This is a genomic window from Actinoplanes sp. NPDC026670 (genome assembly GCF_040638175.1).
Taxonomy (GTDB): Bacteria; Actinomycetota; Actinomycetes; order Mycobacteriales; family Micromonosporaceae; genus Actinoplanes.
The window spans coordinates 1-56158 of record NZ_JBEZXU010000005.1; the positions used below are offsets into that span (position 1 = coordinate 1).

Consider the following 56158-nt stretch of genomic DNA (forward strand, 5'->3'; position numbering starts at 1 on the left):
GGTCGCCCTCTCAGGCCGGCTACCCGTCGTCGCCTTGGTAGGCCATTACCCCACCAACAAGCTGATAGGCCGCGAGTCCATCCCAGACCGAAAAAACTTTCCACACCCACACCATGCGGCAGAGTGTCGTATTCGGTATTAGCCCCCGTTTCCGAGGGTTATCCCAAAGTCCAGGGCAGGTTACTCACGTGTTACTCACCCGTTCGCCGCTCGAGTACCCCGAAGGGCCTTTCCGCTCGACTTGCATGTGTTAAGCACGCCGCCAGCGTTCGTCCTGAGCCAGGATCAAACTCTCCAACAAAATCTGTTGAAAAACTCATCCCGGCAACAAAAATGTTGCCAAAGGAATCTCCCGCTTATCGCCTAAACGACAAGCCGGGGTATTGCCATAATTGGCACTGGCTTATCAAGCACCCTGTTGAGTTCTCAAAGAACAACCGCACACCTTGAAACCGATCCGCATCCGCGGCCCGCTTCCCCGGGGCACTCGCTCCACTTTACTAGTCCTTCTCGGTGTTGTCAACCGGTTTCTCCCGGTTGGACCCGATCTGCCCTAGTACCTCCATACTCAGGCGCACGGCTAGGCCGTGATCCGAAGTTCGAAGGTTTTCCGTCAGGACGGCCGGCCGGGCCCCAAAGTTCAGGTCCCGCTCGCTCGCCCGTCTCCCTGGCGGCTCCCAAAACATTACCCGCTGGTTTCTGGGGCTCCAAATCGGGGGTCACCCTTAGTCGTTTCCGCAGGTCAAAGCCATGCAATGCAGCCAAGGAAGTCATCCGCCAGGGATGAAGACAGGACGAGAGACTGCGGGGAGGCAGGCACCTCCCATCCCCAATGCCGCGCGGTTAAGACCCGGCAGGCGGTTGGATGCACTCCGGCCAGGCCGACCCCGATGAGGGCGGACGAGGCGTTCGATCTGGACGGAGTGCCTGCCGCAAGATTCAGTTGCGGCGCCCGCCCGGCGTTCAGGCGGTGCCCGCCCGGCGTTCAGAGAGCCTTGAGCGCGTCGCCGATGCCGCGGTGGAACGTCGGGTACGCCCAGATCTGGCTAAGCAGAGTCGTGATCGGCACCTCGGCGTGGACGGCGACAGCGAGCGCCCCGATCATCTCGCCGCCGGCCGGCCCGGCGGTGGTGGCGCCGACCAGGACACCCCGGTCCATGTCGGCGACGACCTTGATGAAACCCTCGTTGCCGGGTCCGTGCACGAAGCCTCGCGAGGTGTAGCTCAGCGGGACGTGGCCAACTTTGACGTTCGCGAGCTGCTCAGAGGCTTGTGCGAAGGTGAGACCGACCGCGCCGATCTCCGGGTCGATGAAGGTGACGCGGGGCCGGGCGCGATAGTCGGCGCCGGGTCCGCCCTGGCCGAGGATGTCGCGGACGGCGATGTCGGCCTCGTACATGGCCATGTGGGTGAAGGCGCCGTTGCCTGTCACGTCGCCGACCGCCCACACGCCCTCGCCGGCGCGCATCCGGTCGTCGGTGGTGAGGAAGCGGGCCGACGGGTCGAGGCCGACGGTCTCCAGGCCGAGGTCACCGAGGCGTGCGGCGCGGCCGGTGGCGACGAGGAGTTTCTCGCCGGAGACGGTGCTGCCGTCGGAGAGCTCGACGGTGAAGCCGCCGTCGTGGGAGACCTTCGTGGCGCGAACCCCGGTACGGATGGTGGCCCCGATCACCGAGGCGGCCACCTCGGACGACTCGGGCTCCTCCATGGCGAGGATCCGGCCGGACCCCTCGATGATCGTGACCTGGACCCCGAACCGGACGAAGACCTGGGCGAACTCGCAGCCGATCGCGCCGCCCCCGAGGATCACGAGCGACTCCGGCAGGGTGGTGGTCTCGACGGCTTCGCGGTTGGTCCAGTACGGGGTGCCGGCGAGCCCGTCGATCGGCGGGATGACGGCGACCGTGCCGGTGGCGACGACCAGGGCGCGCGAGGCGGCGTACTCCTGTTCGCCGACCCGGACGCGGCCCGGACCGGTGATGGTGGCCCGGCCCCGCACGAAGGTCCCGCCCTTGCCGGTGAACCTGTCGACGGCGACCTTGTCGTTCCAGTCGTCGGTGGCCTGTTCGCGGACACGGCGGGCGACGGGCGCCCAGTCGGGTTCGACGGTGGCGGTGCCGGCGAGGCCGGGGATGCGGCGGGCCTCGGCGAGCGCGGATCCGGCGCGGACCATCATCTTGGTCGGGATGCAGCCCCAGTACGGGCATTCGCCGCCGACCAGGTTGTGTTCCACCCCGATCACGTCGAGCCCGGCTGCGGCGAGTCGTCCGGCGGCTTCCTCGCCGCCCACGCCGAGTCCGATGACCACCACGTCCACGTTCCGCACGTCGCCCATGGGTCTCAGCTAACCACCGATGGGTTTCCTCATGTGGGCGGCGCGGTGGCCGATTCAGAACCTTCGCGGAAGCGGGTCACACCGAAGAAGCGGAACGGGTCACACCGAGGAAGTGGCGGCCATGAGGGGGCGATGGCGGGCGTTGGCTGGCGCTCACCATTCTCATGGCCGCCAATCGGTGTTTAAAGACCCGCCGGAAGAAGGTTTGACGGACGCAACCGCCGGCGGGTCCCGTTATCGCAGCCAGACCGCTTCGTCCCGGTGTGATTCGAGTGGGCCGGGATAGCCGAGGCCACGGAATTCCGACTCGGGGAGACGCCACGGCTGGTGCACGGCGGCGCCGTCGATCCCCTTCAGTTCAGGTACGTAACGACGAACGTACACGCCTTCGGGGTCGAATCGGAGTGCCTGGCGGATCGGGTTGAAGCGTCGGTAGGGCCTGGTGTCGTTTCCGGTGCCGGCGGTCCACTGCCAGTTTCCCGAGTTGTTCGGCACGTCTCCGTCGAGGAGCCAGCGGAAGAACCAGGCGGCACCGGGCCGCCAGTCGATGCCCAGGTGTTTGGTGAGGAAGGCCGCGGTGATCAGCCGGGCCCGGTTGTGCATCCAGCCTTCTTCGCGCAGCTGGCGCATGCCGGCGTCGACGATCGGCACTCCGGTGAGCCCGTCTTGCCAATGTTGGAGGGCGTCGTCGTCGTAGCGCCAGTCGCGGTCGGCGGCCGGACGCATCGCCTTGGTGGAGAGCTGCGGGAAGGTCCAGGTGACCTGGTAGTAGAAGTCGCGCCAGCAGAGCTGGCGGACGAAGGCGTCGGCGCCACGGTCGCGGGCCGCTTCGGCGAGGGCGAGTGGGGAGAGACAACCCCAGCGGAGGTACGGGCTGAGTCGACTCGTGCCGTCGCCGGGTAGATCGTCGTGCGCTTCCGCGTACCCATCGATGTCTTGCCGCATCCACGTGGTGAGCCGGCGCCGCGCCGCGGTCTCGCCACCCTCGCAGGCGTGCGGTGATTCGCCGGCCGGCAGGCCGGGCAGGCGGCCGACGGTGACGCCGTCGGGGAGGGTGAGCCGTTTCGGTGTCGCCGCCTGACTCCGCCAGGTGGCCGCTGACCAGGAGCGGAAGTAGGGCGTGAAGACCTTGTAGGACTCTCCGCCGCCGCCCGGGCGGACCGCGCCGGGGTCGACGACGGTGACGCCGGAGTGCAGTCGCAGGTCGATCCGGTGGCGTTCGCACTCGTCGTGGAGGCGTTGTTCGCGGCGGCGGGCGTACCCGCTGACGTCGGCGGCCAGGTTGATCGTCTCGGCGCCGGTGTCCCGGGCGACACGGATCGTCTCGGCGATCGGGTCGCCCTCTCGGACGATCAGGTCGCCGCCTTTCCCACGGAGCTGTTCGCGCAGGTCGGCGAGGCTCTGGTGGAGGAAACGGGTGCGGTTCGGCGACAGGCCGGCGAGTTTCGGGTCGAGCACGTAGAGGGGGACGGTCCGGTCAGCGGCGGCCGCGGCGGCGAGGGCCGGATTGTCGTGTACGCGCAGGTCCCGGGTGAGCAGGACCACTGCGGTGCCCATCACGCCGCCAGCTGGACCGGCGTGCCGGGCCGGGTGAGGAGGCTGCGCACGGCGACTGCGGCCCGGCGGCGGTTGGGGACTGTGGCGCGGCGGCCGAAGACGTCGTAGTCGACCGCCTCGATCTCGTCGAGGATGCCGCCGTAGAGCTGGAAGGCGGTGCGCATGCAGGCCTGCGAGGCGGGTTCGAGCATCGGGATGCCCGGCGCGGCCAGCGCGTAATGCTCGCGGGCTCGGGCGACCTCGGCTTTGATCAGCGCTTTCACGGCGGGGGTGGCGATGCCCTCCTGGAGGGTCCGGCGGGTCACGCCGTACTCGGTCAGGTGGTCCTCGGGCAGGTAGACACGGCCGCGTTCGAGGTCTTCGGCGACGTCTCGGATGAAGTTGGTGAGCTGGAAGGCGAAGCCGAGCTGGCGGGCCGGTTCGCGGGCGGCGGCCGGGTCGGAGGAGCCGAGGATGGGCAGCATCATGGTGCCGATGACCGCGGCCGAGCCCTCCATGTAGTCGAGCAGGTCGTCGTAGGTGCGGTAGCCCGTGACGGTGATGTCCATCGTCATGCTGCGCAGGAACTTCTCGAAGTCTTCGAGGTCCAGGTCGAAGACCGCGATGGTGTGCAGGACGGCCGGCAGGAGCGGGTCGTCGGTGGGTTCGCCGCGGAGGCCGTCGAGGAAGCGGGTCGACCACTCGGTGAGCAGGGCGGCTCGCTCGGCGGAGGGCCTGGACTCGGTCCGGTCGACGATTTCGTCCGCATATCGGGTGAATCCATAGAGGGCGTGCACATGCCGCCGCTTCCACGCCGGTAGCAACCGGGTCGCCAGGTAGTACGTCCGCCCGTGCTCACGGTGCAGTTCACGGCAGCGCTCGTAGGCAGCTGCCAGATCGGTTTCCACTCCGGGACCTCCGGCTAAATCGACGCACGAATCGACGCAACTTCAGAAGTTAGGGTACGGTACTGAGCGTGGCCAATCACACCCTCGAGGGAAACCGTCTCGAAGCGATCCCTCGCCAGCCGGTCTCGCACCGAGCGCTGATCGGCGCCGTCGAGGGCACGCTGGCCGACTTCCTCGCCTGCCAGATCGCCTCCCTCGACACCGTCGACCCGGCCCTGGGTGGATTCGCCAGGACAACCCGTGACCTGGTCATGGCCGGAGGCAAACGGATCAGGCCGACCTTCGCGTATTGGGGCTGGCGCGGCGTCGTCGGTTCCGCCGAACCGGTGGAGGGCGTTTTACCCGCTCTCGGCGCTCTTGAACTCATGCACACGTTCGCGCTGGTCCACGACGACCTGATGGACCGGTCCGCCACCCGGCGCGGCCGGCCCACCGCTCACCGGCTGTTCGCCGGCCAGCACGGCGACCGGTTCGGTGACTCGGCCGCGATCCTGGTCGGCGACCTGTGCCTGGTCTGGGCCGACCAGCTGCTCGCCCGGACGGCGCTGCCCCCCGCCACCCTCTTCGACGTGCGGACCCGCTACGACCGGATGCGGGTCGAAGCGGTCGCCGGGCAGTATCTCGACGTGCTCGGCGAGACCGATCCGGCGGCCTGGTCGGTCGACCGGGCACTGCTCGTCGCGCGGCACAAGACGGCCAGCTACACGGTGCAGTGGCCGCTCGGCTTCGGTCTGGCTCTCGCCGCCGGCGGTGATCCCGCGCTCGAGGAGGCCTACCGGATCTACGGTCTCGCCGTCGGTGAGGCCTTCCAGCTCCGTGACGACCTGCTCGGCGTCTACGGCGATCCGGCGATCACCGGCAAACCCGCCTGCGACGATCTGCGTACCGGCAAGCCGACCACCGTGCTCATGCTGGCCCGGCAGCTCGCCACCAGCGCCCAGCTCGACGAGTTCGCAGTGGCCGGCATCACACGACAGGCCGAGATCATCGCGGCCACCGGGGCGCCCGCCCAGGTCGAGGAGATGATCCGGTCCAGAGTCGACGAAGGAGTCGCGGCCATCGCCGAGGCCCCGGTCCGCACCGAAGCCCGCGCCGCCCTGATCGAGCTGGCCACCGCGGTCACCCACCGACCGGCATGATGAATCTTATTTTTGGAGCCGTGACGTGCGAATAGTGACCGGACCCACCGACCGGGTCGTCATCGTCGGCGCCGGGCTGGGCGGTCTCGCCTGCGCCCTGCACCTGGCCGCGGCCGGCCGGCAGGTCACCGTCGTCGAGCGGGAGCCGGTGCCGGGCGGGCGGGCCGGGCGGCTCTCCGTCGGTGGGTACGACTTCGACACCGGTCCGACCGTGCTCACCATGCCCGAACTGATCGCCGAACCCCTCCAGGCCGTCGGCGAGAACCTGAGCGACTGGCTGGAGCTGAGCCCGCTCGACCCGGCGTACCGCGCCTACTACCCGGACGGGTCCACGCTCGACGTGCGTACCGACACCACCCGGATGGCGGCCGAGATCGCCCGGGTCTGCGGCGCCCGCGAGGCCGACGGCTACCTGCGGTTCGTCGATTTCACCAGGCAGCTCTGGCAGCTCGAGCGCGACCACTTCATCGACCGCAACCTCGACACCCCGGTCGACCTGCTCAACCTCAACCTGCTGAAACTCCTCGGGATGGGCGCGTTCCGGCGGCTCCAACCCAAGATCGACCAGTATTTCCGCGACCCCCGGACCCAGCGGATCTTCTCGTTCCAGGCGATGTATGCCGGGCTGGCCCCGCACGACGCGCTCGCCATCTACGCGGTGATCGCCTACCTCGACTCGGTCGCCGGGGTCTACTTCCCCAAGGGCGGCATGCACGCCGTGCCGAAAGCGCTGGCCGGCGCCGCCGAGAAACACGGCGTCACGTTCCGCTACGACACCACCGTCGAACGGGTCCTCACCTCGAACGGCCGCGCCACAGGCGTCGTCACCGCCGACGGCGAGCACATCCCGGCCGACGTCGTCGTCCTCAACCCCGACCTGCCGGTCGCCTACCGCGACCTGCTCCCGGCTCGCCGCCAGCGGCGACTTCGCTACTCACCGTCGTGCGTGGTCCTGCACATCGGTTCCAGCCAGGCCTATTCCAAGATCGCCCACCACAACATCCATTTCGGTACGGCGTGGAAAGGCACTTTTGACGAGGTGATCCGTAAGGGTCTCCTGATGAGCGACCCGTCCCTGCTGGTGACGAACCCCACACACACCGACGCCACGGCGGCTCCCGACGGGCGGCAGACCTACTACGTGCTCGCCCCCACCCCAAACCTCGAAGCCGGGCCGATCGACTGGCGTGCCGGCATGGACCGGCGCTACGCCGACGAGTTGCTCCGGGTCCTCGAAGGGCGCGGTTATGTCGGATTCCGGGACGGCATCGAGGTGCAGCGGATCATCACGCCGGCCGACTGGGCCGACGACGGGATGGCCGCCGGGACGCCGTTCGCGGCTGCGCACACGTTCGCCCAGACCGGGCCGTTCCGTCCGTCCAACCTGCACCCGACCCTGCCCAACGTCGTCTTCACCGGGTCCGGCACCCAGCCCGGGGTGGGCGTGCCGATGGTCCTGATCTCCGGGAAGCTGGCCGCCAACCGGATCACCGGAGGTCCCGCATGACCGCTCCCTCGCCGCGCGCCGGCACCGCCTCCTGCCCGGTCCCCCCGGCCACCGCCTCTTCCCCACCGGCCACGCCACCTTCCGGCCCGGCGTCGTCTCCCGCTTGCCCAGCCTCGCCCTCCTCCGACCTTGCCTCGCCCTCCTCCGGGCCGCCCTCGTCCCCTTCCGGCCCGGCCTCGTCTCGGGAGGCTGAGCTTGTCGAGCTCGTCGACGGGGAGGGTGTGTTCACCGGGACTGCCACGGTTCGTGACGCGCATGAGGCGCCCGGGATGCTGCACCGGGCGTTCTCGGTCTTTCTGCGCCGGCCCGACGGGCGGGTGCTGCTGCAACAGCGGGCCGCGGTGAAGACCCGGTTCCCGCTGCGCTGGGGCAACACCTGCTGCGGGCATCCGGTTCCGGGTGAGGAGGTCACCGTCTCAGCCGGGCGGCGACTGCGTGAGGAACTCGATGTCTCGGACGTCACACTCCGCGAGGTCGGCGTCTACGTGTATTTCGCCGAGGATCCCGTCACTGGGCGTGTCGAGCGGGAGTACGACCACGTTCTCCTCGGTGACGTGCCTGCCGACACGGCGTTCCGGCCCGACCCGGACGAGGTGGCGGAGCTTCGATGGGTGACGGTCGACACGATCCTGCGGGAGATCGGCGAGGCGCCTACGGCGTACGCGCCCTGGTTGAAAGGGGTGACCCGCCGCCTGGCCGACCACCTCGACCCACGGACCTCGGTCGCATCGACCGAATCGGCAGCGGAGCGGTCGGGTGGCAAATGACGGCCTGAGCGCCGGCGCCGCCGCACGCCGCCTCGGCGTCGCGGTGACCACGCTGCGCACATGGCATCAGCGGTACGGTCTCGGGCCGAGCCGGCACGAGCCCGGTCATCATCGCCGGTACACCGTCGAGGACATGGTCCGTCTGCAGGTCATGCAGCGGCTCACCGCTCAGGGCGTGGCCCCGGCGGAGGCGGCGGCCTGGGCGCGGCGAACCCCGGAGTCCATTCCGGACATCTCGCGTCCGGAGGGGGTGGTCTACCCGTCGCCCTCCACCCATTCGGCCCCGGACGATTCGGCGTCCCACCTGGCCTCCTTCGCCGGGGCGGTCGCTCCCGCAGATTCGGCCGAACCCGTGCTCCGGGCCGCTGCGGCCGCCGCGCGGGAGTCGATCCTGTCGCTCGTCGAGTCGGGCGCGCTGATCCCGGATGCGGCTCCCGGTGACGGGCGGGCCGGCGGTGGGCAGACCATCGCCCTGGGCCCGCGCGCCGATCCGGCCGCCCGCGGGCTGGCACGGGCGGCGATGCGGCTGGACACGCCGTCGATGCGCTACATCCTGGAATCGGCGGTCACCCATCGCGGCGTGATCTCCGCCTGGAACAACGTGATGATGCCGGTCCTGATCGGGATCGGTGAGCGCTACGAGGCCACCGAACGGTTCGTCGAGGTCGAGCACCTGCTGTCCCGCTCGGTCACCGAGGCGCTCAGCGCCGTGCCCCGCCCGCCCCGAGACCTGACGCCGCGGATCCTGCTCGCCGCGGCCGACGAGGAACAGCACACCCTGCCGTTGGAGGCGCTGGCAGCCGCGCTGGCCGAGAACGGGGTACCCAGCCGGCTCCTGGGAGCACGGGTGCCGTCTCGGGCGTTGCTGGACGCGGTGGACCGTACCGGGCCGGCCGTGGTGGTCCTGTGGTCCCAACTGCCCGGCACCGGTGACGTGACCCAGCTGGAGCGCCTGCTGTCCCGGCCGCACCCGCCTCTCGTGGTCGCGGCCGCCGGACCGGGCTGGCCGATCGCCGATCTGCCCCCCACGGCGACCCCGCTGAGCGGCCTGGCCGAGGCGGTTCAGGTCGCCTCCGCCGCGAACGCCTGACGTTTTCCCAGGTCAGAGTGATGTTTGCAAGAAAGGGGGATACCGATTTGAAGATCAGGACAGGCATCGCATATGCTTTGCATGCCTCAAGCGGGGGGCGCGGTTGGGGCTAGAGACCACCAAGCGTTGCCGATCGCGCAGCCAGCGCGATGTGCAATGATGGCGGAAGTTGCCCTCATCGTCTAGTGGCCTAGGACGCCGCCCTTTCAAGGCGGTAGCACGGGTTCGAATCCCGTTGGGGGTACTGGTAAGTTAGTGGTCGCAAGCCACTGGCAAGCCAAGGCAAGACAGTTACATAGCAAGGTCCTGTGGAGCAGTTGGAGTGCTCGCCGCCCTGTCAAGGCGGAGGTCGCGGGTTCAAGTCCCGTCAGGACCGCAAGTAAGTTCACGGCCAGGTAGCTCAGTTGGTACGAGCGTCCGACTGAAAATCGGAAGGTCGGCGGTTCGACCCCGCCCCTGGCCACCAAGAGCAAAGATACGCCGACCAGCGGAAACGCGGGTCGGCGTTCTTCATTTCATCGACCGGTTCAGCGTCTGATCCTGCCGGTTGCTCACAACGCGCTCCGCGGAGCCAGCCCGCGTGGGTATCTGTGGCTCGGTTCGGGCCACAGGTGCCCACGCTGCCGGTGCGCCAGGTGTGCCCGACGCGGGCTGCCCGAGTTGCGCCTCTCGATGTTCTGGATCAAAACCGTGGATGGACTAACTTGCGCGACCCTTCAATACTCTAGGGATGGACGTGAATACGGGGGGTAGTTTCGCTGATCGACCTGCGGACGTCGTCGTCGAGTTGAGTGCGGCCGAGGCCGCGGGGGGCGTGGCCAAGACGATCGCCATGCCGCCCGACGGGTCGCCCGTCATGATTTATTTTCCGCCCGGCGCCCAGGACGGCATGGTGCAGAACGTCGATCTGCCCTGGGTCGACCCGGCCACCGGTGCGACATCCACCCGAACCGTGTCCGTGGCCATCCGGGTTCTTCCCGCCGGCCCGTTCCCGCCGCCGCCCTCGTACGGGCCCGGCTACACCCAGCCCGGTTATGCCCAGCCCGGTTATCCCCAGCCCGGTTATGCCGCACCCGGTTATGCCACAGCGCCGCCGCGCCGGTTCGGCACGCGTGCCCGGGTCATCGCCGGCGCCGTGGGTGTCGCCCTCGTCGCCGGGATCTGTCTGGTGCCGACGCTGTTCCGGGAGAGCGACGCCAACACCACGAACAACACCAGCGGTACGACCACGACCTCCACCACGGCGGCCACCCAGTCGACCGAGACCGCGGTCCCCACGACGGCGCCGCTCGATCCGGCCGGCTTCCAGGCCTCACTCGACGAGGCGAACAAGCAGTTGTCCGCCGCCGTCGGCAAGCTGAAGTCGGCCACCTCGCCCCGGGCGGTGTCCAGCGCCGCCGACGCCCTGGCCCAGACTGTGAGCGCCCAGACGTCCGCCCTGTCCGCCCTGACGGTGCCGGATTCGGTCAGTTCGGCACACCGTGACCTGGTCTCCGCGCTCTCCGCCCTGGAGAGCGATCTGAGCGAGGTGTCCAGTGCCGCGGACAGCCGCAGCGTCTGCACCGGTGGGTCGGCCAGCGCCGCGCTCAGCCGGGCCGGTGGGGCCACCGACCTGCGGTCCGCGATCACCGCGCTGAGTGCCGCCGATCCGGCCGCGAAGTACCGGTTCGGCTCGTTCCTTCCGGCGGCGACCAAGGATCAGAACCGCCGTAAGGCCAACGGCAGCTACCTGACCCGTACCACCGGGGGCAGCGGCGAGCTGAAGGTCGACAACGGCAACAATGTGGACACCGTGATCAACCTGGTGAAGGTGGGCTCCAAGAAGCCGGCCGTGTCGGTCTACATCCGGGGGCAGAAGAAGGTCACCACCGGCCGCATCAAGGACGGCACCTACCAGGTGTTCATGTCCTCCGGCGCGGACTGGGACGGCAAGCGCTTCACCCGCAACTGCCAGTTCAGCAAGTTCGACTCCAGCTTCAAGTTCACCACCACCTCCCGGCAGTACACGATCTGGGAGCTCAGCCTGAAGGTGCGGCTGGGTGGCAACGCCAGCTCGTCCGACGTCGATCCCGACTCGTTCCCGAGCTGACTCGTGAACGCGCAACGGCCCGGCCGAGTGGCCGGGCCGTTGTACGTGCAGGTGACCGATCAGGCGATGCGGGCCAGACGGACCTCGAGAGCCGACGGCTTCGCGGCAAGGCTGCTGGCACCGAAGCTGTTCAGGTAGTCCGACCACTTCTTGTACTCGCAACCGGAGTACTTGGCGCCCTTGAGCGCGATGCACAGGTCGACGCTCGACCCGCCGTACAGCTTGTCCTTGGCCTTGGCGCTGCCGACCGGCAGGACCTTGCTGTTGATCTTCTCGCCGACCAGCAGGTCCTCACCGGCGCCACCGCTGAGGGTGTCGTTGCCGGACTCGCCGATCAGGGCGTCGGAGCCGGCGCCACCGGAGATGGTGTCGTGGCCGGTGCCGCCGTAGATCTCGTCGGAGCCGCCCTCACCGTAGATGGTGTCGTTGCCCGTGCCGCCCCAGACGATGTCGCCGTTGTAGTTGGCGTCCTCGCCGGCGCCGGCGTAGATCTTGTCGTTGCCGGCCTGGCCCGAGATCTTGTCGAGCCCGTTGCCGCCGTTGAGCACGTCGACGCCGTTGCCACCGTAGATGGTGTCGTTGCCGTCCTGGCCGAAGACCCGGTCGTTGCCGTCGCCCGCGGAGACGCTGTCGTTGCCGCTGTAGCCGTAGATGGTGTCGTTGCCGGCCGCGCCCCAGACGGAGTCGTTGCCCGCGCCGCCGTAGATGGTGTCGTTGCCCCACGCGCCGTCCAGCCGGTCGGCGTTCGAGCCGCCGTAGATGGTGTCGTTGCCGGCGCCGCCGGTGGCGGACAGGCGGACCGCGGTCTGGTTCTTGACCCAGTCGTTCAGGTCGCCCAGGTTCACGTTGATCGCGGTGGTGGCGCCGGTGGTGGTGCAGGTGACCTTGGTGGCGTCGCCCGCGACGGCGGTGCAGCCGGGGCCCGCGGTGATGGCGACCAGGTCGTCCAGGGTGACGGTCTGCTCAGCGATGGTGATGGTGAGGCCGTTGGCCTTGCCGGCCAGCGCCGTGAACTCGACCGTGCCGGTCCCGGAGACCTGCGCGGTGCCCGCGGGGGCGGCGGCCAGCGCCGGAGCGGAGAAGAGCGCGGTGGAGCCCATCGCCGCGGCGGTGACGCCGATGGCGGCCAGGGTCCGACGGTTGAGCAAGAACATGTGTGTTCCCCCGTTGTCGAGGTAGGCGCGCAGATCGGCCGACCGTGCCGTTGATCGTAGAACGCTACCGTTTCGACGTAACCAGCCGAACGGATGATGTGGGTCGATCTCAGGAAACGAAACGGCCCGGCTGCCGAAACAGCCGGGCCTTGCACGCTGCCACGATGACGGAACGCCACCGTTCCGGCGCTTTTCGAGAACTGAGTGATCTACGTCACTCGATGGGGGTGCCCGGGGAAACTCGCGTGACGGCCGCCGCGCCCACGTTGGCCACCGCGGTGAACCACTCGCAGCCCGACGCGCTGCCCCGGCTGGAGGACTCCAGGCAGATGTCGCCGACCGAGGTGTTGGCGCCGGCGTAGAGCCGGTCCGACGCGGTCGCCGAACCCGACGACACACCCTTGTCGCCGACCACCTTGTAGATCTCGCCGACCAGGATGTCGTCGCCCGCCTCACCCGCGAGGGCGTCGTTGCCGACGTCGCCCATCAGGAAGTCGTTGCCGGCGCCGCCCCAGATCCGGTCGTTGCCGCCCCAGCCGCGGACCTGGTCGTGACCGACACCGGCATAGACGGTGTCGTTACCGGCCTGGCCGTGGATCAGGTCGTTGCCGGCGCCCGTCGCGATGGTGTCGTCGCCGGAACCGGCCGCGACGTAGTCGTACCCGCTGCCCCCGACGATGTAGTCGGCGCCGGAGTCCCCGAACAGCTCGCCACGGCCGTTGCCGCCGTACAGCTTGTCGTTGCCGGAACCGCCCTGCAACTGGTCGGTGCCGGAGCCGCCGACCAGGGTGTCGTTGCCGGTGGAGCCGCCGGCCAGCATGAAGACGCCGGTGTAGTTGCGGACGTAGTCGTTCTTGTCGCCGAGCGCCACCTTGATCGTCTTGGTGGCCTGGCTGGTGGTGCACCGCACCTTGGTCCGGCTGACCGCCCGGCAGCCGGTGCCGGCCTTGATCGCGACCCGGTCGGTGATGGTGACGGTACGACCCGAGATGGTGACCGTGACCTTGTTGGTCTGGCCCAGCAGGGCACGGAAGCTGACGGTGTTCTTGCCCGCGGTCGCCAGACCGGCCGAGGCGGCCTGGGCCGGCGACGCGAAGAGCACGGTGGAGGCGACCGCCACCACGGTGGCGCCGAGTGCGGAAAGGTGCTTCACATTCATCGAGGAACCCCCGTTCGAAGACTTGCGAGCGACACCGGACGATACCGGCCCGGCGCAATACCTGTTCAACACCCGAGTTCGGCGCCGGGCCGGCTGCCTTCGGGACGCATCACCACCCGGATCCGGTCGACACCGGCCATCTTCCGGACCGACGGGAGCGGCCCGCAGTCGAAGTCTCGGCCCACAGTGGTCAGATGCAGTGACTCCGGCATCGTGGCGACCTCGATTCCCTCCATCTGGGTGGGGTCGCCGGATACCCGCTGACGGAGTTTCTCGTACGCCTGCTCCCGTGTCTGTAACCGCACCCCGTCGACCGCCGGCAGCTCGCTGAGCCGGCGTTGCACCGCTTCGCGCTGGCCGGTATCCGCATCCGGCTGCATGACGACCGAGACGGTGAACTCCCGTTCCGGGGCGTATCGCCAGCCGGCGAGGAGCATCGCCGTGGTGGAGGCGATCGAGCCGAGCACCAGCGTGGCCGCGATGACGGCGAGAAGTTGCAGCCAACGCCGGCCGGGTGGGTCGTCTGTCGGCTGTGGATCATTCATGATCCGCAAGCTATATCAACGGACGGTGATGCGGTTGTCCACACCCGTCACGAAGGGCCTTGTCGGCGATCGCCGGTTGCTACAGAGTTGTCGGGATCGGTCACACCCTCGGACGCAAGGAGGCGTCGGCGTGAACGGCTTTGCGAATGATGCGGAGGGCGCGGCCTACACCCTGGCCGAGGCGCTCAGCGAGAAGGCCCTCTCCTGCATGAAACACGCGGAGGAGGCGGCCGAGGCGTTCCGCGCCGGGCGGATCGCGATGCGCCGGCAGTTCAAGGCGCGTGGGCTCTCCGAGGCGGAGGCGGACATACGGTGGGCGGGAACGTCACAGGCGTCCCGGGCGATAGCGGACAACGAGTTCTTCATGTCGCAGGCGTCGATGTACAACAACGCCGCCGCCGCGCAGTACGCGAAAGCTCTCTACCTGAAGAGCAAGTAACCGCGCTCACGCCGCCCGGTGGCGCAGGGTCGCGACGGTGGATCCGGCGAGGGCGAGCAGGCAGTCGGGAAGTGTGCCGTCGGCGATCGCGGCCCCGAAGAGCGCCTCACCGGTCGGGAAGTCGCCGTTGACGTAGGCGCTGACGAACCGGGCCACCCAGCGCTTGTCATATCGCGCGTCATCGATCCCGGGGAACTCCAGGGTCCACGCCCCACCCGGCGGGAACTGGCCGACCATGGTCGCGGCCAAGCACCACGCGACATCCCAGGCGCCGACCACACCGTCCCGATCGACGACCGCGTGGAACGTGTCGGCCACAGCCGCGGTGTCGCCGCTGAGCGCACACTGCAGAACCTGCGCTGCGTCGTCGAATGCGTGCTGTGGTACGTCGGTCACGTTGCAAAAGGTACGTCGGGCGGTCAAGGAACGCACCCGGACGTGGTAATTCAGGCACCCCTGAGCAGGCAGGTGATCCTGGCCGTGCACACCCGGTCGCCGGCTTCGTCGGTGATGACGACCTCGTAGGTGGCGACCGCGCGGCCCCGGTGCACGGGAACTGCGATTCCGGTCACCAGTCCCGAGCGGGCCGCCTTGTGGTGAGTGGCGTTGATGTCCACCCCGACGGCGAACGGCCGGTCGACGGTCTGCCCGTGCAGGACGGCGCCGACCGAGCCGAGGGTTTCGGCGAGCACGCAGGACGCGCCGCCGTGCAACAACCCGTACGGCTGGGTGTTGCCTTCGACGGGCATGATTCCTACGACCCGTTCCGCGGTGGCCTCGGTGATCTCGATGCCCATACGATCTGCGAGCGCACCACCGCCACCGCTGGTGAACAGGTGTTGCTTGCCGTCCTCAGCGATATCCACGTCGGCGTACCTTACGCCCGTTCAGGACCGGCACCAGCGACAACCATCACAGGATCGGCGACTGTTCGATTGATCCGCTGGGTACTGACGGGCACACCGCCGGACGCTGGCGGCCGACGAGAGGAAGCAGTATGAGCGAGCCGCAGGAGCTGGTCGAGACGCGCGGTGACGACCGTGTCGATCTGTTGACGAACGACGCGAACGGCGACGGCCGTACCGATGTCTGGGTGTCGGACACCGACGGCGACGGCAAGCCGGACCTCTACCAGTTCGACACCGACGGCGACGGCAAGGTCGACGTGACCATGGTCGACCTGGACGAGGACGGCACCCCGGACCTGATCGTCGACGGCGACGGCGGCCTGCCGCCGGCCGGGACGGTCTGACAGAGCTCAGCCACCCCCGAGGGCGGACAGCGTCACCCAGAGGACCGCGATGGCGACCACCGCGGTTCCGATGGTGGACGCGGTGTGCCGCCAGGACCGCGCGCCCTCGACCGCCTCCGGATGTCCGAGGGCGGCGAGGGCGACCCGGTGCTCCCGCACCTCCACGGCTCGGGCCTCCGTCGCGTCGTCCGGCACGTCGGCTTCGGCCCGGCTCAACTCGACGGCCAGGCCGGCCTGGGCGCGCTGGAGTCGCCGTACCGCAGCCCGGGCTTTGTGCCCCGCGCTCGCCGCAGCGTGCCGCCGGGCCGCACCCCGCCGGGAGTGCGAACCGAGGACCCGCAGCTCGCCGTCGGTGATCAGGTCCGGATCGCGGACCGTGGCCAGAATGGCCACGTAGTAGGCCGCTTCCCGATCGTGCGCCCGCCGGACCAGGAAGAGGACCAGCAGCAGCGGTGGCAGGCCCTTGAAGAGCAGCACCGCGAGCAGGGCGACCGCGCTGTCGCCGAGGCTCTCCCGGAACAGTGGCGAGTTCCACAGCGAATGCGAGGCCCAGGCCGCGAACAGGGCGAGGGCGGCGACGGTGATCCGGCGGGCCCGGGATCGGGTCCGGTTGACCACCAGATAGCCGATGCCGGCCCCGGCCAGCGCGCCGAACAGGGTGTGACTCCAGACACCGGCCAGGAAGCCACGCACCAGGAACGTGATGATCACCGGCTGGATCCGGTCACCCTCACCGGCCTGCTGGACCGCACCGACCGCGAACACCACGTCCTCGACGATCTGGAACCCGAGCCCGACCAGAGCGCCGTAGACGATGCCGTCGAGCACGCTGTTCACCTGGGCGCGGGCGATCAGCACGATGGCGACCACGCCGAGCGTCTTGGCGATCTCCTCGACTGTGGGCCCGGCCAGGGCGGCGCCCCACTCGGCGGCCAGGTCGGGTGAGCCGAGTTTGGCGATCAGGTTGTCCAGCGCGGTGCTGCCCGGAATGGAGACGCTGGTCGCGACGAGGCCGCCCCACGCGAACGCGAGGACACGCAGGCTCGGCGGTTCCCGTTCCAGAAAGTCCAGTTCGTCAATAAACAGCCAGAAGGGTACGGCCAGAAGCCCGAACAGCACGATCGCGGTGATCGTCGCGATCGGAAAGCTGTCGATGAAGATCACGGTGATCTGGGCGATTCGAGCCGCGCCCGCCGCCAGCAGGGCGATCACCACCCAGAAGGCGGGCTGCCGGGCGAGCGTGGCCACCCGGGGCGTCCCCGGCCGGACCGGCTCGCTCATTTAACGGTCTCGTAGCGCAGGGTGCGGGTGCTGGCGTCGATCGCCGGCAGCGCCGGGCCGAGGTCGGTGTCGTCTCCGCTGACCATGACCTCGATGGTCAGCCCGTTGGCGACGAAGACGGCGTACCGGCCGTCCCGTTCGCCCGTGGTGTAGCCGCCCTGCACTCCGGCGAATCCGCCGGCCGTGGAGACGGCGAGCTGGGTGCCGGTGATCCGGTGACCGTTGATGCCGGTGATGCGCTGCCGGAGCCGGACGGCGGCCGCGGTCAGGTCACCGTCGAACGGTTCGACGTCGATCGCGTAGCGCACCAGGCCGAGCCGGAACAGCACGGTCCCGCGGTCACTGCCGGGCCGGGTGCCGGTCACGTCGAGCACGGCCCCGGGCGGGGGCACCACGGTGACCCCGGCGCCCACCAGGTAGGGCCCGGACGCGACGGCTCGCTCGGCCGGCACGGCCCGGTCCAGCACGGGGAGACCGAAGGCGAGAACGGCCAGGATCGATGCCACCGCTAGTGCGACGGGCAGACCGAGGGTGCCGGGAAGGTCGGTGAGATGACGCCGAGTGACCCTCCCCATCCGTCCAAGTTAACGGCGGTTACCCGCCGCTGTCCGGAGAACCGCTCACCGGCCACAGTGGATGGAGGGGCGACCTGGCAGATTACGTATTTGTCCGTTTTACCGAAAGATGCTGTGACGGTACGACCGCGGTCAGCCATACCCCGTTGTCACTGCGGTGGAAGACGTGTCCCTCCGCCACCATCACCCCCGCGGCCACGCTGAACACCACCACGTCCGGCGAGCGGCGGCGACCGACGGTCACCGCGGTCGACAGATCAACCGATAGGTGTACGTGGTGCCGGCTCCGCGGACGAAGCCCCTCCCGCAGGATCGCGTCGAGGTTGGCCCGCGGTGTCCCGTGGAACAGCTCGGCGGGCGGGGTGGCAGCGGGCAGGTCGAGATCGACCGCGACCCGCCGGGAGTGGCCCTGGCTGGCGCGGATGCGCTCGATGCCGTCCGGGCCGGTCTGCACGGCGAACCGTGCCTTGTCGTTGTGCGCGACCACGAGGTCGAGCTGGGCGCGGGTCATGCCGAGGGCGGTCAGCAGCTCGGTGACCGGAACCCAGCCGTTCGCGTCGAGAGAGAGCCCGGCCACCTCGGGCCGGTGCCGCAGGACCAGGGACATCCGCTTACTGAGGCGGACCTGGTCCCGGCTTAGATCTGTCATCCGGTGTACTCCATGACGGCAACGTAATACGGCCGATCCTGCTCGTCGATCGATTTCAGCCGCCACGACGTGCCCGCCAGCAGCGACTTCAGCTCGTCGACGGAGCAGTTCAGGTAGTCGAACCAGTCGGACGCGATCTCCCGGTACCGCAGCCGCAGCCGCAACTGCCCGCCCAGCCGTCCGCGCTCCCGGTTGTGCTGGTGATAGCCGGCGTGCAGTGGATCCGTCGTCCCGTACGGGTCCGCGCCCTGGGCCACGATCCGCGCACCGGGCGCCGCCAGCCGGGCCAGGGCGGCCAGGAACACAGGCGCCCGTTCCGCGCCCTCGAGCAGCCCGAGGTTGTTGCCGAGCAGCAGGAACGTGTCGTACCGGACGGCGGCCCGGGAGAACTCGTCGACCGTGGCCAGCACGGTGTCACGCAGGCCCCGGTCCCGGGACACCTCGATCGCGCCGGCCGACGTGTCCAGCCCGGTCACCGCCATCCCCCGGTGCTGGAGCTCGATCGCGATCCGGCCGGCGCCCACCCCGATGTCGAGGATCCGGCCGCGGGACAGCCGTACCGCCCGGTGGTCGAAGGATCGCCACTCGTCCGGCTCGCTCAGATAGTGGTCGGCCGGGGCACCGTTGATCAGGCCGTCCTCGCGCTCGATCACCTCGATCACCGGCCGCGGGTAACGCCCGCCGGCCAGCGGCCGCCGCCCGACCCCGGTGTGCACCGCATACGCGTCGCGGATCATCTCTCCGAAGGCGTCACCGATCGCCGGCTGTGTCATGGTCAATACTCTTCAAGCATGACCGCACTGGAGCAACTCGGCTCGGAGAAATACGTCCTTCTCACCACATTCCGCCGAGACGGCCGGGCGGTCGCCACTCCGCTCTGGGTCGTGCCGGACGGCGCCGGCCTGGGCTTCTGGACGGTGGCCGGCAGCGGCAAGCTCAAGCGGATCCGCAACAGTGGCCGGGTCACCGTCGCCGCCTGCGACATGCGTGGCAATCCCACCGGTGGCGAGCCGATCGAGGCGGCCGCGCGGATCGGTGACCACGCCGACCGGATCCGGGTCGGCGACGGCATCAAGAAGAAGTACGGAATGATCGGACGGCTCACCATGCTCGGCAGCCGGCTGCGCCGGGGCGTCGACGGAACAGTCGCCGTACTGGTGACCGAATAGAAAAAGCGCCGGCATCTGCCGGCGCTTTCTTTTTCTACGAAGAAGGGGCGATCGCCTTCCCCAGCGTTCGCCCCTTGCGACGTGTTCTCGGTCGACTCGGTCAGTCGCCCTGGCGCTGCGTGGGGATCTGCCCCTGCAGCAGGGCACGGACCTCCGACTCCCGGTAGCGACGGTGGCCACCCAGCGTGCGAATAGCGCTGAGCTTGCCCGCCTTGGCCCACCGAGTAACGGTCTTCGGGTCGACTCGGAACATCGACGCCACCTCGGCCGGCGTTAGTAGCGGCTCAGGATCGTGCGTACGCGATGCCATCGGTCACTCCTCCACAGGTGCCTAAAAAACATCGGCCGGGGTCCCGCCGGCCGGTGCGTCTCTCATGGTCCGGCTAGTCCCCGATGTCCGACATGGGCCGAACGGACGAACGTCCCCAGATAGACGGATGAAGCATGCCCGATTTTTGCGCGTTTTATACGCCAGATAGTGTCTCGTTTAGCCCGATTATCACGCTTAGAGGAGCAGTGATTACGAAGAGTGTTCGCTTCGGGAGCGCTCCCGCGGGCTGGGTTTAGTGAGCGTCTGTCCCATTTCCGCAGGTCAATTGCATCGCTCAAGAAGTTGGACGACGCGCCAACGCGCAACCAACTTCTCGTAAGCCTCGCTTGCTGACTCAGCGTCACCGCGAGAAAGTGCGGAAAGTCCGGCTGCCACCAGTCCGGGGGAATCGTCCTCGGTCAGGCTGTCCTCCGGCAGGAGGTTGACGAGACCGCCGTAGTCCAGCTCCACGACCGACCGTGGATGGAACTCCTCCAGCCAGCGCGTCCCCTCCTCGACCGCCTCGGTGATCGGCGCGTCGCCGAGCGACTTGCGCAGCACCGAGACCGCCCGATGCGCCCGCCGGCGGGCCTTGGAGATCTCGGTGCGGTACCGCAGCACCTTGCGCCGGCCGGACAGCGCGATCTCCCGCTCGTCCAGATCCACGAACGCGAACCAGCGCAACGGGACACCCCACGTGGCGATCTGCTCGTGCACCCGCGGCACGCCCTGCTCGAGGACCTTCGCGCCACTGCGCCAGTCCTCCACGACCGCTTTCGCCTGCCCGGCCAGCACCGGCGGGACGAACGCGTCGGCCAGCACCGCGGGCACCCCGTCCCGGGCGTTCAGCGCGGCCTCGGCGACCCGCAGGCGCAGGTTCCACGGGCAGACCAGCACCGCGCCGTCCCACTCCAGCACGTAGGCCTCGTCCGGCAGGTCGGGCAGCCGGGTCCAGCCGGCGCCCAGAGCTTCGAGCACGGCGGTGCGCTGCCGTGCGGGGCCCTCGACCAGGCCGAGATCGCGGCCCTCGCGCGCGTACTCACGCCAGAAGACCTGACGCTCCCGGTCGAAGGCGGTCAGTGGCTCGTAAACCCGTAGGTACGACGCGAACAGTGACGGCACGGCGCGATCCTTTCATGAATCCGGCCGACTGGAACTTCCCGCCGCGACGTAATCAGCGCGCCATTCGCACGACTACGCTCGGCCTAACCGGCTCACCCCGCCGGGATCATGGCCCCACGAAGGCCTACCCAGAGATCAGGAGAACCCACGATGGACGTGTTCGACACCGACGGGCACGAACAGGTCGTCTTCTGCCAGGACCGGGACACCGGACTGAAGGCGATCATCGGTATCTACTCGACCGCTCTCGGACCCGCGCTCGGCGGCACGCGCTTCTACCCGTACGAGAGTGAGGAAGCCGCCCTCGCCGACGTGCTGAAGCTGTCCCGCGGCATGGCCTACAAGAACGCGATGGCCGGTCTGGACCTGGGCGGCGGCAAAGCCGTCATCTGGGGAGACCCGGTCAAACTCAAGAGCGAGGCCCTCCTCCGGGCGTACGGCCGGTTCGTCGACTCGTTGCGCGGCCGCTACTACACCGCCTGTGATGTCGGCACCTACGTGCAGGACATGGACGTGGTCGCCCGCGAGACGAAGTACGCGACCGGCCGCAGCGTCGAGCACGGTGGCGCCGGCGACTCCTCGGTCCTCACCGCCTGGGGCGTCTTCCAGGGCATGCGCGCCGCGGCCGAGCACACCTGGGGCACCCCGTCACTGGCCGGCCGCACGGTCGGTGTCGCCGGTCTCGGCAAGGTCGGCAAGTACCTCGCCGGTCACCTGCTCGACGACGGCGCCACGGTGGTCGCCACCGACGTGAACGAGGCGGCGCTGGCGTGGGCTCGCACCACGTACCCCCAGATCACGCTGTTGCCCGACACCGAGGCCCTGATCACTTCCGACATCGACGTGTACGCACCGTGCGCCCTCGGCGGCGCGCTGAACGACGACACGGTGCCGGCGCTGCGCGCGAAGGTCGTGACCGGCGGCGCCAACAACCAGCTCGCCCACGCGGACATCAGCAAGGTCCTGGTGGACCGCGGCATCCTCTACACCCCCGACTACGTGGTGAACGCGGGCGGCGTCATCCAGGTCGCCGACGAGATCCACGGCTTCAACTTCGACCGGGCCAAGCTGCGGGCCACCGGGATCTTCGAGACCACCCGGCGCCTGCTCCAGCTCGCCGTCGACGAGGGTGTGCCGCCGGCGGTCGCGGCCGACCGGCTTGCTGAGAGGCGGATGGCGGAGGTCGGCCGACTGCGTTCGATCTACCTCGGTTGAGGCGCTGAAATCACTGCCGCGCGCCGCCGGAGAAGGTCAACCGCGACGCGCGGCAGTGTCACACGCAACCCGAGGTGCCGAACTAGGCATCGTCCATGTACCGTAAGACCCACGAGAGATGCCTGACGTCATCGGGGCCCAGCCTTCGGGCTGCCCCGAATTCTGTGCGAGGGGGTCGAGCCATGGGGCGCGGCCGTGCTAAGGCCAAGCAGACGAAGGTGGCCCGGGAGTTGAAGTACCACTCCCCGAACACCGACCTCACCGCCTTGCAGCGCGAATTGGCGGGAACCCGCCAATCGGACCGTCATTTCGACGACGACAACGATGAGTTCGTCGACGATGACGAGGACGACGCTGCGGAAGACCAGGACACCTGGGGTGACCAGGACTCCTGGTCGCCTTCAAGGCGGAGCTGACCCCGTTTTCCACAGAGCACGCGGACTCACCGCGTGCTCCCGTGTGTCACGGGGTGACGATTCCTACGGTTGAACGACTGAAGCCCACGCGGTTCGTCCGCGTGGGCTTCAACCGAGCCGCGTCGATCTTCAGCGTGGGCGGTTGTTCCAGTTGTAGAACGTGGGAATGTTCTCGAAGTGGTTCCAGGCGCACACTGCCGAGCCGCCGCTCTCTGGTGACTCCTCAGCGCGCTGTTGCCTGGCCTCTTCCGCCTCCGCGATGAGCGCGGCCAGCCCGGCCCGGGTGTCGTGCACCCGTGCCGTCACCGGATCCGTCTCCACGCCGTCAGACAGCCGTGGCTTCGTGATCTCGGGCATGGTCCAGCACTCCCTCCAATAGGCGAATCTTGCTGTTCCGGCAGTGGTTCGTCTCGGTCACGTCGAACCTGCCGTGTTCGAAGTACCGGTTGGCGGCGTGGGCTCCACCGCAGAAGCCGAAGTAGGGGCAGCTGTTACGGCATGCCTCGATCCCGGTCAGGAACTCACGGATCCACAGCGTGTCCTCCGCCCCGGCCAGGATCTCCGGCAAGGGTGTGGTGAGCACGTTGCCACTGGAGAAGTCGCCATACCGGGGGTCGTGGAAACCGGCCAGCTCGGGCGAGAGCAGCACGACCGTGCCGTCGTGGGCGATCGTCGGGATCGGGTCCAGCCGGCGTGGCAGCAGGTCGTCAGCCTTGCCGTCGAGGACCGCTGAGGCGTACCGCAGCGACCACTCCACCTCGCGCAGGTGGATCCGTGGGTTGCGGCGCCAGGCGGTCACCAGCTCTGCCCAGAAGGCGCTCACCGCGGCCGGGTCGTGGCGGTTGAGCCGGGTGTTGACGCCCTCCTGCTCCTCGACGTTGATGCCGAGCACCTCACAGCCGAGGGTGAGGAAGTAGTCGTACAGCTCGGTGGCGACGCCGGGCCGCGGATCGCCGACCACGCAGAGGGTGGAGAACGGGATGCCGTGCGCCCGCAGCCGCTCAATCCCGCGCACGATCAGGTCGTAGGCGGGTTTTCCGGCCCGGTCCACCCGATCGCCGTTGCGCCCGCGCGGGCCGTCCACGCTGACGCTGACCCGGACGTCGTGCTCGACGAAGAACTCGCACCACTCGTCGTCGATCAGCGTCGCGTTGGTCTGCACGTGGTGCTCGACGCCCGCGCCGAACGGCGCGAACAACGCGGCCAGGTGGGCCCGGCCGGCGGCGAGCGGCTCACCACCGTGCCACACCACCGAGAATCTTCCGGTACGGGCGAAGCCGGCCACACCCGCAGCAACCGCCTCGGCCACCGCGACCGGCATCTTCAAGTTCTCCCGGCGCAACGGCAGGTAGCAGTACCCGCACGCGAGATTGCAGAGGGTAGTGGGCTGCATGACGACGTAGCCGGGTTCTGCCGAGATGCCCCGCATCCCGCTCCACGCAACCGTCATGTCCCCGCACACTCCCGTCCGGCACCTCGTGACTCAGGTCAGGCTAGGCCTCGCGCTCCACAGTCCATGCGAAAGATCCGCATGTGCCGGACATCGACACACGCGGATCATTTCACGTTGGGACTATTGCCAACCAGAATCACTTTCCGGTCAACCCCGGGTGTAAGACCCCATCATCTGGACCTCGCCGGAACCCTCGACGACCTCGCCGACCTGCCACGCCTCGACCCCACGGCCGGTCAGGTAGGCCATCGCCCGGTCCGCGTCGTCGGACGACACGATCGCGAACATGCCGACACCCATGTTGAAGGTGGCCTCCATCTCCGAGTCCTCGATCCGGCCCTTGGCCTGGATCAGGTCGAAGATCGGCTGCGGGCGCCAGGTGGAGCGGTCCACGATGGCGTCCATGGTGGTGGGCAGCACCCGGTTCAGGTTGCCGGGGATGCCGCCGCCGGTGACGTGCGAGAACGCCCGGACGTCGGTCTCCTCGATCAGGCCCAGGCAGTCCTTGGCGTAGATCTTGGTGGGGGTGAGCAGCTCCTCGCCCAGGGTCCGCTGGGTGCCGAAGTCGTCGACCACGGTGTCCAGCCGCATCCGGCCGGCGCCGAGCAGCACGTGCCGGACCAGCGAGTAACCGTTCGAGTGCAGACCGGAGGAGCGCATCGCGATCACCGCGTCGCCCAGCTCGACCCGCTCCTTGCCGAGGATCTCGCTCTCCTCGACCACACCGACACCGGTGGCGGACACGTCGTACTCGTCCGGGCGCAGCACACCCGGGTGCTCCGCCGTCTCGCCGCCGAGCAGGGCACAGCCGGCGTAGCGGCAGCCGTCCGCGATGCCGGCGCCGATCTCGGCCACCTTGTCCGGGACGACCTCGCCGCAGGCGATGTAGTCGAGCAGGAACAGCGGCTCGGCGCCACAGGCCACCAGGTCGTCGACGACCATGGCGACCAGGTCGATGCCGATCGTGTCGTGGATGTCGAGCTGCTGGGCGATCACCAGCTTGGTGCCGACGCCGTCGGTGGACGACGCCAGGATCGGGCTCTTGTACTTCGCGGTGTTCAGCCGGAACAGGCCGGAGAAGCCGCCCAGGTCACCGATCACCTCGGGCCGGGACGTCTTCTTCACCTTCGCCTTGAGCAGCTCGACGGCACGGTCACCGGCGTGGATCGAGACACCCGCTTCCGCGTACGTGGCCGAGCGCTTGCGCGGTCCGCGTCCGGAGCCGGCCGTCCAGGGCTGACGGTCGCCTCCCTCGGCGCCGTTGGATCCGGCACTGTTGCGCTCGGACACGTGCGTCACGGTTCTCCCCTTAGCGGTTCTGTGTAACTGAAGAAATCACGGGTGGTGCAGCGCGGTCGCGCCGCCGGGGCTGGCGACCAGCGGCTCCAATGCCGCCCGGTCGTCTTTCGCCGACTCGCGAGCCTCGTAACCGCTCTCGAGATCGGCGACAGCGGCGGTGGCCGCCGCGGGAGTGGCACCCGGCATCGTCGCCCGGCGGCCGACACCCTCCAGGACGTGCTTGCCGATCAGGTCGCCGGCCGGCAGCTCGATCGGATACTCCCCGTCGAAGCAGGCCATGCAGAGCCGCGACTTCGGCTGCTCGGTCGCCTGGACCAGACCGTCGAGCGAAACATAACCCAGGCTGTCGGCGCCGATCGAACGGCGGATCCCGTCGATCTCCAGACCGTTGGCGATCAGCTCGGCCCGGGTCGCGAAGTCGATGCCGTAGAAGCACGGCCACTTCACCGGCGGCGACGAGATCCGCACGTGGATCTCGAGCGCGCCGGCCTCACGCAGCATGCGGATCTGGGCGCGCTGGGTGTTGCCGCGGACGATCGAGTCGTCGATCACCACGATCCGCTTGCCCCGGACCACCTCGCGCAACGGGTTCAGTTTCAGCCGGATGCCGAGCTGACGGATGGTCTGCGACGGCTGGATGAAGGTGCGGCCCACGTAGGCGTTCTTCATGAAACCGGCGCTGTACGGAATACCGGAGGCCTCCGCGTAACCGATCGCGGCCGGGATGCCCGACTCCGGCACACCGATCACCAGGTCGGCCTCGACCGGGTGCTCCTTGGCGAGCTTACGGCCCACCTCGACCCGGGCCGAGTAGATGTTGCGGCCGGCGATCGTGGTGTCCGGGCGAGCGAGATACACATACTCGAAGAGGCAGCCCTTGGGCTCGGGGGCGGCGAAGCGGCTGGACCGCAGGCCGTGCTCGTCGATCGCGATTATCTCGCCGGGCTCGACCTCGCGGACGAAACTGGCGCCGGTGATGTCCAGCGCGGCCGTCTCGCTGGCGACCACCCAGCCACGCTCCATCCGGCCCAGCACCAGCGGGCGGACACCCTGAGCGTCACGGGCGGCGTAGAGGGTGTGCTCGTCCATGAAGACGAAGCTGAAGGCGCCGCGCAGGGTCGGCAGCAACTCCAGCGCGGCGGCCTCGACCGAGAGATCGGGACGGCCGGCGAGCAGCGTGGTGACCAGGGCGGTGTCGGAGGTGGAGTCACCCACCTCGAGGCCGCGGTCGGCGACCTCCTTGGCCAGCTCGGCCGTGTTGACCAGGTTGCCGTTGTGGGCCAGCGCGATCGTCGTGCCGGCCGGGGTGGCGCGGATCGTGGGCTGGGCGTTCTCCCAGTTGGAGCCACCGGTCGTGGAATAACGCGCGTGGCCGATCGCGAGGTGGCCACGGAGGCTCGCCAGCGTCGGCTCGTCGAACACCTGGGAGACCAGGCCGATGTCCTTGTAGACCACCACGCCGGACCCGTCACTCACTGCGATGCCGGCGGCTTCCTGCCCGCGGTGCTGGAGTGCGTAGAGTCCGAAATACGTGAGTTTGGCGACCTCCTCCTCGGGGGCCCAGACGCCGAAGACGCCGCAGGCATCCTGGGGGCCGCGCTCCTGGGGGTCGAGATCGTCGGTCAGTAGGCCGTCGCCTCGGGGCACCTGCTCGCTCCCTCATGTCGGGGTCTGCACGAACCGCGAACTCGCTGGTCCGTCCGACCGACCAGTGTACGCGAGCCCACGGGAAGGGCACCCGGGCTCGTCAGCCGAGAAGTGGCAGGTAGTCGGTGAGATCGGTACGCACACCGCTCGCTCGGAGACGTCCGTCACGCACCGCGTCGTCCCAGGGAAGCCGGCCGGTGGCCACGAGCAGCCACGTCATCGGATCCGTTTCGACCACATTGGGCGGTGTGCCACGTGTGTGCCGTGGACCGGCGACGCACTGAATCGCACCGAAAGGAGGAATCCGCACCTCCACCGAACGGCCAGGTGCCCGAGCGGACAACTCGGTCAGCAGTGCTCGCACGGCATCACGCAGCACCGTGCGGTTGGGTTCGACACCCCGGTCCACCGCATCCAACGCCTCGGCCACCGACTCGGATTTACTGTGCGCAGGAGACATGTCGGGACGATACGACCCGAGTTGAGGAGAACGGCACACCGCCCTGGGTCGCGCGAGTGACGTATGACAAGGCATAGTTGCCGACGGTGTACACGTCGCGGGATCCACCGGACATCGAAGGAACCGGGGACCGCGCGACCGGAAGGTGGTGGACGTGACAACGCACCTACGTGCCCGGACGGCCCAGGCCGGTGCGTTACTGGCACTGGTCGCAGGGCTGGTGGTCGGCATCCCAACGGCTGCTCAGGCGGTGACCCCAACCGTGACGATCGACTCCGTGTCGGATCGTACGGTGGCGTCAGGCTCTACTGTAACCATTTCCTACACTGTAAGTAACCCGGCGGGTGAGGCCACCCCCACTCGGATCAACTCCGACGTGACCACCAGCGCCGGCCGATGCAGCAGCGGTTGCCGGCCGAGCGACACGATCGGCAACGATCCGGAGAAATACGAAGCCACGCTGACCGCGCCGACCGTGGCCGCCGGTCAGACGCAGACGATGACGATCACCGTCACCTCGAAGGACACCGCGGACCTCACCGGCGCCGCCGCCACGGCCACCGAGACCGTCACGGTCGAGGGCCCGGCCGCGCCGACCACGGTCCGGCAGGTCTCCGGGCGCATCAAGGACGACTCGGGTGACCGCGTCGCCGGCGTCCAGGTGATCATGAAGGACAGTCAGGGTCACACCTACACGACCACCACGGACAGCAGCGGCGGCTACTCGTTCAGCTCGTCCGACTCGGCGCCGATCGCGGTCGGCTCGATCCAGGTCGCCGCGGCCAAGGCCGGCTACGAGGCCGCCGACGTGACCGTGCAGGGCGCCGCCGGCCGGACCGTCAACGTCCCGCTGACGATCAAGAAGGCGGCCGCCGCGACCTCGGCGACCCCCTCCGCGAGCGCCTCGGCCACGACCGCGCCGACCGACGAGGCCACCGAGGACGAGGCCGCCGAAGAGGGCACCGACGGCCTCAACAACATCGGCGGCAACGACACCCAGCAAGCCGCCAACAACTCCGACGAGGGCGGCAGCAGCTGGCTGCTGATCGTCATGGGCGGCCTGCTCGTGGCGGCCGGCATCGGCGCCATGGTGCTGGTCTGGATGCGCCGCAAGAAGGCTGAGGAACTCGGCTCGGACACCGGCATCGGCCAGGTCCCGGCTCAGGTCGGCGGTGGCTTCGACGCCACCCGGATGGCCACTCCGGTCGGCGCCGGCCGCAACGACGCCACGATGGTCGCTCCGGGTGGCATGGGCGTTCGGCCTGCGGGGATGACCGCCGGGCTCGGCGACGCGCCCACGATGGTCCACCGGGCTCCGGTCGAGGACGAGTTCCCCGACCCGTATGGTGCTCCGCTGCCCGCCGGTGGCCAGTACGGCGGCGGCAACCAGTGGGACGACCAGCAGCAGGGCGGTGGCAACTACGGCGGCGGCCAGTACGGCGGCGCGACGCAGACCTACGGCCAGCAGCAGGGTGGCGGCTACGGTGCGGCGCAGAGCGGCGGCTACAACGACGGCGGCCAGCAGCGCTACGACGAGCACACCAACCTGTACCAGCCGGAGCAGCCCCAGCGGTACGACGAGCACACCAACCTCTACCAGCCCGAGCAGGGCGGCGGTAACTACGGTGGCGGTCAGTACGGCGGCGGCCAGGGCGGTTACGACCAGGGCGGCTACGACCAAGGTGGTTACGACCAGGGCGGCTACGACCAGCAGGGTGGCTACGACCAGGGTGGCTACCAGCAGGGCGGCAACTACGACGGTGGTTACGACCAGGGCGGGTATGACCAGGGTGGGTACGACCAGCACCACCAGCAGCAGGGCGGTTATCCCCAGCAGGGTGGCAACTACGGCAACGGCTACCCGCAGCAGCAGCCCCCGCAGCAGGGTGGCGGCACCTACGGCCAGCGCCCCAACCGCGACTGGGACGACAACTGAGGTTCTGATCAAGTAGAAAGGCCCCGCGCGGATTCGCGCGGGGCCTTTCTGTATGCGTTACCTGTCAGGCGGGCGGCTCGATCGGGCCGCCCGGCGCCTGCGGGCTCAGCTCCAGCGTCACCGAGCGGACCTCACCGGACGTCACCGGCGTGGACTCCTCGGCAGCGGCGGCGGCCGGGGCGGCCATCTCGGCGGGACCGCCGAACAGGTCGCGCAGCGTCGCCGACCACGCCGTCCGCAGCTCCTCCAGCGGGATGATGAACTGCCCCTCCACCTGGAGCGCCGCCTCCTCGGAGGTGACGCCGAGCGGGGTGACCGGCACGCCGTGCTCGGCCACCAGGGCGAGGAACGCCTTGTCGTGGCCGCGCGGCACGGCGACCAGGGCACGCCCGGCCGACTCGCTGAACAGGTGGACGAACGGCGAGTTGCCGTCCTCCGGGAAGGTCACCTTCGCGCCGACGCCGTGGCGCAGGGTGCTCTCCACGAGCACCTGGGCCAGACCGCCGTCGGAGAGGTCGTGCGCGGCGCTGACCAGGCCGGATTTCGAGGCCTGGGCCATCACCCGGCCGAGCGCCTGCTCAGCGGCGAGGTCGACCTTCGGCGGGCGGCCGCCGAGGTGGTTGTGGGTCACCCAGGCCCACTCCGAACCGGAGAGTTCCACGCGGGTCTCGCCGAGCAGGAAGAGCAGGTCGCCGCCGGCCTTGGCCGGACGCGGGAAGCCCATCGGGACGCGGCGGGCCACGTCGTCGAAGACACCGAGCACACCGACCACCGGGGTGGGGTGGATCGCCGCGGCGCCGGTCTGGTTGTAGAAGCTGACGTTGCCGCCGGTCACCGGGGTGCCCAGTTCCAGGCAACCGTCGGCGAGGGCCCGGCAGGCCTCGGCGAACTGCCACATGACGTGCGGGTCCTCGGGCGAGCCGAAGTTGAGGCAGTCGGTGACGGCGACCGGCTCGGCGCCGGTGACGGCCACGTTCCGGTACGCCTCGGCGAGCGCGAGCTTGGCCCCCTCATACGGGTCGAGGCGCGCGAACCGCCCGTTCCCGTCGACGGACAACGCCACCCCGAGGCCGGTCTCCTCGTCGATCCGGAGCACGCCGGAGTCCTCCGGCTGAGCCAGGATCGTGTTGCCCAGCACGTACCTGTCGTACTGCTCGGTGACCCAGGTCTTGTCGCACAGGTTCGGCGAAGCGGCCATCCGCAGCACGGTCTCCCGCAGCGCGTCGCCGGTGGACGGACGCGGCAGCGTCTCGGCCCGGTCGGCCTGGAGCAGCATCACGTCGTTCGGCTCACGGATCGGCCGGTTGTAGACCGGGCCGTCGTCGGCGAGCGAACCCGGCGGCACGTCGACGACGACGTGGTCGTTCCAGGTGATGTGCAGGCGGCCCGGGGTGCCGTCGGCGGAGGCCGCGGTGACCTCGCCGATCGCGGTGGCCCAGACGCCCCACTTCTCGGCGACCTTGAGCACGGCGTCCAGGTTTTCCGGCGTGACGATCAGGAGCATGCGCTCCTGCGACTCGCTGGCCAGGATCTCGGTCGGTGACATCGAGGCCTCGCGCAGCGGCACCCGCTCCAGCCAGACCCGCATGCCGGTGCCGGCCGCGGCGGCGGTCTCGGTGAGCGCGCAGGTGAGGCCGGCGCCGCCGAGGTCCTGGATGCCGGAGACGAGTCCGGCGTCGTACAGCTCCAGGCAGCTCTCGATCAGCAGTTTCTCCATGAACGGGTCGCCGACCTGCACCGACGGGCGGCGCTGCTCGGCCTCCTCGTCGAAGGTGGCCGACGCCAGCACGGAGACACCGCCGATGCCGTCCCGGCCGGTCCGCGCACCGAGCAGCACGACGATGTTGCCGGTGCCGGTGGCCTCCTTCTTCTGGAGGCGCTCGACCGGCAGCACACCGATGCTGAGCGCGTTGACCAGCGGGTTGCCCTGGTAACACGGGTCGAAGACGATCTCGCCGCCGATGTTGGGCAGGCCCAGGCAGTTGCCGTAGCCACCGATGCCGGCGACCACACCGGGCAGGACCCGGGCGGTGTCGGGGTGGTCGTGCGCACCGAAGCGCAGCGGGTCCATCACCGCGATCGGCCGGGCGCCCATCGCCAGGATGTCGCGGACGATGCCGCCGACACCCGTCGCCGCGCCCTGGTACGGCTCGACGTAGCTCGGGTGGTTGTGCGACTCGACCTTGAACGTGACCGCGATCTCGTCGGAGATCTGCACCACACCGGCGTTCTCCCCGATGCCCGCCAGCATCCGGGTGTTCTGCGGCGCCTTCTCACTGAACTGCTTGAGGTGCACCTTGCTCGACTTGTACGAGCAGTGCTCACTCCACATGATCGAGTACATCGCCAGCTCGGACGCGGTGGGCCGCCGGCCCAGGATCTCGCGGATCTTGGCGTACTCGTCGTCCTTCAGCCCCAGATCGGCGTAGGGCTGGAGCTCCTCCGGGGACTTCTCCGCCCGCTCGACGGTGTCCGGCTCGTCGGAACCGGTGGCGAGCACGTCGGTCGCAGCGAAGCCACTCTGCTGCGTCGTCACTGTTGTCCCCCTGCGAGCTGACCGTCCTTCGCCAGACTGCGCAGGACTGAGGTGAAGAAGCCGAGGCCGTCGAGCGACGGGCCGGTCAGCGCCTCCACGGCGTGTTCCGGGTGCGGCATGATGCCGACGACGTTGCCGGCCTCATTGGTGATCCCCGCGATGTCGCGCTGCGAGCCGTTCGGGTTGCCCTTGATGTAGCGGGCGATGACCCGGCCCTCGGCCTCCAGCGCGTCGAGCGTCCTGGTGTCGGCGACGAAGCAGCCCTCACCGTTCTTCACCGGGATCAGGATCTCCTGGCCCGGGGTGAAGTTGTTGGTCCAGGCGGTGCCGGTCGACTCGACCTTGAGCCACTGGTCGCGGTTGCGGAAGTGCAGGTGCTGGTTCCGGGTCAGGGCGCCGGGCAGCAGATGTGCCTCGCACAGGACCTGGAAGCCGTTGCAGATGCCGAGCACGGGCAGACCGCCCCGCGCCGCATCGATGATGGACTCCATCACCGGCGCGAACCGGGCGATGGCGCCGCAGCGCAGATAGTCGCCATACGAGAACCCGCCCGGGAGGACGACCGCGTCGACGCCGTGCAGGTCCGGGTCGCCGTGCCAGAGGCGGACGGCCTCGGCGCCGGCGATCCGGGCGGCACGGGCGGCGTCTCCGTCATCCAGCGAACCCGGGAAGGTGACCACACCGATCCGCATGGTCAGGCGACCTCCGCCGCGACGCCCTCGACGCGGATCTCGAAGTCCTCGATCACCGGGTTGGCGAGCAGCTTGTCGGCGATCTCACGGGCCCGGTCAAGGTCGGGCTCTCCAGTGAAATCGATCTCGATCCGGCGGCCGATGCGGACAGAAGAGACATCGGTGACGCCGAGCCGGGGCAGCGCATTCGCTACCGCTTGACCCTGCGGGTCCAGGATCTCCGGCTTGAGCATGACGTCGACCACGACGCGAGCCACGGGCACTCCTGACTGATAGGTGTAAGCAGGCGAAGCCTACCCGGTGGACCCCGCGGACAAGCCGGGGGCCGGTGTCGGCAGCCCGACCCGAGCGTCATTGAGCAGGGAATGCGCGTTCACATCGGGGCCATCATTCAGTGATATGTATCAATTGGACTCTGGGCTGGAGGGTGAACGAAGCCTTAGTTTGCATTCGTCGATTTCTATTAACGTTCCCCAGAAGGAGATCTCGACGTGCGCATTCGACTCCTGGCTGCCGTCGCCGGCACGGTCGCGGCCCTGCTCGCCCCCACCGCCGCCCAGGCCGAACCGGTCGTCCCCAGCATCATCGGAGGTGGCACCGTCGCCTCCGCGCCATGGGCCGCCGCCGTCTTCAGCAACGGCAGCTTCACCTGCTCCGGCACGATCATCTCGGCCAACTACGTGCTCACCGCGCGGCACTGCGTGAGCGGGACCATGTCGGTACGCGTCGGCAGCGTCACCTACGCCTCCGGCGGGGTCACCCGTACCGTCTCGTCATCGTCGACCCGCTACGACCTGGCCCTGTTGCGCCTGAGCAGCTCGGTCAGCACGTCGTACATGCCGCTGTCCAGCGCCTACCCGCCGGTCGGCTCGACCAACAGCATCTACGGGTGGGGCATGACCTGCTACTCCGGCTGCTCGGCGTCGCCGACCCTGAAGACGGCCACGGTGCAGGTCACGTCGACGAACCAGACCGACGCCTACGGCGGCCGGGCGATCGGCAGCACCCGGATCAACGGCAACGCCTGGCGCGGTGACTCGGGCGGCCCGCAGGTCTACAACGGCGCCCAGGTGGGTGTCGCGTCGACCGCGGACGGCACGAGCCGCCAGTACTACGGCAGCGTCGCCTACAACCGGGCGTGGATCACGTCGATCGCGGGCGTCTGAGGAAAGGCGCCTGAGAAGCCAGGCGCCTGAGAAGCCAGGCGCCTGAGGAAGCCAGGCGCCTGAAAAGGCGGAGCTAGAGGATCGGCGCGGGTGCGTACGCCGCCGCTGACGGATGCTGGGCCACGATCTCAGCGACCCGATCGGCGACCGCACGCACCTGCGCCGGCGCCGCGCCGACGAAGGCGGCCCGATCCGCGACCAGCGTGTCGATCTCGCCCCGGGAGAGCTGTAGCCGCTCGTCCGCCGCAAGGCGGTCGAAGAGGTCGTTGACCGCCACGCCCTTCTCTCGCATGGCCAGCGCCACGCCGACCGCGTGCTCCTTGATCACCTCGTGCGCGACCTCCCGGCCGACGCCCTTGCGAACCGCCGCGACCAGCACCTTCGTGGTGGCCAGGAAGGGCAGGAAGCGGTCCAGCTCACGGCCGATCACCGCCGGGTACGCCCCGAACTCGTCGAGCACCGTGAGGAACGTCTGGAACAGGCCGTCGGTAGCGAAGAACGCGTCGGGCAGGGCCACCCGGCGCACCACCGAGCAGGAGACGTCGCCCTCGTTCCACTGGTCGCCGGCCAGCTCACCGACCATCGAGAGGTAACCGCGGACGATCACCGCGAGGCCGTTGACCCGCTCCGACGAACGCGTGTTCATCTTGTGCGGCATCGCCGACGAGCCGACCTGGCCGGGCTTGAAGCCCTCGGTGACCAGCTCCTGGCCGACCATCAGCCGAATCGTGGTGGCCAGCGACGACGGGCCGGCGACGATCTGGGCGAGAGCCGAGACCACGTCGAAGTCGAGCGACCGCGGGTAGACCTGGCCGACGCTGGACAGCACCCGGTTGAACCCGAGGTGCTCGGCGACCCGCTGCTCCAGGCTCTCCACCTTGTCGGAGTCGCCGTCGAAGAGGTCGAGCTGGTCGGCCGCGGTGCCGACCGGGCCCTTGATGCCGCGCAGCGGGTAACGGGCGATCAGGTCGTCCAGCCGCTCATACGCGATCAGCAACTCCTCGGCCGCCGACGCGAACCGCTTGCCCAGCGTGGTGGCCTGCGCCGCGACGTTGTGCGACCGGCCGGTCATCACCAGGTCGGAGTGCTCGACGGCGAGCGCGGTCAGCCGGGCCAGGCTGGCCACCATCCGGTCGCGGACCAGCTCGAGCGAGGCCCGGATCTGGAGCTGCTCGACGTTCTCGGTGAGGTCGCGGGACGTCATGCCCTTGTGGATCTGCTCGAACCCGGCCAGCTCGCTGAACTCCTCGATGCGAGCCTTCACGTCGTGCCGGGTGACCCGCTCGCGGGCCGCGATCGACTCCAGGTCGACCCGGTCGAGCACCGCCTCATACGCCTCGACGGCACCCTCCGGAACATCGACGCCGAGGTCACGCTGAGCCTTGAGGACCGCCAGCCAGAGCTTGCGCTCCATCCGGATCTTCTCCTCCGGGGACCAGAGGGTGACGAGGTCGGCGGAGGCGTACCGGGCGGCGAGCACGTTCGGGATGGTCACGGCACCGATTCTGACACGGGCCGCGGTTCGGCCTCCGGCAGCCGGTGACGCAGGGTGCGTACGTCACGGCTGGCCAGCATGCCCAGCACCGCGACCACGGCCACCACACCGGCGCCGATCAACGCCGCCCGCGGCCCGGTCACCTCGGCGATCGGGCCGATCGCCACCTGCCCCAGCGGGATCGCGGCGAAAGAGCCGACCATGTCGTACGAGTAGACCCGGGCCAGCCGGTCGGCGGGCACGTGCTCCTGCATCGTGGTCTCCCAGGCGACCCCGAACTGTTCGAGCGTCAACCCGGTCACGAACATGGCCAGGAACAACGCCCAGAGCTGTGGATGACCGCCCAGCACGAACAGCGGCAGCGCCATTCCGAAGCAGCTCACCACTCCGACGAGGAGCAGCCGGCGCAGCTTGAGGCGGATGGCCAGCAGTCCGCCGAGGATCATCCCGGCCGTCTCGGCGGCGAGCACCAGACCCCAGGCCGGGCGCCCGATGGTCTGGTCGGCCACGACCGGCCCGAGCACGTAGAGCCCACCGCTCCACGCCGCATTGAGCAGCGAGAATCCGGCCACCACCACCCACAGCCAGGTGCGGGACCGGAATTCCGACCACCCGGTCCACAGATCGGCGAACACGTTCGAGCGCTCCGCCGACCGAGCCGGCATGGTGACCCGGATCAGAGCGAAACAGAGCCCGGCGACGACGAACGCGGCCGCGTCGACGGCGATCCCGACACCGGGATCGGTCGCCGCGACCACCACCCCGGCGACCGGGGCGCCGAGGACCATCGCGCCGTTCAGTGCGATCCGGCTGACGGCGATGGCCTGCAGGCGCACCCCTTCGGGCACGGTCAGCGGCAGCAGAGCCGCGCTGGCCGGGAGCGCCACCGCGGCGGTCACCCCGTTCACCACCGAGAGGGCGATCAGCAGCGGGATCGTCGCGGCGCCGGTCAGCACCAGGACGGCGACGGCGGCCTGGGTCACCGCGGCCGCGGCGTTCGACCCGACCATCAGCAGGTGCCGGGGCAGGCGGTCGGCGAGCACCCCGCCGAACAGCAGGAAGAGCACGTTGGCCAGGGTCCGGGCGCCGACGACCAGGCCCAGGTCACCGGCCGAGCCGGTCAGGTCGAGGACGGCGAAGGCCAGAGCGATCGGCGCGAACGAGTTGCCCAGCGCGTTGACCGTGCGACCGGCCAGCAGAAACCGGTACGGAACGTACTGCAACGGCTTCACGACGGCTCCTCCTGGCGGTGCCGGAACATCGCGATCGTGGTGCTGGTGCGCACGGTGCCGGGAGTGCGCGGTGGCTTGGCCGCTCGATGCAGGTCGTCGAGAGCGTCGGAGATCCGGTCGCGGATCGCCATCCAGGTCTCCGGCTCGATCCAGAAGTCACCGTCGCCGAGCGCGTTGCCGCTCTCGGCGAACCTGGCCTTCGCGCTGCGCCGGATCAGCTCGTGCGCGATCGCCGCGTAGTCGGCCCGGCGCTGCTCGTCCGACGGAGGTCCGCCGACCGGCTCGCGGTGGGTGTCGTAGCGGTACCGCTTGGCTAGGCCACCGCGGATCTTCTCCTCGCCGGCCGTCACGATCAGCCCGCCGGCCAGCAGATTGCGCAGGTGGTAGCTGGCGTTGGCATGGGTCAGCCCGAGCTCCCGGGCCACCTCGGCGGCGGTCAGCTCGGCGCCGGTGAGCAGCGACATGATCTGCAACCGGACCGGGTGGGCAAGCGCTCGCAGCGCGGCCTTCTCACCGTCTCCCAAAGACATCTTGGGGAGTCTAGGGGCAGGCCGCCCCGACTGTCCAACAATCATTTGGGAGTGGCACACTGCACGAGAAAGCGGCATTCTCGCTAAAGTTACCGGCGAGTAAACCGGCGAACTCCGAAAGGAAGCCTTGATGACTGACTTCAGCCCCGAGTCACTCGCGTCGATCGGTCCGAAGGAGTTCACGCAGCTCGTCAAGTCGACCCCGGACGCCAAGATCTCCGAGGTGATGGCGTCGGAGAAACGCACCAAGATCCTCGACGAGGTCTTCAACCGCATGCCCGGGCTCTTCCGCGCGGACCGGGCCGGCGACACCGCCACCGTCATCCACTGGATCATCTCGGGCGGCCCGGAGGACTCCTCGGACACCTACGAGACGGTGATCGAGAGCGCGACGTGCACGGTGACCAGCACCCCGGTCCGTGAGCCGAAGCTCGCGATGACCATGGACGGGCTGACCTTCCTCAAGATCGTCTCCGGCACCGGCAACCCGGTGATGCTGTTCATGACCGGCAAGATCAAAACCAAGGGCGACGTAACCCTCGCCACCAGCATCCCCAAGCTCTTCGACATCCCCAAGGGCTGAAAACCCCTTCAGCTGTACGCCCACCGCCGCCCCTTTCGACCTTATGAAGTTCGCCGGTGACAGTGCGCCCTCGAGTTTCACCATGTTGTTGATCTAGGTGGCGACGTGTTCCCGGGCAAGGTTGACGTCGAGGGTTTGTTGGGGTGTCGGCTGGTCGGGTGCGTCCAGGAATCCTTGTGGTGATCATGGCGTGGCGGAGCTGGACGATCATGTCGAGGTAGGCGGGTCGGGCCTTGGTGCTGGACCAGGGCGCTTCGGTGTGGCGGTGGTGACGCTGTGGGTGGTGCCGGACGGCGATCAGGCCTTGGGCGATCAGGCCTTGGGCGATCAGGCTGATCGGGACGGTGCGTTCGCCCCCGGCCACGATCCAGCAGTGTCCCCACCGTGACCGGCCGCCCTTGCCGCCTTTGGTCTTCACCGAGGCGTCGTACCGTCCATCCCGACGGACACCCGGTGTCGCCGCCACCCGAACGATCCCCCAAAACGGCGAAACTCGAGTAGGTCCCGTCTCCGACGAAACCCGTCACGATCTTCTGGACTTCCACGATGACGGTCGCCGACCTCCTGCCAGCCCCGTCACCGATGTTCGGTAAGTCCCACTCGTCGATCTTTCCGCCAGACGCGCTCGCCGATCTTCGGCCCGGCATGGCCGCCAGCGCGCGGCCAGACGCGGTCGCCAGCACGCGACCCGGCGCAGTCGCCAGCGGGCGACGACCAGCGCACACAATGCGGCAACGTGCGATTTCATCCTCGCCGGGACGGCGATAGGCGCACACGGACGGCACAACGTGTGCGCCCGTCCCCGTCAGAGCGAAGCAGGCGCACACGATCGGCGAACGTGTGCGCTGACCATCGCTGCGGCCAGGTGAACGTGTGCGCTGACCATCGCTGCGGCCAGCGGACCCGCCCTCGGCAGTCTGCTCCCGGCATCGCCCCTGGAGGGCCGGTCATGAGACCTCAAGATGATCTTGTGGAGTTTCGTCGAGGATGAGACTGACCAGGACGAATGCAAGACTCACTTCGGCTGTGGCCCTAACCTGCAATGTCGCTACCCAGATGGCGAAACGCGGGGGGCGGGAATTCCACAAGATCGACGGTGATGGGGGTGACTTCAGAGGAAACCGTGGTCGCGGGCGTAGATGGCGGCCTGCGTCCGGTCCCGCAGGCCGAGCCGGGCCAGGATGTTCGAGACGTGGTTCTTGACCGTCCCCTCGCTCACGTAAAGCTGCGCGGCGATCTCCCGGTTGGTGGCGCCCCGGGCGATCAGCCGCAGCACGGCCCGCTCCCGGTCGGTCAGGTCGGCCCGGGGCGTCGCCGCCACCGCACCCCGGTCCAGAGCCGTGACCAGCCGCTGGAGCACCGCACTGTCGTGCTGGTCGACGCCGGCGCGGGCCAGCCGTACCGCCTGGGCCAGCTCTTTCGACGGCAGGTCCTTGAGCAGATAGCCACCGGTGCCGGCCCGCAGCGCCCGGACGACGTACTCCTCGTCGTCGAAGGTGGTCAGCATCAGCACCCGGCAGGCCGGCAGCCGTTCGCGCAGCAGCTCGGCGGCGCGCAGACCGTCCAGGACCGGCATCCGGACGTCCATCAGCACCACGTCCGGGCTGGTGGCCAGGGCCAACTCGACCGCGGCCCGGCCGTCCGCCGCCGTGCCGACCACCTCGATGCCGGGCTCGATGCTCAACAGCGACGCGATGCCCTCCCGGATCAGGGCCTGGTCGTCGGCGATCAGCACCCGCACCGCCTCGTCGGTCATCGCGCCGCCCCCAGGGCGCACACGGTGATCCGGGTGCCGCGACCGATTCGCGACTCGGTCATCGCGCTCCCGCCGGGACGCGTGCGGTGATCCGGGTGCCGCGGCCCGGGCTCGACTCGACCCGGACGCTCCCGCCCAGCGCCGCGAGTCGCTCCCGCATGCCGCTCAGCCCGCCGCCGGCGGTGGTCTCCGGCTCGAACCCGCGGCCGTCGTCCTCCACCTCGAGCACCGCGTCGTCGCCGGAGCTGCGGACCGCGACCCGGACCAGGCCGGCGTCGGCGTGCCGCCGGGCGTTCGTCAGCGCCTCCTGCGCGACCCGATAGAGCGCCTCCGCACCGGGAACCTCCCCATCGCGGCCTTTCCCATCGCGGCCTTCCCCGTCTCGGCCCTCTCCACCGGTGAGGTCGAGGACCACCCGGAAGTCCGGACTGTCCAACCCTTCGACCAGGGCGAACAGGGCGGCCGCCAGGGAGAACGGCTCAGCCCGGAGGGCGCCGACCGACTCACGGACCTCACGCAGCGCCCGGCCCGCCGCCCGGCGAGCGTCAGCGACCGCACGGTCCGCCGCCACCGGATCCCGCTCCCGGAACGCCTCCGCCTTCGCCAGCTGCACGCTGATCGCGGTCAGATGGTGTCCGACGCTGTCGTGGATGTCCCGGGCCAGCCGGTTCCGTTCACTCGCGGCGCTCAGCTCGGCCACCCGCTCCTGCGTCGCGGTCAACTCCGTCACCAGCCGTTCCGCCTGCAACCGGCTTCGACTCTGTTCGACGGCGACCGCAGCCGTGGCAACCGCCAGAACCAGGCCGATGAAGAGCATGAACAATTCGGACACGACCTCCGGGTCGGTCCGGGCGCCGTCGACCGTGGTGGTCCGGGTCAGAGCCATCACCAGATAGAACGTCGCCAGCCCGATCCCGGCGGCACGGCCCAGCCAGAAGTAGGCGAAGAACGGCACCAGCACGAACAGGGCCCGCGAGAATCCGGCGCCGTCCGCCGCGTTCACCGTCTCCAGCAGCACGATCCGGATCAGGAGCATGGCCATCGCCCACCGTCGCGTGCGGGGACGCCGCCAGTCCACCTGCTCGACCACGAGCAGCGCGATCAGACCGGCCAGGTAGACGGCCAACTCGACACGCGACCAGTCCGGGGCCAGGCCGGCGCCGACGAAGTAGAGACCGGTGAGCAGGACGGCGAGGTAGAGGAGCGAGGCCATCCAGCGCAGCGGCGGAGCTTCCACAGCCATGTCACCACGCTAGGTGACCGCGACGGGCCACGACCAGCGCTGACGTCGATGTCTGGCCACAGGTCATCTGCCGGATGGCCGGCACCCCCGCCGGCTTCTGACCGAGCGGCACTGTTCCGGCCGTGGCCGCCCCGGCCACCGTGGTCGCATCCACATTCCGGCGGCTCTCAGCCGGGTATTTGACCTTGGAGTCGAACCATGTCTGAACGGATGCTCTACCGTCTCGCGGCCTTCGCCGGGCTCGTCGGCGGTGTCCTCACCCTGATCGCTGTCGCACGGCGTGCCGGGCTGCTGCCGGAGAACGCCTTCACCCACGCCCTGGCGCCGCCCGCCTCGGCCCTGCTGCTACTCACCCTGACCGCGCTCTACCTGCGTCAACGGCGGGAGGCGGGTCGGCTCGGGCTGGCCGGGTTCGTGCTCAACCACCTGGGGTTGAGTGGGCTCTTCGCGATCGAGTTCCTGACCCACGCAGTCCTGCAATATCAGGACGCGGCGGCCCGGGAGGCGGTGCTCACCGGGCCAGGTCGACCGTACTTCCTGGTGGTGGCCTTCACGTTCCTGATCGGGGTGGTGCTCTTCGGCGTCGCGTCGTGGCGGGCCGGGGTGCTGCCCCGCGCCGCGCTGGCCCTCTACGTGCCGGGGCTGAGCGCGGCGTCGCTGCGGGCCGCGGTGCCCGAGGCGGTCTACCTGGGCGGTCTGGTGGCCGGGGCCGCGGGCGTCCTCTGGCTCTCCGCCGTGCTGTTGCGGGACGCCACGCGGCCGGCGCTCGTCACAGCGTGATGCGACCCTCGACGGCGCGCAGGGCGATGTCGGTGCGGTACTGGGCGCCGTCCAGGCGGATCCCGTCGACCAGGGCGTAGGCGGCCTCACGGGCGGCGGTCAGGTCGGCGCCGGAGGCGGTCACGCTGAGCACCCGGCCACCGGCGGAGACCAGCGCGCCCTCGGCGTTACGGGCGGTGCCGGCGTGGATCACGCCGGGCCGCTCGGCGCCCTCGATGACATCGCCGGTCCGGGGCACACCCGGGTAGTTGTGGCTCGCCACGACGACCGTGATGGCCGAACCGGATTTCCAGCCCAGCGGGCCGTGCTCGGCCAGCGTGCCGGTGGCGGCGGCGTTGAGCAGGCCAGCCAGCGGCGACTCCAGCAACGCAAGCACCACCTGGGTCTCCGGGTCGCCGAACCGGGCGTTGAACTCGATCACCTTCGGGCCGTCGGGAGTGAGCGCCAGGCCCACGTAGAGCAGGCCGGCGAACGGCGTACCCCGTTTGCGCATCTCGGCCAGCGTCGGTTCGACCGTCTCGCGCAGCACCCGCTCGGTCAGGTCGGCCGGCGCCCAGTCGAGCGGGGCGTAGGCGCCCATGCCGCCGGTGTTCGGTCCCTCGTCGCCGTCGAGCAGGCGTTTGAAGTCCTGTGCGGGCATCAGCGGCGCGACCGCGGTGCCGTCGGTGACCACGAAGAGCGACACCTCGGGACCGGGCAGGAACTCCTCGATGACCACCTTGCCGCACGCCTCGGCGTGGATCAGGGCCTCGTCGAGGTCGTCGGTGACGACCACGCCCTTGCCGGCGGCGAGGCCGTCGTTCTTCACCACGTAGGGCGCGCCGAGCTCCTCCAGCGCGGCCCGGGCCTCGGCGACCGAGGTGCAGTCGAACGAACGGGCGGTCGGCACACCGGCGGCGGCCATCACCTCGTTGGCGAACGCTTTCGAGCCCTCCAGCCGGGCGGCCGCCGCGGACGGGCCGAAGCAGGCGATGCCCTTGGCCCGGACGGCGTCGGCGACACCCGCCACCAGCGGGGCCTCCGGACCGATCACCACGAGGTCGGCGCTCAGCTCGACGGCGAGCGCGGCGACCGCGGCCGGGTCGGTGGCCTTCACGTCGTGCAGCTCGGCGAGCTGGGCGAGGCCCGGGTTACCAGGCGCTGCGGCCAGGAAGTCGACGGACGGGTCGGCGGAGAGGCCGACGGCAAGCGCGTGCTCGCGCCCACCGGAGCCGATCAGAAGTACGCGCACGACGGCCCATCCTACCTGCGGTGGCGTCGCGTAAACTTTCGCAGTACCCGGACTCCTCCAGGTACGACCTTGGGGAAAGGCATATCTAAAAGTGCCGGTGATCGTGTTGGTCGGCGCCCAGTGGGGCGACGAGGGCAAGGGTAAGGCCACAGATCTGCTGGGTGACCGGCTCGACTACGTGGTCAAGTTCAACGGTGGCAACAACGCGGGCCACACCGTCGTCATCGACGGCGAGAAGTACGCACTCCACCTCCTCCCGAGCGGGATCCTCTCCCCGGGGGTCGTACCGGTGATCGGCAACGGCGTCGTCGTCGACCTCAACGTGCTCTTCCAGGAGATCGACGGGCTGGAGGCCCGCGGCATCGACACGTCCCGGCTGCGGATCAGCGCCAACGCGCACGTGATCGCCTCCTACAACCGCACCCTCGACAAGGTCACCGAGCGTTTCCTCGGCTCCCGCCGGATCGGCACCACCGGGCGCGGCATCGGCCCGACCTACGCCGACAAGATGAACCGGATCGGCATCCGGGTGCAGGACCTCTTCGACGAGTCGATCCTGCGGCAGAAGGTCACGGCGGCACTGGGCTTCAAGAACCAGGTGCTGTCGAAGATCTACAACCGGACCGGGGCGAAGGTCGACGACGTCGTCCAGGAGCTGCTGTCGTACGTCGAGCGGCTCCGGCCGTACGTGGCGGACACCGCCCTGGAGCTGTCGAACGCGATCGACGACGGCAAGGTCGTGCTCTGCGAGGCCGGCCAGGCCACCCTGCTCGACGTCGACCACGGCACCTACCCCTTCGTGACCAGCTCGAACGCGACGGCCGGCGGCGCCTGCACCGGCTCCGGCATCCCGCCGACCCGGATCGACCGGGTGGTCGCGGTGCTCAAGGCGTTCACCACTCGCGTCGGTGAGGGCCCGTTCCCGACCGAGCTGCACGACAAGTTCGGCGACTACCTGCGTGAGGTCGGCCACGAGTACGGCACCACCACCGGCCGCCCGCGCCGGATCGGCTGGCTCGACCTGGTGATCGGCCGCTACGCGCAGCGGATCAACGGGGTCACCGACTTCGCGATGACCAAGCTCGACAACTACGACGGGCTGGACGAGATCCCGATCTGCGTGGCCTACGAGGTGAACGGCGTCCGTCACGACGAGATGCCGGTCAACCAGACCGACTTCCACCACGCCGTGCCGATCTTCGAGACGCTGCCCGGCTGGAAGCAGGACATCTCCGGCTGCCGCAAGTTCGAGGACCTGCCCCAGGAGGCGCAGGACTTCGTCGAGTACGTGGAGGCCCGGATCGGCGCCCGGATCTCGATCGTCGGCGTCGGCCCCGGCCGCGAAGCGGTCATCGAGCGGCACTCGGTGCTCGGCGGGGTCTGATGTATGACGTCGTTCTCCTGAGCCTGGCCGAGGGCTCGGGCGATTCCTGCGGCTCCGGCGACTCGGGCTGCGGCGGCTGCAACGCCGTCTGTGCCACCCCTCGCACCCCGGTCCTGGCCTGCGCGGACGCACTGCGCAAGGCCGGGGCGCTGGTGGAGACCGTGCTGGCCGGCTCCGATCAGGAGATCGACGCGGTCCTCACCCGGTTCGACGGCCCGACCCGGCCGGACGGCCTGACCTGGCCCGACCCGGACACCAAGGTGCGCCTCGTGGTGGCGACCGCGACCGACGGCCAGCTGCGCGCCGTGATGCGCCGGCTGGTCCGGCGGTACGCCCCGCCGCCGAGCAAACGGCCCGCCGACCTGGTCGCCGGGCGGACCGTGCCGGACCTGCCGCCGGTGGCGATCCTGCCGCTCGACCCGGGCAACACCGAGGACCTGGCCGCCCAGCTCGGCCTTCCCCGGACGCCGGAGGCCGTCGCCGCAGCCGTGATGAACGGCACAGTCCGGCGGCTGGACCTGCTGCGTAACGACGGTGGCTCGGTCACGCTCGACGGGGCGCTGCTCGGCGGTTCCGACGACAACGGGCGGGCCGTGCCGTGGCGGGGCCGGGTCGAGGTCGACGACGCGGTGCTCACCGACGGCGCGGAACCGGTGCTGGCCTGTGCGATCGGCAACGGCGCCGGTTACGCCGAGTTCGACGGCCTCCGGCTGCTCGCCGACGGCGATCCGACCGACGGCCGGGTCGAGGTCGCGGTAGCGGTTCCGGTTGTCGTCAAAAAGCTCTTCAAACGCACGCGGGTACGGGTGGAAGTGCGCCGGGTCCGCGGACGTGCGGTGTCCGTCCTGCCGCGCGAGGGTGACCTCCAGTTCCTCGACGACGGGGTGGCGGGTTCCACCAGCCGCAAGCGATCCTGGTGGACCGAGCCGGGCGCCTGGGCGGTGTACGCGGGCTGAGGTCCGTGTAACTCTGGACGGGCAGCAGACCCAAGATTTCGTGATACCGGAGGTCTCATCCGTGGCGGACGAGAACGCCGACCGTGTCTACGTCCCGGGCGCCGAGGGTTCGAACCCGGCCCGAGACGTGGAGCCGTTCTGGGCCGACGAGCCCGAGACGCCGGTGCACGGCCGTGCCGTGCCACTGACTGATCGGGTGCCACCGGTCGGGATGGTCCAGGTCGAGCCGGGCGTGTTCCGGCCGGCCGACGGTCCGCCGCTGCCACCCGGGGTGCACGCCCCGGGCCACCGGATGCCACCCCCCGCCACGGACTCGCCGGCCCACCCGCAGCCCGGCCCGCCGCCAAGTTCGCAGCCCGGCCCGCCGCCGGATCACCAGGCTGGCCCGCCGCCCGCGCCGATCGGGCAGCCGGAGGGGCACACCACGGCCGACTCGCCGTGGGCGCAGCCCCTGCACCGGCCGGCCGCAGCCGAGCCACAGCCCACCTTCACGCGGCCGGTCGACCAGCAGCCCGCCGCTCCGGGGCCGGCCTTCGCGCAGCAGCCGCCTTCTCCGCAGCAGCCCACCTTCGCCCCATCGGTCGACCAGCAACCGGCTGACCGGCAGAGCGCCTTCTCCTCGCCGGGCGAGCAATGGTCCGGCGATCAGCAGCCGGTTGCTCGGCCCTTCTCCACTCCACCGCCTGCCGACCTCAGGTCGTCCGCGAACGCGACGGCCGTACCCCCGCAGGCGCAGCCCACCCCGCAGCCCCCGCATGCCGCCCCGGTGACGCCGCCGACGGCCCACGCCGCGCCCACCGACCGGCCGCAAGGCGCGACTGAGACCTGGCCGCAGGCGCACGGCGCGCCCCAAAACGCGCCGCAGACCTGGCCCGATGCGAACGCCGCGCCCCACAGCGGCGGGCAGAGCGCGCCGCAGACCTGGCCCGACGCGCAGCCCGGGGCGGAGCAGTCGGCAACCGGTGAGGCCGACCCGTTCCAGGAGCTGAACTGGATGGTGGACGGCACGCCGACCGCTGAGGAGTTCGCGCGGCGGCGGCTGGCCCGGCCCGCTCAGCAGAGTGCCACGATGGGTGCTCGGGCGGTGCTGCAGAAAGGCATGTTCGGCCTGGTCAAGCTGGCTCCGGGGCAGCGTGAACTGGAGTACAAGCAGGACGTCGAGATGGTTCGCCGCAACTTCGGTGGGCTACGGCAGGTGACCGTGGTCAACCCGAAGGGCGGCGCCGGCAAGACGGTGGCCGTGCTGCTGCTCGCGATGACGTTCGGGCAGAAGCGCGGTGGGTACGTCCTGGCCTGGGACAACAACGAGACCCAGGGCACCCTCGGGATGCGGGCGCAGCAGGATTTCCACGCTCGTACGGTCCGCGACATGATGCGTGATCTGCATCTCTTCCAGGGGGCGCAGGGGCGCGTCGGTGACCTGTCGCAGTATGTGCGGGCCCAGGGCGAGGGCATGTTCGACGTGCTCGCCTCGGACGAGTCGGCGACCGCCGGCGAGATGCTGACGGCGTCGTCGTTCGCCGAGATCCGGGATGTGGTGAGCCGGTTCTACAAGCTGATCTTCGTGGACACCGGGAACAACGTCCGCGCGGAGAACTGGCAGGCCGCCATGGACGCCACCGACCAGCTGGTGATCACGATGTCGGCCCGTAACGACTCGGCCGAGACCGCGGCCCGGGCCCTCGACCACCTGGAACAGAGCGGACGCCGCCGACTCGTGCGTCAGGCGGTGACCATTGTCACGATGCCGCCGACCCGCAAGGACATCGACCTCCAGTGGATCCAGCAGCACTTCGCGGCCCGGACCCGGGCGGTGCTGGTGGCCCCCTACGAGCGGTTGATCGACTCGGGTGAGCCGATCCGCTACGGCGAACTCTCCGGCCCCACGAAGGACGCCTGGCTCAAGATCGCCGCAGCGGTGGCCGACGGCTTGTGATCCGCCGCTCTTAACGTCGGCGCGGGTTTCCTAGGTCAGGGCGTCGGCGGCGGCCGGGTCGCTGTCCCGGAGGAACTGGGCACAGCGGGCCGCCTCGTCCGCCTCACCGATCGAGGCGGCGGCCTGGGACAGGGCGTGCAGGCAGCGGAGGAACCCCTGGTTCGGCTCGTGCGCCCACGGGACCGGACCGTGACCCTTCCAGCCGTTGCGGCGCAGCGCGTCCAGGCCGCGGTGGTAACCGGTGCGGGCATAGGCGTAAGCGGTCACCGGCTCGTCGGCGGCCAACGCGGCCACGGCCAGCGGCGCCCACGCGGCGCTGTAGGAGGGGAATCTGGCGGCGACCGCCTTGAAGGCCTGCTCGGAGCCCGCTGCGGCGGCCTCGGCCAGGGCCTTGTCGGCTTCGGCGTCGGCGGGCAGTCGGGTGGCGGGCGGCTCGGGAAGGAGGTTCTGCATGCCCCCATTCAACCCGTCCGGGCCGCGTTCATTCCGCCGCCACCACGTTTGTGTTCCGGCTGGCTCGCACCGTCCGGACGGGCGGCCGGTCCGGACGGCTCGCACCGACCCGACGGGCGACCGGTCCGGCGGGTGGGTCAGTCCCAGGCGGTGCCCAGCCGGAAGAGGCGGTCGGCGTACTCGATCTGGGTCTGCCAATCGGCCGGCCAGGCCGCGAGGCCCAGGGCCGCCCCGGCGAACGCGCCCGCCAGGCAGGCGATCGAGTCGGAGTCGCCGGAGGAGGCGGCACCCCGGCCGAGGACCGTGACCGGCTCGTCCGGCGAGATCAGGTACACGTAGAGGGCGGTGGCCAGCGCCTCCTCGGCGATCCACCCGGCACCGGTCCGCAAACACGGATCGCCGCTGTGATCACTTCCAGACAGAGCGTCGGCCACCCGGTCGAGGGCGGCGGCGCACTCGTCCCAGCCCAGGGCGATGAACTCCTCGGGCGAGGTCATCGCCGGGCGGTGCCACAGGTCGCCGAGCCAGTCGCCGCGGTAGACCTTCCGCTGTTCGACGCAGCGTTCCCGCAACGCCGCGAGCAGGTCCGACGGCGCCAGACCGCCGCGGAGCCAGAAGACGGCGTACGCCGTGAGCTCGCTCGCCGCCAGCCCGGTCGGATGCCCGTGCGTCAGTGCGGCCTGGAACTGCGCCGCCCCGGACCGCTGGTCGTCGGTGAGACCGGGCAGCAGACCGACCGGGGTGACCCGCATGTTCGCCCCGCACCCTTTCGACCCGGACTGGGTGGCCTGGATCCAGGGCCGCCCGTCGGCGAGGTTGCCGATCGCCCGCAGACAGGTCATGCCGGGCGCCCGGTCGTTCTCCGGGCTGGCCGCCCACTCCAGGAAGCGCCGGCGCAGCACCGGTTCGAGCGCTGCCGGAGTGATCGCACCGGCCTCGCGCAGTGATTCACCGACCGCGAGCGCCATCTGGGTGTCGTCGGTGACGAGCGCCGGCTCCCCGACGAGCTGCCGGGGTCCGCCGGGACCGTACCGGGCCACGATCGTCTCGTACTCCTGGAACTCGGTCGGTTTCCCGAGCGAGTCGCCGTAGGCCAGACCGAGAAGGGAACCCGTCGCAGCACGCATGCGCCAACTCTAGGGAGTCGGTCAACGACGCGCGCGGTACGAGCAAAATGGACGCCATGCCCGATCCCCTGCAACCAGTGCTCGGCGGGGACGCGCCTTTCGACGCGACCGCCGACGAGATCGAGACCCGAGCCGAACTGGACGTGCACCTGGCCAAGAACACCCTGGCCGGCCTCTGCGTCCTGGGCCTCCGACTGGACCGCGACCCGCCCGACCTGACCGGGGTGGATGTGCGCGACACCATGTTCGTCGGCTGTCATCTGGCCGGTCCCGAGGTGGAGTCCGACCTGATCCTGCGCGGGGCGCACGTGGTCCCGCCCTTCGACGAGCGGCCCTATCCGACCCATCCGGCGCTGCTCTACACACCCGAGGACCTTTCCGCCGGCTTCGCCGACAAGGGCTTTTCCGGGATGTACGACACAGCCGTCTACCAGCATTTCGTCGACCATGGTGGCGCGGTTCCGGACATTCGGGAGGCGCTCGCTCAGCGGCTGCACGACGCCGGGATCGACAATGCGCTCGGCAAGGCGCTCAACGAGTGGGCGACCGTGCACGGGACCCGTGGCGCGATCGGGATCATGGGCGGGCACGCTGCTCCTCGGGGCTCCGAGCCGTACCGCATGGTGGCGACCCTGTCCCGTCGCCTGGCCGCCGCCGACCGGCTGATCGTCACCGGCGGTGGTCCCGGGGTGATGGAGGCGGCCAATCTGGGCGCCTATTTCGCCTCCTTCGACGAGGCCGAGCTGGCCACCGCGATCGACAGGCTCTCGGTGGCGCCGCATTTCATGGATCACGAGCCGTACACGGCGGCCGCGCTGTCGGTCCGGGCCACGCATCCGCTGCCTTCCCTCGACGTCGCCGGGCGGCTCCGGCACGGCGGTCTGGCTTTACCCACCTGGTTGTACGGCCACGAGCCGGCGAATCTGTTCGCCGGGCAGATCGGCAAGTACTTCTCCAACGCGGTACGGGAGGACTCGATCCTGCGGCTGGCCCGGGGCGGGATCGTGTTCGCTCCCGGTTGGGCCGGCACCGTGCAGGAGATCTTCCAGGCCGCGACGAAGACGTTCTACGCCACCGACGGCCCGTCCGGGGCGTATGTGTTCCTCGGTGTGGAGCACTGGACACGGCTGCCGGTGGCCGACCTGCTCGGTCCGCTGCTGGCCCGTTCGCCCCATGGTGACCAGTCCCATCTGATCGTCGTCACCGACTCGCTGGACGAAGCGATGGCCGCTCTCTCCCGGTAGTGGCGCGGCTACCGCACACTGCTGCCATGGAAGCCTTGTTGTTCGTCCCGGTGATCCTGGGCCTTGTCGTCGCGTTGTTCGCCGTGGTGTTCGTCGTGAAGCTGATCAGGCACAACACCAAGGCGGCCTACCACGAGGGCCGCTACGGCAAGGGCCGGTCGCGTAGCGGCGGCGCGTGGGTGGCCGGTGGCGCCGCTTACCACCACTCCGACGGGAGCAGCGGCACCTGGGACTCGTCGAGCTCGCCGGACTCGTCGTCGTCCTCCGACAGCGGCGGGAGTTGGTGGGGCGGCGGCGACAGCGGCGGCTCGTCCTGGGGTGGCGGTGACAGCGGCAGCTCGTTCTCCGGCGGCGGGGACAGCGGCGGCGGCAGCTACTGAGGCCCTACGCCACGTGCACGCGGCGCCAATGTGCCGCCGGCAGGTCGCCTTCGGGGACGTCGGTGATGCCGTTCTCGTCCATGGCGTTGTAGATCGCGAGGCGCGCGCCGTCGAACAGGAACTCGACGGCGTGCAGCACCCGGGGCCGCCAGTCGGCCGGAGTGGTCCGCTCGATGACGTTGACCGCCCGGAGCGGCCGGCCCCGGGCGTTGCGCAGCGCGGCGTGCGGGTCGGGCCGCCAGTCGAAGTGCTCGTAGAGGTCCACCGGGAGCGCCGTGTCGATCTGGTCCCAGGTGATCGCGCACTCGTCGAATTTACGGTGAGTGATCTCGACACGACTGAGCCCGAAGTCGAGGATCACCGGACCGTCAGCGAACCAGCCACGCTCAGCGACATCCCACATCAGGTGGCTTGATCGCAGCTTCTTACCGATGAGCCGCACGAACATGTGTCGATGTGTGGCGGCGAGGGCTTCGGCGTCGTGATGCCACTCGGGTTTCCAGCCCTCGATTCCGAGCACGTCCACCGTCCCGCCGATCTTGATCGGTCGATGGTACCCGCGCCTCGGTGTGACCCCGCAAGACGAGAACAGCCGGTCCCCACGAAGGGGACCGGCTGTCACCGCTGGATCGAGTGCTTACTTGCCGAGAGAGGTACCAGCGGAGCGGAGGTGCTCGGCAGCCTCGACGACCCGCTTGGCGAGACCGTTCTCCGCGAGCTTGCCCCAGGCGCGCGGGTCGTAGGCCTTCTTGTTGCCGACCTCGCCGTCCACCTTCAGGACACCGTCGTAGTTCTTGAAGAAGTGGTCGGCCACCGGGCGGGAGAACGCATACTGCGTGTCGGTGTCGATGTTCATCTTCACCACGCCGTAGTCCAGAGCGCCGTGGATCTCCGACAGCAGCGAGCCGGAGCCGCCGTGGAAGACCAGGTCGAGCGGCTTCTCCTTGCCGTACTTGGCGCCGATCGCGTCCTGGATCTCCTTGAGGATCTCCGGGCGGAGCTTGACGTTGCCCGGCTTGTAGACGCCGTGCACGTTGCCGAAGGTGAGGGCGGTCAGGTAACGGCCCTTCTCACCCAGGCCCAGGGCGGCGGCGGTGGCCAGGCCGTCCTCGACGGTGGAGTAGAGCTTGTCGTCGATCGCGGCGGAGACGCCGTCCTCCTCGCCACCGACGACGCCGACCTCGATCTCCAGGATGATCTTGGCAGCCGCGGTCTTGGCCAGCAGCTCCTCGGCGATCTGGAGGTTCTCGTCGAGCGGCACGGCCGAACCGTCCCACATGTGCGACTGGAACAGCGGCGCCTGGCCCTTGGCCACGCGCTCGGCCGAGATGTCGATCAGCGGGCGGACGAAGCCGTCGAGGTGGTTCTTCGGGCAGTGGTCGGTGTGCAGCGCGATGTTCACCGAATACTGCTTGGCGACGTGGTGGGCGAACTCGGCCAGCGCCACCGCGCCGACGACCTTGTCCTTGATGGTCGGGCCGGACACATACTCGGCACCACCGGTCGAGATCTGGATGATGCCGTCGCTGCCGGCCTCGGCGAAGCCCTGGAGGGCCGCGTTGAGGGTCTGCGAGGACGTCACATTGATCGCCGGGTAGGCGAACGCGCCGGCCTTGGCGCGATCGATCATCTCGGCGTAGACCTCGGGAGAAGCGATAGGCATCGGGTGCGCTCCTTGCTCATTTTCACGGGCTGCGAGAGGGCAGGACCGCGCTGTCCTCCAGGACGCAAGTATTCCGCAGTTGCGGTGCGTAGTGGAAACCGCCTCGAAATCACAACCGGCGCATGCCCGTTTGTGTGGCATCGGTCCGGATTAAGTCGCACCATGGAGGCGAAAGACGCCGAGACGGAAGGGAGCCCGGAGATGACCCACCCACTGGAAGTCGACCTGGAGACACCCGAGGTCGACGCCGCTGAGCAAGCGACCGCCGTGCGCGGCTGGCAGGACGAGACCGACGAGCAGGACGCCTCGGAGGAGAACCGGATCGTCGAGTTCGACGACGACTACCGCTGAATTCGATCGCCGGAAATCGCACCCGCTGTCACGATCGACGGGTGCTGCTCACTCTGACGACCACCCACCGGCCCGCCACCGATCTGGGCTATCTGCTGGTCAAGCACCCCGGCAAGGTGCATTCCTTCAGCGTGCCGACCGGTACGGCGTACGTCCTCTACCCCGAGGCCGACGACGACCGCTGCACCGCCGCGCTGCTGCTGGACGTCAACCCCCAGCTGCTACGCGCGCAGCGGGACGCCTTCGAGTTGAGCCAGTACGTCAACGACCGGCCGTACGCCGCCTCCAGCCTGCTGTCGAGCGCCCTGGCCAAGGTCTTCCGCACCGCTCTGCGCGGCGCCTCGAAGGACCGCCCGGAGCTGGCCGCCGTCCCGATCCCACTGGAGATCCGGGTGCCGGTGCTGCGCGGCACGCCGGAGCTGGTGACCCGCCTGTTCGCCCCGCTCGGCTGGTCGGTGTCGGCCACCCGGATCCCGTTCGAGCCGGAGATCGGCGGCGACAGCCGTTACGTCGACCTCCGGCTGACCGGCGAGGTACGGGTCGCGGACGCGCTCAACCACCTGTACGTGCTGCTCCCGGTCCTGGACGACGGCAAGCACTACTGGGTCGCCCCGGACGAGATCGAGAAGCTGCTGCGTTCCGGTGAGGGCTGGCTGGCCGCGCATCCGGAGAAGGTGCTGATCGCCCGCCGCTACCTGGCGCACCGGCGGTCCCTGGCCACCACGGCCCTTCAGCTGCTGGAGGCGGACCAGCCGGTCACCGAGGAGGAGGCCGAGCTGCCGGTGACCCGCCGGGCGCCGCTGGCCGAGCAGCGCCGGGAGGCGGTGCTGGCCGCCCTGGCCGAGGCCGGCGCGTCCCGGGTGCTCGACCTGGGCTGCGGCGCCGGCGCCCTGCTCGCCGCGCTGGTCAAGAACCGGTCGTTCACCGAGATCGTCGGCGCCGACGTGGCCACCCGCACGCTGGAACAGGCCGCCCGCAAGATCAAGATCGAGCGGCTGGGCGACCGGGTCAAGCTGATCCAGACCGCGCTCACCTACCGTGACGACCGGCTGCGCGGTTTCGACGCGGCGGTGCTGATGGAGGTCATCGAGCACGTCGACCTGCCCCGGCTGCCCGCGCTGGAGGCGGCGGTCTTCGGGCACGCGAAGCCCCGCGCGGTCGTCGTGACCACGCCGAACGTCGAGTACAACGTGCACTACGAGGGCCTGACCGGGATGCGTCACTCGGATCACCGCTTCGAGTGGACGCGGGCCGAGTTCGCCGAGTGGGCCTCGCGCGTCGCCGCCGAGCACGGCTACACGGTCACCATCCGTGGCGTGGGGGAGCACGACGAGACCACCGGCGCCCCGACCCAGCTCGCCCTCTTCCGGATCCTGGAGGTGTCCGCATGATCATCGACGTTCCCGAGCTGTCGCTCGTCGCCTTGGTCGGCATCTCCGGCTCCGGCAAGTCGACCTTCGCCCGTACCCGGTTCAAGCCCACCCAGGTGCTCTCCTCGGACTTCTTCCGCGGTCTGATCGCCGACGACGAGAACGACCAGTCCGCCTCCGCCGACGCCTTCGAGGCACTGCACTACGTGGCCGGCAAGCGGCTCGCGGCCGGCCGGCTCACCGTGGTCGACGCCACCAACCTCCAGTCGCACGCCCGCGCCGGCCTGGTCAAGGTGGCCCGCGAGCACGACGTGCTGCCGGTGGCGATCGTCCTGGACGTGCCGGAATCAGTGGCCTGGGAGCGCACCGAGGCTCGCGAGGACCGCACCTTCGGCCGTCAGGTCCTCACCCGGATGCACCGTGACCTGCGGCGCTCGCTCAACCAGCTGGCGAAGGAGGGCTTCCGCAAGATCCACGTGCTGCGCGGGGTGGACGAGATCGCGGCGGCCGAGATCCGCTACGAGAAGCTCTTCAACGACCGCAAGGACGAGCACGGGCCGTTCGACATCATCGGTGACGTGCACGGCTGCCGGGCCGAGCTGGAGTCGCTGCTCGGCAGGCTGGGCTGGGAGCTGATCCGCGACGATCAGGGCCGCCCGGTCGACGCCGTGCACCCGGACGCCCGCAAGGCCGTCTTCGTCGGTGACCTGGTCGACCGCGGTCCGGACTCGCCCGGAGTGCTGCGCCTGGTCATGGGCATGGTGGCGGCCGGCCACGCGATCTGTGTGCCGGGCAACCACGAGCAGAAGCTGGCCCGCAAGCTGAACGGGCGCAACGTGCAGCTCACCCACGGCCTGCCGGAGACGCTGGAGCAGCTGGACGCCGAGGACCCGGCCTTCGTCGCCGAGGTCCGCACCTTCATCGACGGCCTGGTCAGCCACTACCTGCTGGACGACGGCAAGCTCGTGGTGGCGCACGCCGGCCTGAAGGAGGCCTACCACGGCCGGGCCTCCGGGCGGGTGCGCAGCTTCGCGCTCTACGGCGAGACCACCGGCGAGACCGACGAGTACGGCCTGCCGGTCCGCTACCCGTGGGCGCGCGACTACCGCGGTTCCGCGGCTGTCGTCTACGGCCACGTGCCCACCCCGCAGCCGGAGTGGATCAACAACACCATCTGTCTGGACACCGGCTGTGTCTTCGGCGGCGCGCTGACCGCACTGCGCTGGCCGTCCCGCGAGATCGTGGCGGTCCCGGCGGCGAAGGAGTACTACGCCCCGGTGCGGCCGTTCACCGCGGTCGCCACCAAGCCGGACACCGGGCTCGACATCGCCGACGTCATCGGCCGACGGCACATCGATTACGGGTACGGCCAGACGACCGTCCCCGCCGAGAACGCCGCCGCCGCACTGGAGGTGATGGGCCGGTTCTCGGTCGACCCGGAGAACCTGGTCTGGCTCCCGCCCACGATGGCCCCGTGCACGAGCTCGACGGTCGAGGGTTACCTGGAGCACCCGTCGTCCGCATTCGCCGACCTGCGGAGCGCCGGGGTGGACCGGGTGGTGTGCGAGGAGAAGCACATGGGCTCCCGGGCCGTGGTGCGGGTCTCCGCCTCCGGCGCCGGCGACGCGATCTGGACCCGGACCGGCCGGCCGTTCTTCGGCCCCGAGCTGGACGAGCCGCTGCTGGCCCGGGTGCGCGCCGCGGTCGCCCCGATCCTGACCGAGCTGGCCACCGACTGGCTGCTCATCGACGCCGAGCTGCTGCCGTGGTCGGCCAAGGCCGGCGGCCTGATCCGGGACCAGTACGCCGGAGTGGGCGCGGCCGGGCGAGCCGCCCTGCCCGCGGCGCTGTCGGTGCTGGAGGGTGTGGCCGGGCGCGGGCTCGACGTGGGTGGACTACGGGACCGGCTGGAGCTGCGGGCGGCCGAGATCGACGGCTACTCGGCGGCGTACCGGTCCTACGTGCGGCCGACGGACGGGCTCGCCGGGGTCACGCTCGCCCCGTTCGTGTTCCTGGCCGGCGCCGGTGTCTCGTACGCCAAAAAGGATCATGATTGGCATCTCGCTCTTGCCGACCGGCTGGTGGCGGCCGACCCGGAGCTCTTCACGCCGACCCGCCGGATGGTCGTGGACCTGGCCGACCCGGTGTCGGAGGCCGCCGCGACCGAGTGGTGGCTGACGCTGACCGCGGCCGGCGGCGAGGGCATGGTGGTGAAGCCGTGGTCCGGGCTCGCGGCGGTCGACGGAAAGGGCCGCCTCGTGCAGCCCGGGGTGAAGTGCCGTGGCCGTGAGTACCTGCGGATCATCTACGGACCGGAGTACACCCGGCCGGAACAGCTGACCCGTCTGCGGCAGCGCAACCTGGGCCGGAAGCGGTCGCTGGCGCTGCGTGAGCACGGGCTCGGGCTGGCGGCTCTGGACCGGCTGGCCGAGGGCGCCCCGGCGTGGCGGGTGCACGAGTTGGTCTTCGCCGTCCTGGCCGCCGAATCGGAGCCGGTCGACCCCCGACTGTGACCACTGAGTTACTTCTTGGAGTGCACAGCATTCATACAGGTACCGGCCCATCCAGGGCCGGTACCCTGGCTCCTCGTGGACATCC

Annotated in this window: 54 protein-coding genes, 3 tRNA genes, 1 rRNA gene and 1 pseudogene (1 of these 59 cut by a window edge); 26 read left to right on the forward strand and 33 right to left on the reverse strand. The window is 69.7% G+C overall.

Annotated elements, in window-relative coordinates; genetic code table 11:
- The 4 genes from AB0E94_RS06500 to AB0E94_RS06515 form a co-directional block, all read right to left on the reverse strand.
- A 16S ribosomal RNA gene (locus AB0E94_RS06500) occupies nt 1-301 on the reverse strand; the annotation flags it as partial.
- Nucleotides 302-985: 684 nt separating this feature from the next.
- Nucleotides 986-2335 (reverse strand): NAD(P)/FAD-dependent oxidoreductase, encoded by a 1350-nt coding sequence (locus AB0E94_RS06505; protein ID WP_360323276.1) that lies wholly within the window; start codon nt 2333-2335, stop codon nt 986-988.
- A 234-nt stretch (nt 2336-2569) separates the two neighbouring features.
- Nucleotides 2570-3892: a deoxyribodipyrimidine photo-lyase gene (locus tag AB0E94_RS06510; protein WP_360323278.1), complete on the reverse strand. Its 1323-nt coding sequence runs from the start codon at nt 3890-3892 to the stop codon at nt 2570-2572.
- Complete coding sequence (locus tag AB0E94_RS06515) at nt 3892-4779, reverse strand: phytoene/squalene synthase family protein (protein ID WP_360323280.1); 888 nt, start codon at nt 4777-4779, stop codon at nt 3892-3894. Before AB0E94_RS06515 ends, AB0E94_RS06510 begins: the two co-directional genes overlap by 1 nt.
- A 107-nt stretch (nt 4780-4886) precedes the next feature.
- Between AB0E94_RS06515 and AB0E94_RS06520 the strand changes: the two genes are divergently transcribed.
- The 8 genes and pseudogenes from AB0E94_RS06520 to AB0E94_RS06555 all read left to right on the forward strand — a co-directional run bounded on the left by AB0E94_RS06520 (nt 4887) and on the right by AB0E94_RS06555 (nt 11371).
- Complete coding sequence (locus AB0E94_RS06520) at nt 4887-5918, forward strand: polyprenyl synthetase family protein (protein WP_360323710.1); 1032 nt, start codon at nt 4887-4889, stop codon at nt 5916-5918.
- A 25-nt stretch (nt 5919-5943) separates the two neighbouring features.
- Nucleotides 5944-7425, forward strand: a complete 1482-nt coding sequence (gene crtI, locus AB0E94_RS06525) for a phytoene desaturase family protein (protein WP_360323282.1) — start codon at nt 5944-5946, stop codon at nt 7423-7425.
- Nucleotides 7426-7601: 176 nt separating this feature from the next.
- Nucleotides 7602-8192: pseudogene (gene idi / locus AB0E94_RS06530) on the forward strand (isopentenyl-diphosphate Delta-isomerase); the annotation flags it as partial.
- The gene (locus tag AB0E94_RS06535; protein WP_360323284.1) at nt 8182-9282 is read left to right on the forward strand and encodes a MerR family transcriptional regulator; all 1101 of its coding nucleotides are present in this window, start codon (nt 8182-8184) and stop codon (nt 9280-9282) included. The pseudogene idi and the gene AB0E94_RS06535, both read left to right, overlap by 11 nt.
- A gap of 171 nt (nt 9283-9453) precedes the next feature.
- Nucleotides 9454-9526, forward strand: a tRNA-Glu gene (locus AB0E94_RS06540).
- Between the two features lie 58 nt (nt 9527-9584).
- A tRNA-Asp gene (locus tag AB0E94_RS06545) sits at nt 9585-9658 on the forward strand.
- 13 nt (nt 9659-9671) lie between these two features.
- Nucleotides 9672-9748: transfer RNA gene (locus AB0E94_RS06550), tRNA-Phe, on the forward strand.
- Between the two features lie 264 nt (nt 9749-10012).
- Entirely contained in the window at nt 10013-11371 is a 1359-nt protein-coding gene (locus AB0E94_RS06555; RefSeq protein WP_360323286.1) for a hypothetical protein, read from the forward strand.
- 59 nt (nt 11372-11430) lie between these two features.
- Here AB0E94_RS06555 and AB0E94_RS06560 read toward each other — a convergent pair whose 3' ends face one another.
- The 3 genes from AB0E94_RS06560 to AB0E94_RS06570 form a co-directional block, all read right to left on the reverse strand.
- Nucleotides 11431-12525: a calcium-binding protein gene (locus tag AB0E94_RS06560; RefSeq protein WP_360323288.1), complete on the reverse strand. Its 1095-nt coding sequence runs from the start codon at nt 12523-12525 to the stop codon at nt 11431-11433.
- 214 nt (nt 12526-12739) lie between these two features.
- Nucleotides 12740-13684, reverse strand: coding sequence for a calcium-binding protein (locus tag AB0E94_RS06565; RefSeq protein ID WP_360323290.1), 945 nt, complete (start codon nt 13682-13684; stop codon nt 12740-12742).
- A gap of 65 nt (nt 13685-13749) precedes the next feature.
- The gene (locus AB0E94_RS06570; RefSeq protein WP_360323292.1) at nt 13750-14229 is read right to left on the reverse strand and encodes a permease-like cell division protein FtsX; all 480 of its coding nucleotides are present in this window, start codon (nt 14227-14229) and stop codon (nt 13750-13752) included.
- A 130-nt stretch (nt 14230-14359) separates the two neighbouring features.
- Between AB0E94_RS06570 and AB0E94_RS06575 the strand changes: the two genes are divergently transcribed.
- Nucleotides 14360-14668 carry a hypothetical protein gene (locus AB0E94_RS06575; RefSeq protein ID WP_360323294.1) on the forward strand — a complete coding sequence of 103 codons (309 nt, stop codon included), beginning with the start codon at nt 14360-14362 and terminating at the stop codon, nt 14666-14668.
- A 6-nt stretch (nt 14669-14674) separates the two neighbouring features.
- Here AB0E94_RS06575 and AB0E94_RS06580 read toward each other — a convergent pair whose 3' ends face one another.
- The gene (locus AB0E94_RS06580) at nt 14675-15064 is read right to left on the reverse strand and encodes a hypothetical protein (protein WP_360323296.1); all 390 of its coding nucleotides are present in this window, start codon (nt 15062-15064) and stop codon (nt 14675-14677) included.
- Nucleotides 15065-15114: 50 nt separating this feature from the next.
- Entirely contained in the window at nt 15115-15465 is a 351-nt protein-coding gene (locus AB0E94_RS06585; RefSeq protein ID WP_360323712.1) for a hotdog fold thioesterase, read from the reverse strand.
- 200 nt (nt 15466-15665) lie between these two features.
- Here AB0E94_RS06585 and AB0E94_RS06590 point away from each other — a divergent pair, with 200 nt between their 5' ends.
- Nucleotides 15666-15920 (forward strand): hypothetical protein, encoded by a 255-nt coding sequence (locus tag AB0E94_RS06590; RefSeq protein WP_360323298.1) that lies wholly within the window; start codon nt 15666-15668, stop codon nt 15918-15920.
- Between the two features lie 6 nt (nt 15921-15926).
- Here the strand turns inward: AB0E94_RS06590 and AB0E94_RS06595 are convergent, their stop codons facing one another.
- The 4 genes from AB0E94_RS06595 to AB0E94_RS06610 form a co-directional block, all read right to left on the reverse strand.
- Nucleotides 15927-17201, reverse strand: coding sequence for a PrsW family intramembrane metalloprotease (locus tag AB0E94_RS06595; protein WP_360323300.1), 1275 nt, complete (start codon nt 17199-17201; stop codon nt 15927-15929).
- Nucleotides 17198-17776, reverse strand: coding sequence for a hypothetical protein (locus AB0E94_RS06600; protein ID WP_360323302.1), 579 nt, complete (start codon nt 17774-17776; stop codon nt 17198-17200). The genes AB0E94_RS06595 and AB0E94_RS06600 overlap by 4 nt, the downstream gene beginning before the upstream one ends.
- An 82-nt stretch (nt 17777-17858) precedes the next feature.
- Nucleotides 17859-18425, reverse strand: a complete 567-nt coding sequence (locus AB0E94_RS06605; RefSeq protein WP_360323304.1) for an RNA 2'-phosphotransferase — start codon at nt 18423-18425, stop codon at nt 17859-17861.
- Nucleotides 18422-19198 carry a methyltransferase domain-containing protein gene (locus AB0E94_RS06610; protein WP_360323306.1) on the reverse strand — a complete coding sequence of 259 codons (777 nt, stop codon included), beginning with the start codon at nt 19196-19198 and terminating at the stop codon, nt 18422-18424. Before AB0E94_RS06610 ends, AB0E94_RS06605 begins: the two co-directional genes overlap by 4 nt.
- Nucleotides 19199-19216: 18 nt before the next feature.
- On the opposite strand from AB0E94_RS06610, the gene AB0E94_RS06615 reads away from it, so the two are divergent.
- Complete coding sequence (locus AB0E94_RS06615; protein ID WP_360323308.1) at nt 19217-19594, forward strand: PPOX class F420-dependent oxidoreductase; 378 nt, start codon at nt 19217-19219, stop codon at nt 19592-19594.
- A gap of 100 nt (nt 19595-19694) precedes the next feature.
- On the opposite strand, the gene AB0E94_RS06620 is transcribed toward AB0E94_RS06615, so the two are convergent.
- Together AB0E94_RS06620 and AB0E94_RS06625 are read right to left on the reverse strand one after the other, a co-directional pair.
- Nucleotides 19695-19904 carry a BldC family transcriptional regulator gene (locus AB0E94_RS06620; RefSeq protein WP_014687221.1) on the reverse strand — a complete coding sequence of 70 codons (210 nt, stop codon included), beginning with the start codon at nt 19902-19904 and terminating at the stop codon, nt 19695-19697.
- A gap of 282 nt (nt 19905-20186) precedes the next feature.
- Complete coding sequence (locus tag AB0E94_RS06625) at nt 20187-21026, reverse strand: hypothetical protein (RefSeq protein ID WP_360323310.1); 840 nt, start codon at nt 21024-21026, stop codon at nt 20187-20189.
- 150 nt (nt 21027-21176) lie between these two features.
- On the opposite strand from AB0E94_RS06625, the gene AB0E94_RS06630 reads away from it, so the two are divergent.
- Together AB0E94_RS06630 and AB0E94_RS06635 are read left to right on the forward strand one after the other, a co-directional pair.
- Nucleotides 21177-22241: a Glu/Leu/Phe/Val dehydrogenase dimerization domain-containing protein gene (locus AB0E94_RS06630; protein WP_360323312.1), complete on the forward strand. Its 1065-nt coding sequence runs from the start codon at nt 21177-21179 to the stop codon at nt 22239-22241.
- 182 nt (nt 22242-22423) lie between these two features.
- Nucleotides 22424-22657, forward strand: coding sequence for a DUF3073 domain-containing protein (locus AB0E94_RS06635; RefSeq protein ID WP_093620685.1), 234 nt, complete (start codon nt 22424-22426; stop codon nt 22655-22657).
- A 129-nt stretch (nt 22658-22786) separates the two neighbouring features.
- On the opposite strand, the gene amcA is transcribed toward AB0E94_RS06635, so the two are convergent.
- From amcA to AB0E94_RS06660, 5 genes are all read right to left on the reverse strand, one after another.
- The gene (gene amcA, locus AB0E94_RS06640; protein WP_360323315.1) at nt 22787-23014 is read right to left on the reverse strand and encodes a multiple cyclophane-containing RiPP AmcA; all 228 of its coding nucleotides are present in this window, start codon (nt 23012-23014) and stop codon (nt 22787-22789) included.
- Complete coding sequence (gene amcB, locus AB0E94_RS06645) at nt 22983-24086, reverse strand: cyclophane-forming radical SAM peptide maturase AmcB (protein ID WP_360323714.1); 1104 nt, start codon at nt 24084-24086, stop codon at nt 22983-22985. The genes amcA and amcB overlap by 32 nt, the downstream gene beginning before the upstream one ends.
- Nucleotides 24087-24257: 171 nt before the next feature.
- On the reverse strand, nt 24258-25409 hold the full coding sequence (gene purM, locus AB0E94_RS06650) for a phosphoribosylformylglycinamidine cyclo-ligase (RefSeq protein WP_093620688.1): 1152 nt from the start codon (nt 25407-25409) through the stop codon (nt 24258-24260).
- Between the two features lie 36 nt (nt 25410-25445).
- Nucleotides 25446-27056: an amidophosphoribosyltransferase gene (gene purF / locus AB0E94_RS06655; protein ID WP_360323317.1), complete on the reverse strand. Its 1611-nt coding sequence runs from the start codon at nt 27054-27056 to the stop codon at nt 25446-25448.
- Between the two features lie 100 nt (nt 27057-27156).
- The gene (locus AB0E94_RS06660; protein ID WP_360323319.1) at nt 27157-27516 is read right to left on the reverse strand and encodes a sterol carrier family protein; all 360 of its coding nucleotides are present in this window, start codon (nt 27514-27516) and stop codon (nt 27157-27159) included.
- 376 nt (nt 27517-27892) lie between these two features.
- Between AB0E94_RS06660 and AB0E94_RS06665 the strand changes: the two genes are divergently transcribed.
- On the forward strand, nt 27893-29452 hold the full coding sequence (locus tag AB0E94_RS06665; protein WP_360323321.1) for a carboxypeptidase regulatory-like domain-containing protein: 1560 nt from the start codon (nt 27893-27895) through the stop codon (nt 29450-29452).
- Between the two features lie 64 nt (nt 29453-29516).
- Here AB0E94_RS06665 and purL read toward each other — a convergent pair whose 3' ends face one another.
- Genes purL through purS form a run of 3 tightly spaced genes read right to left on the reverse strand, consistent with a single transcriptional unit; the run spans nt 29517 to nt 32937 of the window.
- Nucleotides 29517-31952: a phosphoribosylformylglycinamidine synthase subunit PurL gene (gene purL, locus AB0E94_RS06670; protein WP_360323716.1), complete on the reverse strand. Its 2436-nt coding sequence runs from the start codon at nt 31950-31952 to the stop codon at nt 29517-29519.
- A gap of 32 nt (nt 31953-31984) precedes the next feature.
- The gene (purQ, locus tag AB0E94_RS06675) at nt 31985-32686 is read right to left on the reverse strand and encodes a phosphoribosylformylglycinamidine synthase subunit PurQ (protein ID WP_360323718.1); all 702 of its coding nucleotides are present in this window, start codon (nt 32684-32686) and stop codon (nt 31985-31987) included.
- Nucleotides 32683-32937 carry a phosphoribosylformylglycinamidine synthase subunit PurS gene (gene purS, locus AB0E94_RS06680; protein ID WP_106327911.1) on the reverse strand — a complete coding sequence of 85 codons (255 nt, stop codon included), beginning with the start codon at nt 32935-32937 and terminating at the stop codon, nt 32683-32685. Before purS ends, purQ begins: the two co-directional genes overlap by 4 nt.
- 234 nt (nt 32938-33171) lie before the next feature.
- Between purS and AB0E94_RS06685 the strand changes: the two genes are divergently transcribed.
- A complete protein-coding gene (locus AB0E94_RS06685; protein WP_360323324.1) occupies nt 33172-33846 on the forward strand; it encodes a trypsin-like serine protease in 675 nt (224 codons plus the stop codon).
- A 73-nt stretch (nt 33847-33919) separates the two neighbouring features.
- Here AB0E94_RS06685 and purB read toward each other — a convergent pair whose 3' ends face one another.
- From purB to AB0E94_RS06700, 3 genes are read right to left on the reverse strand one after another with little or no spacing between them, the layout of a single operon-like run.
- A complete protein-coding gene (purB, locus tag AB0E94_RS06690) occupies nt 33920-35341 on the reverse strand; it encodes an adenylosuccinate lyase (RefSeq protein WP_360323326.1) in 1422 nt (473 codons plus the stop codon).
- On the reverse strand, nt 35338-36573 hold the full coding sequence (locus AB0E94_RS06695; protein WP_360323328.1) for an MFS transporter: 1236 nt from the start codon (nt 36571-36573) through the stop codon (nt 35338-35340). The genes purB and AB0E94_RS06695 overlap by 4 nt, the downstream gene beginning before the upstream one ends.
- A complete protein-coding gene (locus AB0E94_RS06700; protein WP_360323330.1) occupies nt 36570-37103 on the reverse strand; it encodes a helix-turn-helix domain-containing protein in 534 nt (177 codons plus the stop codon). Before AB0E94_RS06700 ends, AB0E94_RS06695 begins: the two co-directional genes overlap by 4 nt.
- Nucleotides 37104-37233: 130 nt before the next feature.
- Here AB0E94_RS06700 and AB0E94_RS06705 point away from each other — a divergent pair, with 130 nt between their 5' ends.
- Nucleotides 37234-37686 (forward strand): SCP2 sterol-binding domain-containing protein, encoded by a 453-nt coding sequence (locus AB0E94_RS06705; protein WP_360323333.1) that lies wholly within the window; start codon nt 37234-37236, stop codon nt 37684-37686.
- 1111 nt (nt 37687-38797) lie between these two features.
- On the opposite strand, the gene AB0E94_RS06710 is transcribed toward AB0E94_RS06705, so the two are convergent.
- Nucleotides 38798-39442, reverse strand: coding sequence for a response regulator transcription factor (locus AB0E94_RS06710; RefSeq protein WP_360323335.1), 645 nt, complete (start codon nt 39440-39442; stop codon nt 38798-38800).
- Nucleotides 39443-39500: 58 nt separating this feature from the next.
- Nucleotides 39501-40685, reverse strand: a complete 1185-nt coding sequence (locus tag AB0E94_RS06715) for a sensor histidine kinase (protein ID WP_360323337.1) — start codon at nt 40683-40685, stop codon at nt 39501-39503.
- Between the two features lie 198 nt (nt 40686-40883).
- Between AB0E94_RS06715 and AB0E94_RS06720 the strand changes: the two genes are divergently transcribed.
- The gene (locus AB0E94_RS06720) at nt 40884-41465 is read left to right on the forward strand and encodes a hypothetical protein (protein ID WP_360323339.1); all 582 of its coding nucleotides are present in this window, start codon (nt 40884-40886) and stop codon (nt 41463-41465) included.
- On the opposite strand, the gene purD is transcribed toward AB0E94_RS06720, so the two are convergent.
- Nucleotides 41455-42696 carry a phosphoribosylamine--glycine ligase gene (gene purD / locus AB0E94_RS06725; RefSeq protein ID WP_360323341.1) on the reverse strand — a complete coding sequence of 414 codons (1242 nt, stop codon included), beginning with the start codon at nt 42694-42696 and terminating at the stop codon, nt 41455-41457. The two genes, AB0E94_RS06720 and purD, sit on opposite strands and share 11 nt — an antisense overlap.
- A gap of 91 nt (nt 42697-42787) precedes the next feature.
- Here purD and AB0E94_RS06730 point away from each other — a divergent pair, with 91 nt between their 5' ends.
- From AB0E94_RS06730 to AB0E94_RS06740, 3 genes are all read left to right on the forward strand, one after another.
- Nucleotides 42788-44080, forward strand: coding sequence for an adenylosuccinate synthase (locus AB0E94_RS06730; protein ID WP_360323343.1), 1293 nt, complete (start codon nt 42788-42790; stop codon nt 44078-44080).
- A complete protein-coding gene (locus tag AB0E94_RS06735; protein WP_360323345.1) occupies nt 44080-45036 on the forward strand; it encodes a diacylglycerol kinase family protein in 957 nt (318 codons plus the stop codon). The genes AB0E94_RS06730 and AB0E94_RS06735 overlap by 1 nt, the downstream gene beginning before the upstream one ends.
- 61 nt (nt 45037-45097) lie before the next feature.
- Complete coding sequence (locus tag AB0E94_RS06740) at nt 45098-46972, forward strand: chromosome partitioning protein (protein ID WP_360323347.1); 1875 nt, start codon at nt 45098-45100, stop codon at nt 46970-46972.
- Nucleotides 46973-47002: 30 nt separating this feature from the next.
- Here AB0E94_RS06740 and AB0E94_RS06745 read toward each other — a convergent pair whose 3' ends face one another.
- Together AB0E94_RS06745 and AB0E94_RS06750 are read right to left on the reverse strand one after the other, a co-directional pair.
- Nucleotides 47003-47425, reverse strand: a complete 423-nt coding sequence (locus AB0E94_RS06745; RefSeq protein ID WP_360323349.1) for a DUF3151 domain-containing protein — start codon at nt 47423-47425, stop codon at nt 47003-47005.
- Nucleotides 47426-47562: 137 nt separating this feature from the next.
- Nucleotides 47563-48552: an ADP-ribosylglycohydrolase family protein gene (locus AB0E94_RS06750; protein ID WP_360323351.1), complete on the reverse strand. Its 990-nt coding sequence runs from the start codon at nt 48550-48552 to the stop codon at nt 47563-47565.
- Nucleotides 48553-48608: 56 nt separating this feature from the next.
- Between AB0E94_RS06750 and AB0E94_RS06755 the strand changes: the two genes are divergently transcribed.
- Entirely contained in the window at nt 48609-49796 is a 1188-nt protein-coding gene (locus AB0E94_RS06755; RefSeq protein WP_360323353.1) for a hypothetical protein, read from the forward strand.
- 26 nt (nt 49797-49822) lie between these two features.
- Nucleotides 49823-50176, forward strand: a complete 354-nt coding sequence (locus AB0E94_RS06760; protein WP_360323355.1) for a hypothetical protein — start codon at nt 49823-49825, stop codon at nt 50174-50176.
- Between the two features lie 4 nt (nt 50177-50180).
- Here the strand turns inward: AB0E94_RS06760 and AB0E94_RS06765 are convergent, their stop codons facing one another.
- Nucleotides 50181-50702: a hypothetical protein gene (locus tag AB0E94_RS06765; protein WP_360323357.1), complete on the reverse strand. Its 522-nt coding sequence runs from the start codon at nt 50700-50702 to the stop codon at nt 50181-50183.
- A 111-nt stretch (nt 50703-50813) separates the two neighbouring features.
- On the reverse strand, nt 50814-51839 hold the full coding sequence (gene fbaA / locus AB0E94_RS06770; RefSeq protein ID WP_360323359.1) for a class II fructose-bisphosphate aldolase: 1026 nt from the start codon (nt 51837-51839) through the stop codon (nt 50814-50816).
- 201 nt (nt 51840-52040) lie between these two features.
- Between fbaA and AB0E94_RS06775 the strand changes: the two genes are divergently transcribed.
- From AB0E94_RS06775 to AB0E94_RS06790, 4 genes are all read left to right on the forward strand, one after another.
- A complete protein-coding gene (locus AB0E94_RS06775; RefSeq protein ID WP_360323361.1) occupies nt 52041-52190 on the forward strand; it encodes a hypothetical protein in 150 nt (49 codons plus the stop codon).
- Between the two features lie 41 nt (nt 52191-52231).
- Entirely contained in the window at nt 52232-53581 is a 1350-nt protein-coding gene (locus AB0E94_RS06780; protein WP_360323363.1) for a 3' terminal RNA ribose 2'-O-methyltransferase Hen1, read from the forward strand.
- A complete protein-coding gene (locus tag AB0E94_RS06785) occupies nt 53578-56073 on the forward strand; it encodes a polynucleotide kinase-phosphatase (protein WP_360323365.1) in 2496 nt (831 codons plus the stop codon). The genes AB0E94_RS06780 and AB0E94_RS06785 overlap by 4 nt, the downstream gene beginning before the upstream one ends.
- Nucleotides 56074-56148: 75 nt before the next feature.
- Nucleotides 56149-56158: the start of a DedA family protein gene (locus AB0E94_RS06790; RefSeq protein WP_360323367.1), read on the forward strand. Its footprint extends 953 nt past the window's final position; 10 of the gene's 963 nt are visible here — the first part of the coding sequence; its start codon is at nt 56149-56151; its stop codon lies off the right edge, out of view.

Excerpts from the sequence above, each read along its gene's own strand:
- AB0E94_RS06775 (WP_360323361.1), top strand. The coding sequence starts at position 52,041 with ATGACCCACCCACTGGAAGTCGACCTGGAGACACCCGAGGTCGACGCC.
- AB0E94_RS06610 (WP_360323306.1), bottom strand. The coding sequence starts at position 19,198 with ATGACACAGCCGGCGATCGGTGACGCCTTCGGAGAGATGATCCGCGAC.
- AB0E94_RS06560 (WP_360323288.1), bottom strand. The coding sequence starts at position 12,525 with ATGTTCTTGCTCAACCGTCGGACCCTGGCCGCCATCGGCGTCACCGCC.
- AB0E94_RS06555 (WP_360323286.1), top strand. The coding sequence starts at position 10,013 with ATGGACGTGAATACGGGGGGTAGTTTCGCTGATCGACCTGCGGACGTC.
- amcA (WP_360323315.1), bottom strand. The coding sequence starts at position 23,014 with ATGCCCGAGATCACGAAGCCACGGCTGTCTGACGGCGTGGAGACGGAT.
- AB0E94_RS06710 (WP_360323335.1), bottom strand. The coding sequence starts at position 39,442 with ATGACCGACGAGGCGGTGCGGGTGCTGATCGCCGACGACCAGGCCCTG.
- AB0E94_RS06505 (WP_360323276.1), bottom strand. The coding sequence starts at position 2,335 with ATGGGCGACGTGCGGAACGTGGACGTGGTGGTCATCGGACTCGGCGTG.
- AB0E94_RS06660 (WP_360323319.1), bottom strand. The coding sequence starts at position 27,516 with ATGTCTCCTGCGCACAGTAAATCCGAGTCGGTGGCCGAGGCGTTGGAT.
- AB0E94_RS06635 (WP_093620685.1), top strand. The coding sequence starts at position 22,424 with ATGGGGCGCGGCCGTGCTAAGGCCAAGCAGACGAAGGTGGCCCGGGAG.
- AB0E94_RS06605 (WP_360323304.1), bottom strand. The coding sequence starts at position 18,425 with ATGACAGATCTAAGCCGGGACCAGGTCCGCCTCAGTAAGCGGATGTCC.
- AB0E94_RS06720 (WP_360323339.1), top strand. The coding sequence starts at position 40,884 with ATGTCTGAACGGATGCTCTACCGTCTCGCGGCCTTCGCCGGGCTCGTC.
- AB0E94_RS06570 (WP_360323292.1), bottom strand. The coding sequence starts at position 14,229 with ATGAATGATCCACAGCCGACAGACGACCCACCCGGCCGGCGTTGGCTG.
- AB0E94_RS06745 (WP_360323349.1), bottom strand. The coding sequence starts at position 47,425 with ATGCAGAACCTCCTTCCCGAGCCGCCCGCCACCCGACTGCCCGCCGAC.
- AB0E94_RS06715 (WP_360323337.1), bottom strand. The coding sequence starts at position 40,685 with ATGGCTGTGGAAGCTCCGCCGCTGCGCTGGATGGCCTCGCTCCTCTAC.
- fbaA (WP_360323359.1), bottom strand. The coding sequence starts at position 51,839 with ATGCCTATCGCTTCTCCCGAGGTCTACGCCGAGATGATCGATCGCGCC.
- AB0E94_RS06785 (WP_360323365.1), top strand. The coding sequence starts at position 53,578 with ATGATCATCGACGTTCCCGAGCTGTCGCTCGTCGCCTTGGTCGGCATC.
- AB0E94_RS06595 (WP_360323300.1), bottom strand. The coding sequence starts at position 17,201 with ATGAGCGAGCCGGTCCGGCCGGGGACGCCCCGGGTGGCCACGCTCGCC.
- AB0E94_RS06750 (WP_360323351.1), bottom strand. The coding sequence starts at position 48,552 with ATGCGTGCTGCGACGGGTTCCCTTCTCGGTCTGGCCTACGGCGACTCG.
- AB0E94_RS06620 (WP_014687221.1), bottom strand. The coding sequence starts at position 19,904 with ATGGCATCGCGTACGCACGATCCTGAGCCGCTACTAACGCCGGCCGAG.
- AB0E94_RS06585 (WP_360323712.1), bottom strand. The coding sequence starts at position 15,465 with ATGGGCATCGAGATCACCGAGGCCACCGCGGAACGGGTCGTAGGAATC.
- AB0E94_RS06760 (WP_360323355.1), top strand. The coding sequence starts at position 49,823 with ATGGAAGCCTTGTTGTTCGTCCCGGTGATCCTGGGCCTTGTCGTCGCG.
- AB0E94_RS06755 (WP_360323353.1), top strand. The coding sequence starts at position 48,609 with ATGCCCGATCCCCTGCAACCAGTGCTCGGCGGGGACGCGCCTTTCGAC.
- AB0E94_RS06705 (WP_360323333.1), top strand. The coding sequence starts at position 37,234 with ATGACTGACTTCAGCCCCGAGTCACTCGCGTCGATCGGTCCGAAGGAG.
- AB0E94_RS06510 (WP_360323278.1), bottom strand. The coding sequence starts at position 3,892 with ATGGGCACCGCAGTGGTCCTGCTCACCCGGGACCTGCGCGTACACGAC.
- AB0E94_RS06735 (WP_360323345.1), top strand. The coding sequence starts at position 44,080 with ATGTATGACGTCGTTCTCCTGAGCCTGGCCGAGGGCTCGGGCGATTCC.
- AB0E94_RS06565 (WP_360323290.1), bottom strand. The coding sequence starts at position 13,684 with ATGAATGTGAAGCACCTTTCCGCACTCGGCGCCACCGTGGTGGCGGTC.
- AB0E94_RS06615 (WP_360323308.1), top strand. The coding sequence starts at position 19,217 with ATGACCGCACTGGAGCAACTCGGCTCGGAGAAATACGTCCTTCTCACC.
- AB0E94_RS06600 (WP_360323302.1), bottom strand. The coding sequence starts at position 17,776 with ATGGGGAGGGTCACTCGGCGTCATCTCACCGACCTTCCCGGCACCCTC.
- AB0E94_RS06700 (WP_360323330.1), bottom strand. The coding sequence starts at position 37,103 with ATGTCTTTGGGAGACGGTGAGAAGGCCGCGCTGCGAGCGCTTGCCCAC.
- AB0E94_RS06630 (WP_360323312.1), top strand. The coding sequence starts at position 21,177 with ATGGACGTGTTCGACACCGACGGGCACGAACAGGTCGTCTTCTGCCAG.
- amcB (WP_360323714.1), bottom strand. The coding sequence starts at position 24,086 with ATGCGGGGCATCTCGGCAGAACCCGGCTACGTCGTCATGCAGCCCACT.
- AB0E94_RS06590 (WP_360323298.1), top strand. The coding sequence starts at position 15,666 with ATGAGCGAGCCGCAGGAGCTGGTCGAGACGCGCGGTGACGACCGTGTC.